Genomic DNA, 57,671 nt, shown 5'->3' with positions numbered 1-57,671 from the left:
TAACTTCGAAGATGATTTGGATATCTTGGCTGGTTTGGAAAATGATTTGTCTGATATCAACGAATATGAAGGTTGGACAAAATCTGAACTTGAAACTGAGATGGAAAAAGCTGTGAAGAATGAAGATTATGAATTGGCAGCTCGCCTTCGTGATCAAATCGATAACATGGGAAACTAATAACTATTTCAAATAATTATGTCTGTAAAGCTTAGACTTACAATCATGAGTTTCCTTGAGTTTGCGGTATGGGGAGCATACCTAACCTCTATGGGAAATTACTTAGGATCAGTTGGCTTAGGTCCAAAAATTGGTCTTTTTTACGCGATGCAAGGTATTGTGTCGATTTTTATGCCCGCAATAATGGGTATTGTAGCGGATAGATGGATTCCTGTACAACGTTTGTTGGGATTGAATCATTTATTAGCTGCGATTTTTATGTTTGCAGCAGGTTATTACGGAATGACAGCTGGAAACGATGTAGATTTTACAACAATCTTCGCACTTTATTCGGTTAGTGTGGCGTTCTTTATGCCAACAATCGCCCTTTCTAACTCAACAGCCTACACAATTTTAAAACAAAATAATTTAGACACAATCAAATCCTTTCCTCCAATCAGAACGTTTGGAACAGTTGGTTTTATTGTAGCGATGTTATTTGTTAATTTCTCTGGATTTAAAGATGGTGTTTTTGGATTTAACTTTTCAAGTGATCCAACATTCGTAAGTTTTCAATCCAATTATTATCAGTTCTTTGTATCTGGATTTTTAGGAGTTATATTGTTTTTATACAGTTTCTTATTACCTAATTGCCCAGTTAACAAAAGTTCTGAAAAACAATCTATTTCTGATGCATTTGGTTTAAAAGCTTTTGCATTATTTAAAGATAGAAAAATGGCAATTTTCTTTATCTTTTCAATGCTTTTAGGCGTTTCTTTGCAAATTACAAATGGATATGCAAATCCATTTATCACAACGTTTAAGGATATTCCAGATTATGCCAATACGTGGGGAGCAAGTAATGCAAATGCTTTAATTTCGTTGTCTCAAGTTTCTGAAACATTGTGTATTTTATTAATTCCTTTCGTGCTAAAACGATTCGGAATCAAAATCGTGATGTTGATGGCAATGGTAGGTTGGGTCTTACGTTTCGGATTATTTGGATTAGGAGATCCAGGATCTGGCGTTTGGATGTTTATCTTATCAATGATTGTTTACGGAATCGCTTTCGATTTTTTCAATGTATCAGGTTCGTTGTATGTAGACAAAGAAACAAACGAAGAAATTCGTTCTTCTGCACAAGGAGTTTTTATGATGATGACCAATGGTTTTGGAGCAACAATCGGAATGTTAATTGCACAATACATCGTGAATCATTTAGTGTATAGTCAAACTGATTTGACATTGCAGCTAGAAGGATGGAGACATTCTTGGTTTATTTTCGCAGGCTACGCATTAGTTGTTACGGTATTGTTCGCAATTGTGTTCAAATACAAACACAATCCAGACGAAGTACAAGATGTAAAACATTAAGGTGTAAAAAATATAAAAGCAAGAATCAAAATTCTTGCTTTTTTTATGCACGAAAGTTTCTAATCTATTCTTTTATACGTCACAAACGAGTAAGCATATGGATGTTTTTCATCTTTTTTGAAATCTTCTCGTTCTACTTCTTCCCATTCGTCCAAGTCTATTTCTGGGAAATAAGTGTCTCCATCAAATTCGTGATGAACTTCTGTGATGTACAAAATATCAGTAAATTCCATCGCTTGTTTGTAAATATTTCCACCACCGATAATGTAAATATCATCGTCAATTTTTTTCGCAACTTCTATTGCTTTTGGTAAAGAAGACGCAATTTCGATACCTTCTGTATTCCAATTCTGATCTCTTGTCACAACAATATTGGTACGATTTGGTAAAGGTCTACCCAATGATTCGAACGTTTTTCGTCCCATAATAATAGGATGCCCAGAAGTTATACTTTTGAAATGTTTCAGATCATTTGGTAAATGCCAAATCAAATCATTTTTTGCACCAATTACGTTGTTGCTTGCTTTTGCTACTACAATGTTTATCATAAGTTATAAGGTAAAAAAAGCTATCCTCTTGCAAGGATAGCTTAACAAATATAATAATTTTAGTGAATTATTTCATTTTATTTATAGCATCTTGTAATTGCTCCACTTGTTTTGCAATAGTTGCTGATTTAATTGTTTTTGCAGCATTCGTTTTTACTTGCAATGCTTTTTCAGCCATCATTTTCACAGCTTGTCCTGCTTGTGGATTTTGTTCTTTCAAATATGGATAATAACGCGAATATGTTTTAGCAATTTCAGCCGTTGCATCTGGTGTGTCATTGTTCATAATCCAATTGAAAGCTTGTTCAGCAATTTTTCCTTTTTCTGGATCTTGGAATTTTACGAATTCATACATCGCAGCAGATTCCGAAATTAAAGCAGCTTTATCCAATTGATTATTTTTGATCCAAGTCGGAACTAATGCCATTGCTAAATCTGGTGAACCTTTAATCACTTCATTATCAAGATTAGTTGTTAAATCATTAATTTTTGAAGGATTATTTTTTAAGATTCCAGTTAACGAGGCTCCTTGAACACTAAATGAAGGGCTTTTTGAAGCTTTCTCGAAAATTGCTACATCATAAATATTGGCATCATTCAAAGCACTTAAAGCAGCCGCTTGAACCAATGTTTTAGGATCATTAGAAGCCAATTGTTTTAATTTTGATGAAGCTTTATCAACAATCGTTTTTGATTTTGTGTCCAATTTATGAATCGCATAAATTCTTAATCCATCAAATGAATCATCTAAAGCATTAACCAAGGCATCAGCCGCTTTTGGATTAGTTGCTTGCGCATTTGCCATTGCTTCAATCGCTAATAAACGTGTCGTGTAATTTCCTTTTCCAGCTTTGTATTGCGCAATAAAATCTTCAACAGGTTTTTTATCGTCGATATCTGCTAATAAAACTTGATCCGCATTTGGAATAACGACATCAGGTTTTTGGTTTGCTGCAAATTCGAAAACAGTTTCGGCTTGTTTTGGAACCCAAACTTGTTGACGCGTTGTTTTTCCATTTTCGACAATATCAATCGCAAAAGGAAATTCAAATAATTTTGAAGCATCTTGACGAACAACAACTTTTATTTTTTTATTTGCTGAAGAATAATCTGAAACAACTGTTAATTTTGGATGACCATTTTCGTAATACCATTGATTGAAAAACCAATTTAAGTCACGACCAGAAACTTCTTCCAAAGCCAATCGTAATTGAGTAGATTCAGCTTTTCCGTATTCATTATCTTTCAAATATTTGTTCAAACCTTTGAAGAAAGCATCATCTCCTAAGAAGTTTCTCAACATATGTAAGATAATTCCACCTTTGTTGTACGAAACACCATCAAACATGTCTTCGCGAGAATTGTAATGAACTCGAACCAAATTTTTCGTTGGTCCATCGCCTTGTTTATAACCAAACATTTCGTTGTAACGATGCTCATCCGCTTTCTCTTTTCCGTATTTATATTCAAACCATAAATATTCAGAATAATTAGCAAACGATTCATTCACTGTTAAATTTCCCCAACTTTCAGCCGTAACTAAATCTCCAAACCAATGGTGAAATAATTCGTGCGCAATAACATATTCAGCAGTGTTTTCATCGACTAATTGACCAGCTTTTTGCTGAACACCATCATGAAATAAAGAAGCTGTTGTATTTTCCATAGCTCCAGAAACATATTCGCGAGCCGTCATTTGTGCATATTTATCCCAAGGATAAGGATAGTTTAATCTATCAGAAAAGAACTGAATCATTTCTGGTGTATTACCAAAAATTTGCTTTGCAACATCTTTATATTCTGGTTCTACGTAATAATCAACATTGATATTTTTCCATTTATCATTGATGACTGCGTAATCTCCAATCCCGAAAAAGAATAAATATGGCGCATGTTTTTTATCAAATTTCCAATAATCAGTTTTTGTTCCGTCCGAATTTTTCTTCGAAGATTTCATTGTTCCATTTGATAATGAAACATATTTATCAGGATATGTTAACGTGATTTCTTGTGAAGTTTTTTGATTCGTTTTATCAATTGTCGGGAACCAACAAGAAGAAGATTCAGTTTCGCCTTGTGTCCAAATTTGAGTTGGATAATTTGGTCGTTCACCTTTTGCATTGATAAAATAAACACCTTTTGCATCGTTTATGGCCGCACTTCCTTCTTGTTTTACTTCGTTTGGACGCGCTGTATACTTGATGTAAAGTGTATATTCTTGATCTTTTTTGTATTCTTTATTCAAATCGATGACTAATTGTAAATCATCGTATTTATAATTTAATTTTTTTTTTGTAGCACCATTTACCAAAGCGACTTCGCTAATCAACATTGCTTTTGCGTCTAATGTAACTTTGTTTGTAGCATAGAAATGTGGTTTCAATGTTACCCAAGCTTCACCTAAAACGTGCTCTTTTGCATAATCAAATTTAAGATCCAATTTGGTATGAACAAGATTATTAATTCGTTCTGCTTCTGCACGATAAATATCTAATTTGTTCGTTTGGTTTTCGTTATAACTCGGCGGTGGCGTCATTACTTGCGCATAAGTAAGACTTGATATAATAAAGGCTGATGAAAGCCAAAGGATTCGTTTTTTCATCGTAAAAATTTATTTCTATTGGTTGATAATTTTCTCGAAAAGTTACAAAAAAAGCCTCCAATTTGGAGACTTTAAGTGTTTTTTTATGATTAAACTGCTACAATTCCTTTGATGTGAGGATGAGCTTGATAATTTTCTAATTCGAAATCTTCGTATGTAAAATCAAAAATATCCTTTACATTCGGATTGATTTTCATTGTTGGAAGAGGAAAAGCTTCGCGTGTTAATTGTAGTTCAACTTGTTCAAAATGATTTTTGTAAATATGTGCATCTCCAAAAGTATGCACAAAATCGCCGACTTCTAAATCACAAACTTGTGCAACCATCATTTGTAATAACGCATATGACGCAATATTGAATGGAACACCTAAGAAAATATCTGCACTACGTTGATACAATTGCAACGATAATTTTCCATCATTCACATAAAACTGAAAAAATGCATGACATGGAGCTAAAGCCATTTGATCTAATTCTCCAACATTCCAAGCAGAAACTATAATTCTACGTGAATCAGGATTATTTTTTATTTGATCAATCGCAACTTTAATTTGGTCAACAACTTCTCCATTTGGTTTCCCCCATGAACGCCATTGATGACCATAAATAGGACCTAAATCACCATTTTCGTCAGCCCATTCGTTCCATATTCTTACACCATTATCTGTTAAATATTTGATATTCGTATCACCTTTCAAAAACCACAACAATTCGTAGATAATCGATTTTAAATGTAATTTTTTAGTCGTCACCAAAGGGAAACCTTTCGACAAATCGAAACGCATTTGGTAACCAAAAATACTTTTAGTTCCTGTTCCCGTTCTGTCTTCTTTAAAAGCGCCTTCTGCTAAAACCTTTTTACATAAATCGTGATATTGTTGCATTTTGAGTATATTTAACCTTTCAAATTTAGTGATTTTTTTTAGAATGAAAATTAGTTTAATTTTTACAATTTTAGTGCTTTTTATGTTTTTTGCTTCGTATAGCAAATCAGATTTTGGACGAAAAATTGCGCAACATTTTTATTTCCAAACTTTATTTAATGTTGTTTTGGTGGTTGTTTTTGTGTCAAAAATTGTTCATATCAAACTAAATTTAATCTCAATGATTTCGCTAATTGTTATTGGTTGCATGTTGTATATGAGCTTTCCAAATTATTTACAACAATTGAAGAGAAGGATAGGTAAATAGTTACGTATAATTTTTTATCTTTGCACTTATGAAAAACGAAGCGGGAATTTTTGGTTTAAGACCAGTAATAGAAGCGATTGAAGCAGGGAAAACAATCGACAAAATTTTTATTCAAAAAGGTTTACAAGGTGAAATTTTTTCTGAATTGAGAAAATTAATCACTGAATATGAAATTCCTGTAAGTTATGTACCTGTAGAAAAACTAAATCGTTTTACAGGAAAAAATCACCAAGGAGTCTATGCATTTATTTCGCCAATCGAATTTGATTCAATCGAAAATGTATTACCTCAAATTTGGGAACAAGGAAAAACACCTTTTATCTTGATTTTAGATCGTGTTTCTGATGTTCGTAATTTTGGTGCAATCGCTCGTACAGCAGAATGTGTTGGTGTTGATGCAATTATTATTCCAGCAAAAGGTTCGGCTTCTGTAAATGCAGATGCGATCAAAACTTCGACAGGAGCGTTGTACAATATTCCGGTTTGTAAAGAAGGAAATTTAGTGAATGTTATTAAATATTTACAATCGGCTGGAATCTCAATTTTTAGTGCTTCTGAAAAATCAGCAGAATTTATTTATGATGCAGATTTCTCTGTTCCTGCAGCTATTGTGATGGGAAGTGAGGAAGATGGAGTTTCGGATTCTATTATTAAAATTTCGGATAAAATTATTAAATTGCCTATGGCTGGACAAACTGCTTCACTGAATGTTTCGGTTGCGGCTGGAGCGATTTTGTACGAAGCTGTTCGCCAAAGAATGTTACAAGATTTATTTTAAAAACATATAACGATGACCTATTCTACTTTTATTGGATTTTTGTTGATTGCGATTAGCGTTGCAATGTACTATTTTACAAATTTAGATATCTCAAGATTATTTGCGGACAAAGAATTTTTAGTCGGAATAACAGGAGGTGCTGGAGTTGGATTTATACTTGGTGGATTCTTAGGTTGGTTGTACAAATACAAAGCAGTGAACAAAGCGAATGCAGAAATTGCAAACGAAGAAAAACGTAAAGTTGCAGAACAAAAAGCACAAGAAGCAGCTGCAAAAGAGCAAGCAAAGTTAGATGCGCAACAAGAAAAAGAAGAATCGGGATTGTAATTATGAAAGCAAATAGTTTTTTAAAAATTACATTTCTTTTTGTAATATTATTTTTTTCAAATTTTGTTAATGCTCAAAAAGTTTCTCATTATATCATTAATGAAGAATATTTTGAATTCCCTGGAAAATGGGAACATAAAGGACAACTTAAAAGTTCAAGTCAATATCATTTTGTTAATAAGAAAACCGATGTTAGCTTAATGATTGTCGTAGCGAAACCAGAAAAATATGAATTTTATGAAACAGGTTTGTCTGAAAGTGAACTTTTAGAGAAATATTATAAATGGGAGACTGATTATTGGAAAACCGGAGAAAAAGTATTAGTATCAGAATTAAAGAGAAACTCTAATTATATAATTTGGAGAATATTTAAGGAGAAAGTAAAAGGAAATATAGATTTAAATTCATATTTATTATTTTCGGTTCGTAATAATAAATTAACAGGGATTACTTTAAATGATAATGGAGAAAAACCGATGTCTGAAGAAGAAAAAATAAAATTTTTGGAAGATATTTTTCAAAGTCAAAATAAAAAATAAAAAACGGTCGAAAATTAATTTTCGACCGTTTTTTTATGTTGTATTTCTTGGTAATAAAAACAAGGAACTAAAATTAATAAAAACATGGGCTGAATGAGAAATCTTCTCACATAAAAGAAAACCATTTCGCCTGATGAAAAATGTGTTGAAATCAAATAATTATAGATTGGTAAAAGAACGATTAATCCAATAATCATAATAATGATAGAGAATTTAACGTAACTTTTTTTCCAGAAAATAAACCAAACAATTAATACCGTTAATAATGTATTGATTAGATAGCGAACCATCAGACTTGCGTTCAATTTTGGTAAATCAATTTCAGGGAATTTTGAATGACCAACAAAATGAAAGTATTTTAGGAAAGGATCATAAAATAAAACATCTTCAAATTTTCGGACTAATATTAATCCAAAAACAAGTAAAACTGCAATTGCGTAACGTAAATATTTATTTAGCATTTTGCTTATTGTATTTTGTTACAAAAAATTTGATCCAAACAATCCAAAGAATCACGATTGAACCATAAATAATTGCAGGAAACAGATAATCGTGTGCCATTTTACCATATTCTGCGTGGTATCTAAAAATATAATTTAACAACATAATTCTCGAAATATTCATCACAAAAAGAATTGCTAAACCAGATAAAATAAACAAAAAAGTTTGTTTGAAATTCGTGTAAAAAGCAACGATAAACGCTACGAAAATTATCAGAATAGAAATCGCATTACAACCTTCATTTACAATAGACGCCACTTGTCCGTCCATTACCAAACGCATCCAAGGCTGATTTTCTGCAATATTAGAAAAAGTAAAAAAACCACATTTGTTCAAACCAAAAGCTGTTACATCAGATGTTAATTTTGTAAATGGATCAGGGGTATTGTGCGGTAAATATTGATCCAAATACAATTTATAAGCTAAACTTAAAATAATGTAAGTTCCTAAAAAACGTGCAAGGAATAACAATAAAGGTTTAAATTCTTTCATTTGGTTAAAAAATCTTGAACAAATATAAATGAAAAACGTCAACTTTTGATTAAGTTATGATTAATCAATAAATTTGCTTTTTTAGAAGTAACAAAATGCAAGATTTACATAAACGCGTGGATGTCATAATTGATAGCGCAATTTCTACGGAAGATAGATTACAAAAGATTTGTCAATTGTTGAGTGACGAAGTTGAATACTATAATTGGGTGGGATTTTATTTCAAGAATGGAGATAAAAATGAACTAAAACTTGGACCTTATGTTGGTGCAGCTACCGATCATACAATAATTCCTTATGGTAAAGGAATTTGTGGGCAAGTGGCAGAATCTAACGAAACTTTTGTTGTGCCAGACGTTTATGCACAAGATAATTATTTGGCTTGTTCAATTGAAACGAAAGCTGAAATTGTTGTTCCAATTTTCAAAAATGGAGAAAATATTGGTCAAATTGATATCGATTCGCATAAAATTAATCCGTTTACAGAAGACGATACAAAGTTGTTAGATTACGTTTGTCAGCGAGTTTCAGAAATTATTTAAGCAATGATTGATTTAATTTTAAAATATTTTCCTGATTTAACGGAAAAACAAATCGAACAATTTTCGAAAGTTGGTGATTTGTACAAAGAATGGAACGATCAAATCAATGTTGTTTCTCGAAAAGATATTGATGAAATTTATACGAACCATATTTTACATTCTTTAGCGATTGCAAAAGTGATGGAATTTGCAGATGGTTCTTCTGTTCTGGATGTAGGAACTGGAGGTGGTTTACCAGGAATTCCGTTGGCAATTTTGTTTCCGAATGTTCAGTTTCATTTGGTAGATTCTATCGGAAAAAAAATCAAGGTTGTAAAAGGTGTGGCTGACGGTTTAGGTTTGACGAACGTAAAAGCAGAACAAAAACGTGCCGAAGAATTAACAGATAAATACGATTTTGTGGTTTCTCGTGCGGTGACAGCAATGCCAAGATTCGCAGAATGGATTCGAGGAAAATTTAAAAAAGAAGCGATTAATCCTTTTCCTAATGGCTTATTATATCTAAAAGGAGGTGATTTGACAGAAGAATTAGCAGGTTTTCCAAATGCTGTTTTGTTTGATATTCAAAACTTTTTTGACGAAGATTTCTTCGAAACGAAGAAAGTCGTTTATTTAGAAAAGAAAGATATTTAATTTATAGAAATTATATACTTGAAAACCGAAATCAATTTGATTTCGGTTTTTTATTTTAACAATAATCTTGTTTAAACTTTCAAATAGTGATTTTTAATTATTCAGCTATTTTTCTTTTTTTTAAGGTTTAAAAATAATGGTATTTAAAGCTTTGACGTTAATAAAATTGAATAAGCGTAGGTTATAAATGATTTAATGAACGTATGTGAATTTTTAAATCATTATCGAAGTGTTGATAATTTTTAGTCAAAGATTTATAACCTTGATTTTTTTGTTTCGTTTTTTTATCAAGAAAAAAATGAAAATAAAAAGAGATTAAAGAGTTATATCACGTTTTGCTTAGTAAAAAAGTTTAAACACAATAATTATTGAATTAATCCAAAAATTAAATTTTAAAACGTTATTTTATCCAATACTTTAAGTTCTTTTTAAGAGGTTTTCTCGTCAAAATTCACTATATTTGTTTGTTTTAAAAAGTTAGAGACATATTATGAGTAATAACACATATACGGCGGATAATATCCAAGCGTTAGAAGGAATGGAGCACGTACGTCTTCGTCCATCGATGTACATTGGAGACGTCGGAGTTAGAGGATTACACCACTTAGTTTACGAGGTTGTTGATAACTCTATTGATGAAGCTTTAGCAGGATACTGTGATACAATCAAGGTAACAATTTTAGAAGGAAACTCGATTCGTGTCGAAGATAACGGACGTGGTATTCCTGTCGACTTACATAAAAAAGAAGGAAAATCTGCATTAGAAGTTGTAATGACGAAAATTGGTGCAGGTGGTAAGTTTGATAAAGATACGTACAAAGTTTCTGGAGGTTTGCACGGTGTTGGAGTTTCGTGTGTTAATGCACTTTCTAACCATTTATCGGCAGAAGTTTTCAAGAACGGAAAACAATATATTCAGGAATATTCGAAAGGGAAACCTTTGTACGATGTAAAAGAAGTTGGAACGACTGATAAAAGTGGTACAACAGTAACTTTTACGCCAGATGATACAATTTTCCAAGAAGTACAAACATATAACTATTCTACTTTAGCAAATCGTTTGCGTGAGTTAGCTTTCTTGAACAAAGGAATCAATATTGTATTGGTTGATGAACGCGAAAAAGATGCTGATGGAAATCCTGTAACAGAAACTTTTCATTCTGAAGAAGGATTAAAAGAATTTGTTGAGTTTATCGACGGTAGCCGCGAATCTATTATGGACAAAGTAATCTTCATGGAAGGTGAACGCGATGGAATTCCAGTTGAGGTTGCAATGCGATACAATACATCGTATAACGAAAATGTACATTCGTATGTAAATAACATCAATACACACGAAGGTGGAACACATTTATCTGGTTTCCGTCGTGCATTGACACGTACATTGAAAAAATATGCTGAAGAAAACTTTAATCTTGCAAAAGAAAAAGTTGAAATCGTTGGAGATGACTTCCGTGAAGGATTAACAGCAGTGATTTCGGTAAAAGTAATGGAGCCTCAATTCGAAGGTCAAACGAAAACGAAATTAGGAAACTCTGAGGTTTCTCCTGCGGTTGATAAAATCGTGGCAGAAATGTTAACGAATTTCTTAGAAGAGAATCCAACAGAAGCAAAACAAATTGTTGATAAAGTAATTTTAGCAGCAAAAGCTCGTCAGGCAGCGAAGAAAGCTCGTGAAATGGTACAACGCAAAAATCCTATGGGAGGAAGCGGATTGCCAGGGAAATTAGCGGATTGTTCTTCTCGTAAGCCAGAAGAATCTGAGTTATTCTTAGTCGAGGGAGATTCTGCCGGAGGAACGGCAAAACAAGGTCGTGATCGTCATTTTCAAGCAATTTTACCATTGCGTGGTAAGATTTTGAATGTAGAGAAAGCGATGGCGCACAAAGTTTTGGATAACGAAGAGATTAAAAATATTTATACAGCTTTAGGTGTAACAATCGGAACTGAAGAAGATTCGAAAGCACTTAATATTTCAAAATTACGTTACCACAAGGTTGTAATTATGACCGATGCCGATGTCGACGGTTCTCACATCGCGACATTAATTTTGACATTCTTCTTCCGTTACATGAAAGAATTGATTGAGCAAGGACATATTTACATTGCAACGCCACCTTTATATTTAATCAAAAAAGGAGCGAAAGCAGAATATGCTTGGGATGAAAAAGATCGTGAACGTTTAACTGCAGAATTTTCTACAGATGGTTCTGGTAAAGGAGTTACAATTCAACGATACAAAGGTCTTGGGGAAATGAACGCAGAGCAATTATGGGATACAACTCTTAATCCAGAGCACAGAACGTTGCGTAAAGTAACGATTGACAATGCAACAGAAGCAGATCGCGTGTTCTCTATGTTGATGGGTGATGATGTACCGCCTCGTCGTGAGTTTATCGAGAAAAATGCACACTATGCAAAAATTGATGTTTAATCGATTTGAATAATATAAAGTAATAAATCCAGCTTTTAAGCTGGATTTATTTTTTGTAATTGAATATATAAATCTTGAATGAAGAAGATTTACTCCGAAATAATCAATGTTGTTGGTACATTGGAAATCCAAATACTTTTTGTTTCGATTAAGTTTTTCCAACTTTTCATACTAATCATCATCAAATCCATTTCATCTAAAAACTCTTTATCCAGTTGTTGTTTGTACGAAAGACTAATATGATTTGGAGCAATATTTTCGATACTACGAATAATTTCTTTTACTTCTGAATGACGTTTTGTGTAACCGCTCACGTCTACAATAATAATTTGAGATTCGCTATTCGAGATTAAACGTTGTGCATATTTCAGTAAATCGGCATCTTTATTTCCGAAAAGAGGAAGAAAAACTTTTTCAGCTTTTGTGAAATTTTTATCCAAAACAACACCAACAGGAACTGTTGATTTGTTCAATAATTGTTTCGTTCTTTCGTTGAAAATTGAATGATCAAACATGTTTTCTTTTCCAGTAACTTGACCAATCAAAATATCTGGATCGATAATTTTTGTCGTAAATCCTAAAATATTTCCTAATAACGAACCTGAATAAATAGAATTTCTAACACCCATCAACATCAAATCGTAATCACCTTTTTGTGCAATATCAATTGTCTCAAAAACCATATCTGTAGAAACTTTGAACATGGTTGTTACATCTTGATGTAATTCTTCGGAAACCTCAATAATCGGTTCAAAAATTTCTGCTTCTCTATCTTCAAGATTGAAATGTTGCACTTCGCTACTTTTCATCACATGAATTGCGGAAACAAGTGAGTTTTCGTCTTGTTTTTTGATAAAGCTATTAGCTATTCGTAACAATTCAGCACCTTTTTCAGGTGTTTGAAAATCAATTAATATTTTATATTTCTGACTTTGACTAATTTCAGAAAGTTCATTTTCTGTCTTTTGTTTTCGAAAAATCCAATTGATTAAATCTAAAGCTGGACCTGTCATAAAAGTTGTGACCAAAGCCATTATCACCATCATAGCGAAAACTTCTGGTGTTAAGACACCTAAATCATATCCAATGTTTAACACGACTAATTCCATCAAACCTCGTGTATTCATTAAGGCACCAATGGTCAAACTGTCTCTCCAGTTTTGCCCAACAAATTTAGCGGCTACTGCACTTCCAACAAATTTTCCTGTTACAGCTACCAAAATAATCATTCCCGCAGTTTGCCATAAATGTGGACTATCTAATAATCCAATTTGTGTTCTTAAACCTGTAAAAACAAAGAACAGCGGAAGTAATAAAACCAATGAAACATCTTCTATTTTTTCGATGAATAAATTTCTAAATTTCACATTTTCAGGCATAATTGTTCCAGCTAAAAAAGCTCCAAATAATGCATGAATTCCTATGATTTCACTTAAGTATGAAGAAATAATTAAGACCAAGAAAAAGATTCCAATGATAGGTTTTGTAAGCGTTGTTTTGCTCGAATGTACGTCTGCAATTCTCTTTAGGAAAGGACGAACGAAACGAACCATCGCGATAACGTAAACAATTGCTAGTAAAATAACATACAATGAACTGATGAATGAGCCAGCTTTTACAATTGCGATAACCGCGGCTAATAAACACCAAGCCGTGATATCGTCGGCAGCAGCGCAAGTAATTACAATAGAACCTAAACGAGTTTTGCTAATCCCGCGTTCTTGTACAATACGAGCCAGAACGGGAAAGGCTGTAATACTCATCGAAATTCCGATAAAAAGGGCAAATGATAGAAAGTTAATTCCTTCTGGAGCAAATTCCATATAAATTAATCCAGCTAGAGCTAAACCAAGTGTAAATGGAATAATGATACTCGCGTGACTAATAACTATGGCGTCTTGTGCATTTTTCTTTAGCACTTTAAGGTCTAATTCCATTCCGATGACATACATGAATAGAATCAAACCGATTTGACTGATAAATTCTAAGTTTCCTAATGATTCTTTTGGGAAAAGATCTCCGAAAAATTCTGGGAAATGCATTCCAATGAAAGAAGGACCAAGGAAAATACCTGCAATAATTTCTCCAATTACAGTTGGTTGTCCAATTTTATTAAATATCCATCCAAAAACTCTTGCGGTAAATATAATGGTCACAATTTGTGCTAATAAAATAGCAAGAGGGTGTCCAATATTATGTGTAATACTGTTGATGAAATCATTGAAGTAATTGCTTCCATTTGCAGCATGAACAACATGTTTCCCAGCTTCCATTTCTTCTGCTTTAATCACAATAAAATACATCATGATTGAACAAAGTAGAATGGTTATTATATAAAAAATAGAATTTCTTGTCGATTTTTTCATGGCGTTAATTTTTAACAAAAGTCAGAAATTAATTTACAGAAAAATATCAATATTTTTTAAACTTGAGTAAAATGTAATGAAATGGATTTTTTTTGTAATCAAATTGAAATTTGAGCAATAAAATTAGCTTTGTAAACTTCACTTAACACCAAATTAATTTCTTTATTTTCTTTTGATAAAACATCTAAAGTAACATTGTCTGAGTGAAAATATTTAATATGATGCAAGCTAATTATTTCTCGTTTATTGATGCGGACAAAATCTTTTTCGGGTAACATTTCTGATAATGCATCGAGTGTGATATTTTTCAAAATTAAGAACGATAAATCTTGATAATAAACCACTTTATCACGGCTGTCAACACTAGAAGTTGTAATGTACAAAATTTGATTAAACTGCAACAAAATTTTTCCTTTGTCTGAATTTAATTGTACAAAATTATTTGGTGTCGAAAAATTATTTTGTAAACGTTTTTTTACTTTGTCAACAGCTTGTTGTAAACGTTCTTTTTTAATTGGTTTTTGAATATAATCTGTCGCGTCTAAATCAAAAGCATCAACAGCATATTCCTTATAAGCAGTGGAAAAAATAAACGGTTTTTCTTTTAATAAATTAGCGATCTGTAAACCATTAATTTTAGGCATTTCAATATCTAAAATACAAAAGTCAAAATCGATATTTTCGATTTCGTTAATGAATAATTCAGAATCAACATAAGCTTTCACAACTTCTATGTCTTCCATTTGTTCACACAACATTTTCAGGTACTTTAATCCAAGAATTTCGTCGTCAATTAGTATGCATTTTAGTGTAAAACTCATGTAGATTTATTTTTAAGTTGGCTACAAAAATATCCTGTTCAATAGTTTTAGAAAGTGAAAAATCGTCGTCGTAAACCATTTTCAAGCGGTGTTCTAATGATTGACTTCCATGTCCGCCAGTTTCTTTTTTCAAACTATTTTTTGGAGAAATTTTATTCATTACTTGAATTTGAAATGATTTATTATTCAGTTCAAGCATAATTTTTATAAATGAATTGGCTTGTTGAAAATCGGTATGTTTGAAAGCATTTTCAATAAAATCAATACTTAATAAAGGTAAAATAATTTTTTCTTGATAGTAAGGTGAAGTTTCATCAATTTTCGTTTTAACTTGAAAATCAAACAAAGGCGAAACTTTTACTTTATTAATTTCAATAAAGTTTTTAGTGAAATCTATTTCATCTTTTATCGTCACAAAATTGTCTTTGCTTTCGTACAAAATATAATCCAATACATTAGCTAATTTATCAATCGTATAATAGGTTTGGTACGCATTGGATTGAATCGAATTGAGAATATTTTGAACAAATGTGGATTCAATTTTGCTTCGTATGACTCCAATTTTAACTCATCAACTTTTGTAGATAAATTGTCTAAACGTTGCGTTTGCTCATGACTTATTTTTTTCTCAGATTTTAATGAATGGATTAAATATGTAATCATAATGATTAGAAAAATAATCAATGCAATAACGAGATAAAGTAATATGGTAGGAAGTTGAATCATGCGAAAAATTCTAACTCAAAGATAGAATAATTTATGAATAAAAAAATCCAGAAAGTAGAACCTTCTGGATTTTTAGAAATATGGTGAAAGAAATTATTAAGCGTAATATTTTGCTTTTAATTCTTTTACTTTTGGATCATCTAAGAATTCATCATACGTCATATAACGATCGATGATTCCGTTTGGAGTTAACTCGATAATACGGTTACAAGTTGTTTGAATCAATTCGTGGTCATGAGAACCCATTAAAATTGTTCCTTTGAAATTAACCAAAGAATTATTCAATGCTGTAATCGATTCTAAGTCTAAGTGACCTGTTGGCTCGTCTAACAATAATACGTTTGCACGTAATAACATCATGCGAGAGAACATACAACGCATTTTTTCACCTCCTGATAAAACAGAAGATTTTTTAAGAGCTTCGTCTCCAGAGAATAACATTTTCCCTAAGAAACCACGCATAAATTCTTCGTGACGTTCATCGTCTGATTCTGTATATTGACGTAACCAATCAACCAAGTTGATATCTTCTTTGAAGAAATCTGTATTATCTAAAGGTAAATACGCTTGTGTTGTTGTAATTCCCCAAGTAAAATCTCCAGAATCTGGCTGAGCTTTTCCTGAAAGAATTTCGAAAAATTGAGAAACTGCTTTCGAGTTACGAGAGAAAATACCAATTTTATCACCTTTTTTCAAGTTGATGTTCGCATCTTTAAATAAAACTTCTCCATCTACAGAAGCAGATAAATTGTTTACTTCTAAGATTTGATCACCAGCCTCACGCGATTGTTCCCAGATAAGTGCTGGATATCGACGAGAAGAAGGTTTGATATCTTCGATATTTAATTTCTCGATCATTTTTTTACGAGAAGTCGTTTGTTTTGCTTTAGCAACGTTAGAAGAGAAACGAGCAATGAAATCTTGTAATTCCTTTTTCTTTTCTTCTGCTTTTTTGTTTTGTTGCGCACGTTGTTTTGCAGCTAACTGAGAAGACTCGTACCAGAATGTATAGTTACCAGAATATAGGTTTAATTTAGAGAAATCTAAATCACAAATATGCGTACAAACTGCGTCTAAGAAGTGACGGTCGTGCGATACAACGATTACAGTATTCTCGAAATTACCTAAGAAATCCTCTAACCATTGAATTGTATTAACGTCCAATTCGTTGGTAGGCTCATCTAAGATTAACACGTCAGGATTTCCAAATAAAGCTTGAGCAATCAAAATACGAACTTTCGCTTTATTATCTAAATCTCCCATTAATGTATAATGCATATCCGAATCAATTCCTACATTCGATAATAATGTAGCAGCATCAGATTCTGCATTCCATCCGTTCATTTCTTCATAAACGACACCTAATTCTCCTGCTTTGATACCATCTTCTTCAGAAAAATCTGGTTTAGCATATAAAGCATCCATACGTTCTTTAATATCGTATAATACTTTATTTCCACGTAAAACAGTATCCAATACTGTATATTCGTCATATTTGAAGTGATTCTGTTCTAAAACAGACATACGTTTTCCTTTTTCAAGACTAACTTGTCCTGAAGTTGGATCGATTTCACCTGATAATATTTTTAAGAAAGTAGATTTTCCTGCTCCATTGGCACCAATTATCCCGTAACAGTTGCCATTTGTAAATTTTATATTAACTTCGTCGAAAAGTACACGCTTGCCGAATTGAAGCGATAAATTAGAAACATTTAACATAATTTTTGGTATGATGTTTGTTTGACCTTCCGGCAAAGTTACAAATTTTAATTGGAATAAAATAAAGTGCAGAAAGAAGTTACGATTAAGAATAAACGTGCAAGGTTTGAGTATGAATTATTAGATTCTTACGAAGCCGGCATCCAATTATTTGGGACTGAAATAAAATCTATCCGAATGGGAAAAGCTTCGATTACCGAAAGTTTTTGTCAAATGAAGGATGGAGAACTCTATATTGTCAATATGTTTATTGACGAATATGATTGGGGAACATACTTTAATCATAAAACTAGACGAGACAGAAAACTTTTATTACAAAAATCTGAGTTGAGAAAATTAGAACGCAAAACGAAAGAGACTGGATTAACGATTGTAGCAACCACGCTATTTATAAACAATAAAGGGTTGGCAAAATTGAAGATATATTTGGCAAAAGGGAAGAAACTTTTTGACAAAAGAAACACAATAAAAGGAAAAGATTTGAAAAGAGATTTGGATAGAATGATAAAGAATTCTTAAATTTGTCTTATAATTGTATAAAATTAAGTAAAATTTAATATATTTAAAACGCTAAATATTTGATAATGAAAAAGTTTAATCTATTATTATCTGCAGTAGTATTATTCCTAGCGGGTAATTCTTTTGTAGATGCTCAGAATTCTAAGAATCCTTGGGCAATTACAGTTGGTGCTCACGCAGTTGATCACAACTCAGTGACTGGACCATTCAACCAGTATTTCAAAACAGATAATTGGGATATCGTTCCTCCTTTATCTAAATTATCTATTATTCGTAACTTAAACAGATCTTTTGATGTTGATTTAACTGCTTCTGTAGGTGAAGTTGATAACAACAGATTAGCTATTAAAGATGAGTTATTCATTAACGCTGGTTTAGGTTTACGTTATAAGTTAGCTAATGGTTATATCTTAAAAGAAGATTCTTGGTTTGATCCATATATCCGTGTAGGTGCTGGTTACCACAGATACGATTACACAGGATTACAATTTCCATTGACAGCTTACTACGGTAACGAAAATGGAGGTACATACCAAATTACTGAAGCAGAAGATTTAGAGAAAAATCACTTTGTAGCTTCTTTAGGAGGTGGTATTAACTTTTGGTTTACTAAGAACTTCGGTTTAAATGTTGCTTCTGATTACAACTGGTTACCAGCTTACGGAGGAAACAATTATTTCGATTTCTTCCAACACACAGTAGGTGTTACTTTTCGTTTCGGAAAACAAGATAGAGATAATGATGGTATTCCTGATGACGAAGATGCATGTCCAGATACTCCAGGTATCGCTACAGGAGATCCTGCTACAAACGGATGTCCAGATACAGATGGAGACGGAATCTTTGATAAAGATGATGCTTGTCCAAACGAACCAGGTTTAGCTGAATTCCAAGGTTGTCCAGATACAGATGGTGACGGAGTTCCAGATAAAGATGATGCTTGTCCAGAAGTTGCTGGTCCAGTAGAAAATAACGGATGTCCTTGGCCAGATACAGATGGTGATGGAATCTTAGATAAAGATGATGCTTGTCCAAACGAACCAGGTTTAGCTGAATTCCAAGGTTGTCCTGATACAGACGGAGATGGTATTCCTGATAAAGATGATGCTTGTCCAACAGAAAAAGGACCAAAAGAAAATAACGGATGTCCATGGACAGAAGTTCACGTAGCAAAACGTTTATCTAACATCTTATTCGAGTACAACTCTGATAAAATTGTTCCTTCTTCTTACGAAGACGTACGTGTAGCAGCTCAAATTTTAAATTCTGATGATTTAAAAGCGAAAAACTTCTACATTGACGGACATGCTGATCAAAGAGGTAAAGATGCTTACAACAAAACATTATCTTTAAAACGTGCTCAAGCGTTAGTTAATATTTTAGCTGAAAGAGGTGGAGTTGATAAAGCTCGTTTAACTCCTCGTGGATTAGGAAAATCTCAATTATTATGTACTGAAAACACTGAAGAGTGTTACCAAAAAAACAGACGTGTTGAGGTATTACCAAAAACAGCGGTAGTTACAGAAACTAAAGTTGTAAAACCAGCTACAAAAAAGAAAAAATAATTCTTGAATAGCTTACAATAGAAATAGCCACCTCATTGAGGTGGCTATTTTATTTTTATGAAATTAGGATTAAAATTATTTCTTTCTAAAAACCAATATAATGATGCAACCAGCTGTAAAAATAGATAACAAATAGCCAATCCAAGAAAGTAACGGCATATCCAAAACTATGGGACGAACAGTCGTATTCGCAAGCATACTTGCTCCAATTCCAAAAGCTAAAGTAAGAATAGCTAAAACAAGTTTATTGATACTATCTTTTATTAATTTCTGAATATTATCTATTTGGTCAATCTTGAAGTTTAAAGCCAATTTATCATTGTTTACTTTTTCAATTAATTTTAAGGTGTCTTCTGGTAAATCGTTGATTAAATCTTGAATATCTTTGAAATTATCAATTGCTTTTTTACTCAAATATTTTGGATGAAATTTTTGTCGAGCCAATTTTACCGCATACGGACGCATTGAACGTTGTACATTAAGATCAGCATGTAATTGTTGTCCAATTCCTTCTATAAGTGCAATTCCGCGTAGTAAAATGTAAACATATTCGGGTAATAAAACATGATTTCGTTGCAGAATATGATTGAATTTTTTGATGATGATTTGAACTTCTATCGTATCAACAGTATTGTATTCTAAATAATCGAAAATATCTGCAATATCACGTTCTAATTGTTTTTCGTTTTCGATATAATGTTTAATTGCCATTTTTTTGAGTGAACGAACAATTCGTTTCGGATTTTTTAATCCAAAATCAATCACTACATTTTCTAAAGCTTCTTTTTCGTTGATGGCTAAAATTCCCATCGAACCAAAATCTATAAAAGCTAAACGTCCATCTTTTAAAATAAAAATATTTCCGGGATGTGGATCAGCATGAAAAAATCCATCATCAAGTAATTGTTTCAAATAAATATCAAAACCTTTCTGTACGATTTTTTTCGGGTCAACTCCTAAAGCTTCTAACTGTTCAACATCATTTACCTTGAAACCTTCTATGAATTCCATGCAAAGAAAATTGTTGTTCGAATAATCTTCGTACGTTTTTGGCACATAAACATCTTTACTATTCTCGAAGTTTTTCCTGAATCGTTCAATATTTTGAAATTCATTAGTTAATGAAAGTTCTTTCAGAATTGAATTTTCAAATGATTTTTCGATTTCAGAAATGAATAATTTTTGAAGTTTCTCATATTTTTTTTCCAAAAAATGAACAATATCTCGAATCAGGGCTAAATCAGATTCAATTATTTTCTGAATATTAGATCGTTTTACTTTGAAAACAACTTTTTCACCATTTAATAAAGTTGCGCGATAAACTTGCGAAATACTTGCTGCAGCAAAAGGTTGTTCTTCTATAAAAAGAAAATGTTCGTCAGGTTCTATTCCAAATTCGTCTCTAATTTTTTGTTTGATGTCAATTTCTTCTGGCGGAACATTATCTTGTAATTTTTTTAGTTCTTCAACCAAAGATTCGGGAACCAAATCTTTTCGATTACTCAATAATTGTCCAAATTTTATATAGGTCGGACCAAGTTCTTCCAAAGCCATTCGGAAACGTTGATTGAATGATTGGTTGAAAAATTCGTTGTTTTGGTCAGAATGAAATAAATCGTTTCCGCGAGAAAGAATTTCTTCAAAACCATATTTAGAAACGACTTTTACGATTTTAGAAAATCGTTTTATTTTCTTTAGACTATCCATAAAGTTGAGATTCGATTACAAGTTACGAATAAACAAGTGTGTAATTTCTTTATAAAATCTTAAATTTCTTTGAGTTGAATCTAAAATTATTCCAAATATTAAAATATAATTGTTTATCTTTGCACTCGCTAAAATGGTTTAGGAATCAAGCGATTAATTATTAAGTTAAACATCTCTCGGTCATTTATTTGCATTTGAAGATTCCGAAATAAAATAGATTGAGATACAAATTTTTAGAATTATGTCTAAAGAAACAAAACAAGAGGAGGTACAAGAAGTTGTATTAAACACTCCAGTATTAGATGCGTCTGCTAATGCAAACGTAGCGCCAGAATCATTTGATTGGGAATCTTTCGAATCAGGATTAAACGAAGAAGATCGTAAAGAAAAAGCTGAATTAGAGCAAATGTACGATACAACTTTAGAAGACTTACATGAGAATGAAGTATTCAAAGGACAAGTTGTACGTATTACAGATAAAGAAGCTATCGTAGATATCAACTTCAAATCAGAAGGTGTTATTTCATTAAACGAATTCCGTTACAACTCAGACTTGAAAGTTGGGGATATTGTTGAAGTAATGGTTGATCAACGTGAAGATAAAAATGGTCAATTAATTTTATCTCACAAAAAAGCTCGTACATTAAATGCATGGGATGCTGTTAATAAAGCACACGATTCTCAAGAAATCGTTAACGGTTACATCAAAGCTCGTACTAAAGGTGGTATGATCGTTGACGTATTCGGAATTGAAGCTTTCTTACCAGGTTCTCAAATCGATGTTAAACCAATCCGTGATTACGAACAATTCGTAGGAAAAACTATGGAGTTCAAAGTTGTTAAAATCAACCCAGAATTCAAAAACGTAGTAGTTTCTCACAAAGCGTTAATCGAGGCTGATATCGAAGTTCAGAAAAAAGAAATCGTTGCTCAATTAGAGAAAGGACAAGTATTAGAAGGTGAAGTTAAAAACATCACATCTTACGGTGTATTCGTAGACTTAGGAGGTGTTGACGGTTTAATCCACATTACTGACTTATCTTGGTCTCGTATCAATCACCCATCTGAAATCTTAGAAGATGGACAAAAAATCAACGTTGTAATCTTAGATTTCGACGAAGATAAATCTCGTATCCAATTAGGTATTAAGCAATTAGAAGCTCATCCATGGGATGCTTTAGATGCTGATATCAAAGTTGGTGATAAAGTTAAAGGAAAAGTAGTTGTTTTAGCTGACTACGGTGCATTCGTTGAGGTTGCTCCAGGTGTAGAAGGTTTAATCCACGTTTCTGAAATGTCATGGTCTACTCACTTACGTTCTGCTCAAGATTTCGTAAAAGTAGGTGATGAGGTTGAAGCAGTAGTTTTAACTTTAGATAGAGAAGAAAGAAAAATGTCTTTAGGTATCAAACAATTAACTCCAGATCCTTGGACAGATATTACAACTAAATACCCAGTAGGTTCTACTCACAAAGGTAAAGTTCGTAACTTCACTAACTTCGGTGTATTCGTAGAATTAGAAGAAGGTGTTGACGGATTAATCTACATCTCTGACTTATCTTGGACTAAGAAAATCAAACACCCATCAGAATTCTGTGCAGTTGATGATATCTTAGACGTAGTAGTTTTAGAATTAGACGTAGAAGCTCGTCGTTTATCTTTAGGTCACAAACAATTAACTGAAAATCCATGGGATCAGTACGAAGCTAAATATGCAGTAGGTACAGTTCACACAGGAGTTGCAGTTGATGTATTTGACAAAGGTGCTACAGTTCAATTTGAAGATGCTGACGTTGAAGCTTTCGCTCCAGCTCGTACATTAGAGAAAGAAGACGGATCTCGTATCAAAAAAGGTGAAGAAACATCTTTCAAAGTTATCGAGTTTAACAAAGAATTCCGTCGTGTAGTAGTTTCTCACACAGCAACTTTCCGTGAGGAAGAAGTTAAAGCTGAGAGATCATCTAACAACAATAACAACAACAACAATTCATCTAACACGATCGAAACTTCTACATTAGGAGATATTGATTCATTAGCTGCATTGAAAAAGAAAATGGAAGAAGGAGGAAACTAATTCTCTAACCGAAATTTTTAAATAACATAAGCTGTCCAGTAATGGGCAGCTTTTTTTATGAATAATGATTAAATATATTTAGTATAAAAATGAATTTAATTTATGGTTTAAAATCATATCAAGAATAACGTACAATTTTTGATGTATTTTTTGAATATTATTCAAAATAGTCTTAATTTTGCAGTCGAAATGGAAAAGATAGAATTTAATTTAGATGCTACTGATTTGAAAATCATGCGATTAATGCAAGATAATGCACGTATTAACAATGCAGATATCGCAAGAGAATTGAGAATGGCACCTTCTGGAATATTAGAACGTGTGAAAAAGCTTGAAAATAAACAAGTTATTTTGGCTTATCACGCAAAAATAAATCCAGTGGCAGTTGGACAAAAATTACTTTCGTATATGTTTATCAAAACCGTAGATATTATCGGTGATGAAACAGTAGGAAGACAACTTGCCGAAATTCCAGAAGTTTTAGAGGTTCATGATATTGCTGGAGAAGATGGTTATCTAATCAAAGTGAGAACTTCTGATAACGAAGGTTTGGTGGAATTGATGCGCAAACATTTGAGTAAAATTGGCGGAATCACTTCTACGCGTACAACTATAGTTTTACAAACAATAAAAGAAGAACAAAATATCGTTATACCAACGATTTAAAAAATAGAGATTGAATGAAAGGGAATCAACCAAGTAAGTGGCTGATTATTGCAGCATATTTCGTGGTTTATGTAGTTTGGGGATCAACTTATTTTTTTATAGATAAGGCTTTGCATGGTTTTAGTCCGTTTATTTTGGGTTCGTTTCGCTTTATTGCGGCGAGCACAATGTTGATGGGATATTGTAAGTTGAAAGGTTACAAGCTGTGGGATAAACAAATTGTGAAACAATGTATGTTTACAGGTTTTATGTTGTTGTTTATTGATATGGCTGGGATTATTTGGTCCGAACAATTTTTACCAAGTGGAATTGTTGCAATTATGGCAGCATCGGCAGCAATTTGGTTTATTGTCTTAGATAAACCGAAATGGAAACAAAATTTTTCAAGTATTCCTACGATTTTAGGTGTTTTGTTAGGTTTTGTTGGAGTTCTGATGTTATTCTATGAACAAACAACCACTGTGCACGCAGATGCAGATCAGCAGTTCTTAAATATGATTGGGTTGATTGTTCTGATCTTTTGTTCGATTGCTTGGACGTTAGGTTCTTTGTATTCAAAATATGTAACAGAAAAGCAGAAAAAAGAAGTTACAAAGCCAAAAGAAGATTTGAACATCATGGTCAAAACGGCTTGGCAAATGATTACTGCTGGTGTTTTGTTTAATACAGTTGCAATCTTCAATGGAGAATATGCTAATTTCAATTTTGCGAATGTTGCGATAGAAGATTGGTTGGCAATGGCTTATTTAACAACTTTTGGCTCTATTCTTGCTTTTGGTTCTTACGTTTGGTTGTTGCAATATCGACCAGCTGTGGAAGTTTCTACTTATGCGTATGTAAACCCTATTGTAGCCGTTGCATTGAGTTATTTTTTTACAGATGATGTCGTAACTCATTTGCAAATTTACGGTTTGGCAGTAATTTTGTTCAGTGTTTTATTAATGAACTGGAATCTTTATAAAAACACGAAATTAGTTCAAAAAATTCTGCATTTTGTTTCTCGTAAACATTATGCGCATTAAATATTATGATGATTATTAATAAGAAAGCTTCTCGATTTCGAGAAGCTTTTTTTGTATTATTGAGTTTTAAAATTAATAATTAATTCATTGTTGTCTAATTTTAATGGGTAGCCATCTTCTGATTTGAAACCATTTGAAATTACAAATTCATATTCTTTAGTTGGAGTTAATTCCATAGTTATTACGAATGTAGTGTTATCATTAGAGAAATTGATTTTTGTAAACTTAGGACTATACTCTTTTCCTTTTTTTGAGAATCTTATTGAATATTCTTTTGGATTCATTGGTTTAGAAAATATAATTTTAAATTCTTTGATAGATGAATCTATATTTGTTGAACCATTTTCGAAAGGCTCAATTTTTATGATATAAGGTTGTTTTTTTTCGTATTCTTTTATTAATTGATCTTTATCAAAACCTTCTTCGTAAAAACCAGATTTTCTTAGAAAATTTTCAACTTCTTTTTCATCTTGATAATTCAGTTCAATAATATCTTTTATCGCTTGTTTTTTATTTTTAGCTTGATTGTAATATGATTTACATATTTCATATCCAATAAAATATCCCAGATCAGCAGCTTCACCCTTTTGTCCTCCATTGTATAACCAATTTGAAAAATCATCTATAAACATCTCTTCTTTAAATTGTTTTTTCAAATCATCGAAGTGCTGTTTTCCATAAAAAATATATTGTTTTTCAATTGGTTCTCCTAAAACAAGCTCTGTAATAAAATCGCACGAACCTTCTTTTAGGGTATGGTGTAATAATGAGTTGTTTTCATTTGGTTTTTGTTGTGTGTGTACATATTCATGAATATTTAGTGAAATAATATTATCAAGTGATTGCTTCGCAAAAACATTTTTTAGCCAATCATTTTCAAATTCTGAAACATCTGTTTTTGGAATTCCTGTAGCGATTTCAGAACCAACTAAAACCATATTTTCATATAAAGTTCCACCTGAACGCAAGCCACCAATTGTAAAATACATTTCTCCTTCTTTTAGCTCAGGATATAGTTTTTTTAGTTTTTTTACAGCTTTAGTTAATTCTTTTGTTTTATTTTTTATGGTAAGTGTATTAGGTCTAATAGAATTCCAAAACTTAGGATAATTATCAATAAGTTTAATATAAAGAGTATCATTATAATCTCTTACTTTCATAAAGGATTTTAAACCTTTTGTCCCTTTATCAATGTATAAAGTATTAATGAATTTTATTTTTTGTGAATAATTATTTGTAGTTTGAATACTATCAAAAGCTATCCAGAAATTATCTATATCAGAAGTGTAAATTTTATTAGCTATTGAATTTTGTCCAAATGAAATACTCGTAAGAATAAAAAATATTAAAGCTAAAGTTTTATTTTGCATATTGTGTTTTTATATGAGATGTCAATTTAATCAAAAAGTTACAAAATGATTCAAAAAAAAAAGCAGCTCTTCTCAGAACTGCTTTTGTATATTGTGATGAATTATTTCTTACAATTTAGTACATTTTACAATTTCCAAACCGTATTGCGTCGTATGTGGTTCTTCTAAAGTGCGTGTAATCAAATTCATTTTTTGGATGCCTAAATCTTTGATGATTTGAGAGCCAATTCCGTGATCTTTTTCATCGGCTGGTAAAACACCTGATTTAGATTTTCCTTCAGAAAAACTTTTGAAAATCTCTAATTTTTGTTCAATCAACTCAGAACTTTGAATGTTATTAATAAAAATTACAACACCTTTTTCTTCTTCATTGATGATGTTCATTGTTTTTTCTAACAATGGTGTTTCGCCGTTTTGTAAAGCGCTAAACAAATCATAGTAGCTATTTGTCGATTTTACACGAACTGGAACTACATCATCTTTTGTCCATTTTCCTTTTTTCAAAGCGAAGTGAACTTGATTATTTGTTGTTTGTTGATAAGCGATTAATTCATATTCTCCGAATCTTGTTTTTGCAGGAAATTGCTCGATACGTTTTACCAAGGATTCATTTTCTAATCGGTAAGCAATCAAATCTTCAATCGAAACAATTTTAAGATCAAATTTCTTTGCAATCTCTAACAATTCTGGCAAGCGAGCCATTTCTCCATCTTCTTTCAAGATTTCGACAATACATCCAGCAGGATAATATCCTGCCATGCGTGCCAAATCAACAGCAGCTTCTGTATGTCCCATTCGAACCAAAACTCCACCATCTTTTGCAATTAATGGGAAAATATGTCCTGGTTTTCCTAAATCATCTGGATTTGTATTTTCGTCAATTAAAGCTTGAATAGTTTTAGAACGATCAGAAGCCGAAATTCCTGTCGTACATCCTTGACCTTGTAGATCCACAGAAACCGTAAAATTAGTTTCGTAAATTGCAGTATTGTGCCCAACCATAAGGTCCAAACCTAATGCTTTACATCTTTGTTGTGTAAGTGGTGTACAAACTAATCCGCGTCCGTGCGTAACCATAAAGTTAATAACTTCTGGCGTTGCAAATTCGGCGATACATAGGAAATCTCCTTCATTTTCACGATCTTCATCGTCAACTACAATGATAACTTTTCCTTGTTTTAAATCTTCTAAAGCTTCTTCAATTGTGTTTAATTGAGATGATCTATTTTCCATTGTTTTATGTTATTGATAACGAGAATGCTCCTCGTTTTTGTTTGTTTTCTTAAACTTATTAAAGTATTTTACAATTGGATCAACGTAAATACTGATATCAAATAATCCAGAATCTTGATTGGCTTTGTAACTAAACAAAATAGAGAACGGAAGCGCAATAATATTAGCTGCCCAAGCGGCAAAAGTTGGATCTAATTTTCCGTTTTTCGCCATATTTTCTGCCGAGAAATTAAGAATGAAATAAATAACGAAAATGATAATTGAGATGACAACTGGCATTCCAATTCCTCCTTTTTTTACGATTGCACCTAATGATGATCCAATCAAAAAGAAAATAATACATGTTACTGCATACGAGAAATTTCGTTGGTAATGAATATTTACTTTTGAATATAACTTTTCTCTGTTTACAATTTCTTGTTCAGAAAACGTCATATTTTCTTGATCACGATTTACCATTTGTATAGCTTGATTAAGCACTTGATCTTGTTCTTGACGATTTCGCTCTTTCAAGTCAAAAATCATATTTGTTTTTACCGTATCAATATCTTTTATTTTGATTGAATAGAAATAGTTTTGATTAAACATATTCGTTTTCAAATCTTTGTAATACTTCTTATAATCTGTGTTTAATGAATCGATAAGATGTCTTAAACCTTTTCCGTCCAAATATTTATAAGAGTTTCCTGGGTCTTCGTCTTTACCAGAATTTAAAATATCCGAAATGTCAATATAATAGTTTAATGTATCAAATTTAGTATATTGATTTTCTTGACGTTTGCGTTGATCAAAGTTTTTATTTTTGATATTATCGGTATAAGCAATTCCATCAAAAAGTTCCATTTTTAGATAATGATTATCGTTTTTGTCTGGCGCAAGATTTCCTCTTTTAGAAATAATTGTCATCGTATTTTCACCAAACGGTGCATTTTGATGAACAAAAACATCTTCTAATTTTTCTGAATTTTCACCCGAAACTTTATTTATTTTCATTTGAAATCCTGGAACGGTTTCGATAAAAACGCCTTCTTTCATACTTACCGTTGGTTTGGTTTGTAAGATATTGAAGTACATTGTTCGCGCTTTTTGTTGGGAATAAGGCATTACTTTGTCCCCGAAAAAATACAATCCGACAGACATTAAAGCAACTAACGTAAACAATGGTGCAAGGATTCTGGTAAGTGAAATTCCAGACGCTTTCATTGCAGCTAATTCGTATCGTTCTCCAAAACCTCCCATGGTCATGATAGACCCCAAAAGGATTGTAAGCGGTAATACAAGCTGAATAACGTTAATTCCTAACCAAAAAAGTAATTCGGTAATAGTGTACCATTCTAAACCTTTTCCAACAAATTTTTCCATTTGTTGCCATGCAAATTGCACGATAAAGATGAAAAATAGAACACTAAATATGAAAAAAAATGGACCTAAAAAGGTCTTGATTATATACCAGTCAAGTTTTTTTAACATTGATTATAATTGAGTAATCATATAGCCTTGCGACTTATATTTCTTTTGGTCAAAGTTAAAGTAACTTTTGTGAATAAGTAAATTTTGAACGTAATCTTTTACAATGATTGATGTTGTATCACCATTTTTACCATATTCCTTGTAATCGTAGATTTCATTATTCGCTGTATTGACTCCTAAAACCGAATATTTGATTGTTGAAGTTTTAGTTGGAGTTAATTTTATATACTGAATTGTTTTTCCTCCAACCGTTTTTTTATCTGTTAAAGCGTAGGTGAAATTAGTACGATACGTGTTCAAAACTTTAGTTGGTGTTAAGAAATCATCTGTGTTAGATGCATCAGAAATAGTTACTTCTTTGTCATCTTTTGCAATTGTATATAATTTTGTTCCTGTAAAAATTTGGTTGATATCGCCTACATTCAAGTTAAATTTTTGCTTCATTGCAAAAACTTCTCCCGAACGACTTGTTGATTTTCCATTTGCATTATGGCTAAAATCAAATTTGATGTAATACGAGTTTGCGTTGGTATATTTAGCGTAAACTTTGTCTAAGATTTGTTTTGCTGATTGAGCGTTTAATGTTCCAACCCCTACTAATAAGAGTATGAAAGAATAGATTATCTTTTTCATACAATTTAATTTTCTATCTGTTTTTAATAAATTTTAGTTCAAATTATTCAACAACTGTTCCAAACTCATGTCATCTTGTATCAATACCTGTCTTGCTTTACTTCCTTCGAAAGGACCAACAATTCCAGCAGCTTCCAATTGATCAATTAATCGTCCGGCGCGATTATATCCTAATTTTAATTTTCGTTGTAATAAAGACGCGGAACCTTGTTGATTCATTACAATTAATCGTGCAGCATCTTCAAAAAGTACATCACGATCAGATAAATCAATATCTAAATTAGATCCACCTTCTTCACCAACATATTCTGGTAAATGCATTGCATCTGGATAACCACGTTGTTCACCAATAAATTCGGTGATTTTATCGACTTCTGGTGTATCAACAAACGCACATTGTAAGCGAATTAATTCGTTTCCAGTGGTGTACAACATATCACCTTTACCAATTAATTGATCGGCTCCTTGCGAATCTAAAATCGTTCTCGAATCGATTTTTGACGTTACACGGAAAGCGACACGTCCTGGGAAATTGGCTTTAATTGTTCCTGTAATCACATTTACAGACGGACGTTGAGTTGCAACAATCAAGTGAATACCAACAGCACGAGCCAACTGAGCTAAACGAGCAATCGGTAATTCAACTTCTTTACCAGCTGTCATAATCAAATCTGCAAACTCATCCACGATTAATACAATATATGGTAAGAATCTGTGACCAGCTTCTGGATTTAATTTACGTTGTTTGAACTTCGCGTTATATTCTTTGATATTTCGAACGAAAGCATTTTTCAATAATTCGTAACGATCATCCATTTCAATACAAAGTGAATTTAACGTGTTAATTACTTTTGTATTATCTGTGATAATTGCTTCTTCCGAATCTGGTAATTTTGCTAAATAATGACGCTCGATTTTAGAATATAAAGTAAGCTCAACTTTCTTTGGATCGACCATCACAAATTTTAATTCAGATGGATGTTTTTTATAGATTAACGAAGCGATAATTGCATTCAAACCAACCGATTTACCTTGTCCCGTTGCACCAGCCATCAACAAATGAGGCATTTTTGCTAAATCGGCAACAAAGGTTTCGTTCGTAATTGTTTTCCCGAAAGCAATTGGCAATTCCATATCAGCATTTTGGAACTTTTGCGAAGCAATTACCGAATGCATGGAAACCATCGAAGGATTAGAATTTGGAACCTCAATACCAATTGTTCCTTTTCCAGGAATCGGCGCAATAATACGAATACCAAGCGCAGCCAAACTTAAGGCAATATCGTCCTCAAGATTTTTGATTTTAGAAATACGAACACCAGCTTTTGGTACAATTTCGTACAATGTAACTGTAGGACCGATTGTTGCAGAAATTTCATCGATTCCGATTCCATAGTTTCCTAAGGTTTCGACAATTCTATTTTTGTTCGTTTCTAATTCTTTTTGATCAATTAAGGTATTTCCGTTGTCATATTTTTTTAACAATGAAATAGGAGGAAATTGATAATTTGGTAAATCTAAACGTTGATTGTATTCACCTTGCTCTTGTACCAATCGAGCAGAAGTCGCTTCAAATTCTTCTTCTTCATCAACGTGTTGAACTTTTAATTCTAATCCATTTTCAGAAGAGTTTTGAGTTGGTTGAATTTCTGTTTCTAAATTTTCTTCATCATTAATTGATAAAAAATCTACTTGATTATTTTCTTCCTCATCATCTGCCAAATCTTCAACCACTAATTCTGTAATATTAAGTGGAGTTTCTTCGATTGTTTCTTCCTCTTTTGGTTGATTAATTTTAAATTCTTGATGAAATGCTTCGTTTGGATTTACTTTATGAGATTGAATTGCTTCTTTCTCTTGTTGTTCTATCAATTCTAATTCTTGCGATAAACTATCTTCTTGTTGCTTTTCAGCATCTTGATTGAATTTATTTATCTTTTCTTGTTCTTCTTTTTCCTTACGTTTTCTTAATTCAAGCTGTTCTCTCTTGATTTTTTCTTGCTCTTTTTCTATGCGCTCAATTTCTTTTTGTTTCGCACGTTCTTCCATTTTTTCTTGGATAGATTGATACGTCATTCGGAAATGAATGACACAATAAATCAATAAACTAACGAAAAGCAATAAAATTACACCCCATTTACCAATAAAGCTATTTAGGAAATCATTAATTTCAAATCCCATTACGCCAGAAAACATGTGTTGAGTTGGTAAAATACAACCAAAAAATATTGGCAACCAAATCATGAAGAAAATGCTTTGATAAAGCGTTGTGAAAGGCTTAATTTTTTTCCAATTTGTAGCAACTTTAACTCCTAAGAGAATAAAGAAGACTGGGACAAAAAATGAAACAATTCCGATTCCTTGCAAAATGAATGTTTCACCTAATAATGCGCCAAACTTCCCGAAAATATTTTCGGCGGTTTGACTTTTATCTAATAAATCAGAGATTTGGCTCTGATCCATAAAACCATTAAAAAAATAAGAAATAAACGAAGCTAATAGTAATAAACCGATTACTAAAAACAGTATACCTATAATTGTTTTGACGATTTGTTTTTTAGGAGTTTTTGGTGTTTCCTGTGTGTTTTTTATAGCCATTTTAAGGTTGAGTATAATTGAAGCAAAAATAATAAATCTAAAAGTACGAATCTAACGAAAAGTATTTAATTTTATATAAAATGATAAAGACTAAGATGATTTAATTTTTTTTTATGATGAATACAGAAAGCCCTTTTTTTATTTTATCCTTATTATTTGGTCTAATATTTATAATTATGGGAATTGTACAATTAATTTTTCCTGCAAAAAATATTAATCCATTATATGGTTATAGGTCAAACTTATCAATGAAAAATATTGAGAATTGGAATTTTGCACAAAAATATTCCAGAAAAATTATGTTTTATTTTGGAGTAATTTTTTTATTAATTGCCTTATCAGGACTTTTATTTGAAATAAATTACATCTTTGCTTCAATTATTTCACTAGGTTGTATGACTACCTTTTGTTTTTTAACATTCGTTTTGACAGAAAAAAAATTAAAAAAAATGAATAGATTTAATTCTTAAAATTATAACCATTATATTTGCCAATAGTATGGAAAATTTTGTTGTTTCAGCCAGAAAATATCGCCCGTTAAATTTTGAAGATGTAGTTGGACAAGCGTCTATTACAAATACTTTGGAGCAAGCGATAAAGTCAAATCAATTGCCACAAGCTCTTTTATTTTGTGGACCAAGAGGTGTTGGAAAAACAACATGTGCTCGAATTTTAGCACGTAAAATCAACGAAGAAAATGGAGTAGAAGGCGATCAAGATTTTGCTTTCAATATTTTTGAGTTGGATGCGGCATCTAATAATTCGGTTGATGATATCAGAAATTTAATCGATCAAGTACGTATTGTTCCTCAAATTGGGAAATATCGTGTCTACATTATTGATGAGGTTCATATGTTGTCAACAGCTGCTTTCAATGCGTTTCTGAAAACCTTAGAAGAGCCACCAGCGCACGCTATTTTCATTTTGGCAACTACAGAAAAACATAAAATTATTCCTACTATTCTTTCTCGTTGTCAGATTTATGATTTCAAACGAATTGGAGTTGAAGACATCAAAGGGCATTTGAAAAATGTTGCTGAAAAAGAACAAGTAACTTTTGAAGATGATGCATTGCATTTGATTGCTCAAAAAGCAGATGGTGCGTTACGCGATTCTTTATCAATCTTTGATAGAATGTCAACTTTTACCAATAAAAATTTGACCTATTCTTCAGTAGCAGAAAACTTGAATGTATTAGATTACGATTATTACTTCAAGATGACAGACGCGTGTTTGGAAAATGATATTCCGCAAGCGATGTTGCAATTGAATGATATTTTGAACAAAGGTTTTGATGCACATTTATTTATTTGCGGTTTGGGCGCTCATTTCCGAGATTTATTGATGGCGAAAACAGCTAATACAGTAAGTTTGTTGGAAGTTGGTGAGCGTATAAAAGCAAAATATTTGGAGCATGCACAAAAATGTTCAGCAACGTTTTTATTTGGAGCAATTGAAATTTGTAATGAGGCCGATTTAAACTACAAATCGAGTAAGAATCCTCGTTTAACAGTTGAAATTGCATTGATGCAATTGGCTTCGTTAACGGCAGAAGAAAACGGGCTTAAAAAAAAAAGTATAGGATAGTTCCGCCAACGTTTTATTTTTCTGAACAACAAACTTCTAAAATTGAAGTTCTTCAAATTCAGCAAAATAATTCTATTCCTCAAAATGGACAAACTTCACAACAGGTAAATACGCAACACGTTAAAACTTCGATTTCAGAAGAAGTCAAAGAATATACGCGTGCTTCAAAACCGATTAGAACAAATGGTAATTCGTCGTTTAGTCTTAAGATGGCTTTGCCTGGAGCAAAAGTAGAAGAACATCAAGAGGAGATTTTACGAAATGATTTGCCTCGAGAAAAGTTTACATTGGATCAAGTAAAAGAAGGCTGGAAAAGATTTTTGGATCGATTAAAAATCGAACATAATATTCCGTCCTATAATGCTTTGATGACAACTGAACTTGGCTTGGAAGGTGATGAAATTATTTTCGAATTTACTTCTCATTCATCGGAACAAGAATTTGAGGAATACCGTGATCGAATCAGAAATAGTTTGAGAGCATTCCTTAAGAATCACTATTTTAGTATTCAAATTAAGTTTTCTGAGAAGGAAGCAACGAATCATATCTTATCAAACAAAGAAAAATTTGAGAAATTATCAGATAAAAACCCGATTTTGTTAAAATTAAAAGAAGAATTTGGTTTAGATTTGTATGATTAATGAAAGTTTCTTATTAAACTTGCAATAAATTTTTATAAATAATGAAAAAAGTTCTTTTAGGGATTTTTGTTGTTGCGTCGTTAGTGTCTTGTAACAAAGGAAAATCTGTAGACAAATTAGAAAGCGAAGATCAAAAAGCTTCTTATGCTTTCGGAACTGGTCTTGGTGAGCAAATCAAAGGTCTTGGAGGACGTTTAGTTGAAACTGATAGTATCAACTACGATCAATTAGAAAAAGGGATCCGCGATTACTTAAAAGCAGGTAAAGAAGGTAGAGAATCTTACGCGATTGGTCAACAAGTTGGTCAGCAAATTGAGACGGTTATTAACCAACAACAATTAGATCAAATGGACAAGGATATTATTGTTCAAGGGATTATGGATGTTGTACGTCACAAAAAATTGTTGATTACACAAGAAGCGGGAATGGGAATTTTAGATACGTATGCAAAAAATCACCAACAAAACTTGGTTAAGAAAAATGCAGACGAGTCTAAAAAATTAGTAGACGAGAAGAAAAAAACTTCTGGTGCTAAAACAACTGCTTCTGGATTAGTTTATGTTGTAGAAAAAGAAGGAACAGGTGCTAAACCAAACATTAATAGTATTGTTAAAGTAAAATATACTGGTAAAATTTTAGCTACTGGTAAAACTTTTGACAGTACAGATAAAAACCCTGAAGCTAAAGGAGGTGTAGAATTTCCTTTGAACCAAGTTATTCCAGGATGGTCAGAAGGTTTACAATTAATGTCTAAAGGATCTAAATACAAATTCTATATTCCAGCTAACTTAGGTTACGGTGAAATGGGAGCTCCTGGAGGACAAATTGGACCAAACCAAGCATTAGAGTTCGAAGTAGAATTAGTAGACTTTAAAGAAGGTCAACCAGCGCCACAAGGTCAACCAGGTGCGCAAGGAGGACAAGGTTTATCTGAAGAGCAAATTAAAGAATTACAAAAACAATTCGAAGCTCAAGCACAACAAGGTAAATAATCATCGATTAGATATAACAAAAAAATCCACTCAATTGAGTGGATTTTTTTTATGGATTAATTTTTAAATTATTTCAAATATTTAAAAATTTGATTTGCTTCTACAGAACCTTTTTTGATTGTAACAAGATTTTTATCCTTGTCGAATAAATAAAATGTAGGAATAGAAGTTGGTTGAAAAATTGGACCAAATTCGTAATTAGAATCATATAATAATTCTACATTTTTATTGTTTACAAAATTAGATGCGTGCTCTTTTAGGAAAGGGATAGCGTCTTTTGCTTCGTATTCAGAAACCAAAATAATCTGAGTGTTTTTTAAATGTTCTTCGTAATTATTGCTAAAATGATTCAAGGCTAATTGGCAGTGAATACATGTTGGCGAATATAAAACGATTAACGTTTGTTTTCCTTTTTTGATATCTTTTGAACTGAAAATTCCTTCGGATTGCATTTTTACAAAAGAAAATTCTGGAATAGATTTTAGCGTATTTTCTGTTTGTGCAAATGTAAAAATCGAACAAAAGAATATCAATAAAGCAGTAATTTTTGTTTTCATGTTTTAAGAAAAATTTTGACGAAAGTTAGTCAATTCTATCCAAAATAAAAACGACAGTTTATAAAACTGTCGTTTTCCTATTAAATAAATGCTAAAAATATGTTTAACTCTGAGAAAATTAGAATTTGAAATTTACTTGTGCAGCCATATTAAATGGATCGATTTGGTTGATGTAACCTCCACGGAAGTAAGAATTGTATCCTAACTGATCTGTAATGTTATTAAAGAATAAACGGAAGTCAAATCTTTTCATAGAATATCCAACTTGCGCATTTAATGTATAATAATCTGGCAATAAGAAAGGTTTGCTTCCTCCGTAGAAATTACCATGAGCATCACGATCTAAACTTTGTTCGTTAGATGGTCTTGAACCTACGTAGTAAACACCAGCAGAAACAGTGAAACCATTCAAGAAATTATTTTCAATAAATTTATATTGAACCCAAGCATTTGCTGTATTGTAAGGCGCATTAGATGGTCTTGAATCTTCTACATATTGAGGAGAATCGTGGTAACCAGCATCTAAGTATGCATATCCTAACATAACTTGTAAGTTTGGTAATGGACGACCAGCAACTTCAAACTCGATACCTTTACGTCTCAAATTACCAGCTTTTTCGTATAAACCAGTTGCTGTTTGATTTTCGTATGTTTCGAATGTTAAGTTATCGTTGTTCATGTTGAAGTAAACTACGTTTGCACGTAAACGGTCGTTGAACCATTGTGTTTTAACACCAACTTCTACTTGATCTGTAACAGAAGGTCCAGCTTTGCTTCCATCAGTCATAATGTTTAAAGCAGAGCGTAAACTTGTGTTTGTTGCATAAGTAATGTAAGCATTTACATTTCTCCAAGGAGAAACAACTAAACCAACAACAGGATCTACAACACCATCGTGGTTATCGATTAAATAGCTATAACGTAAACCTCCAACAAATGTGATTAAATCTTTATAAGAGAAATGATGTTGTGTCATAAATCCGTAAGAATAACCTCTTGATAGATTTGTTTTGTCTTTGTTCCAAGCTAATTTAGCTTCTTGCTCAGGAGTTAAGTTGATCGAATGGTTAATATCTTTGAAAACATCAATTTGATCAATAGTTCCGATACCATCTGCAGTTCTTGTTTCTAAACGGTTGATTGTATAATCATATCCAGCTTGCCAATTCCATTTGAAATCACCAAATCTCATATCTTTACCAATCAAGTCAATTTGTAAAGTCGAGTTTCTATCATCTCTAAAAGAACGACCTAATCCACGATTACGAATGTTATATTCTGTACTTCCTTTTGGTGAAGCTAACGTTGCTCCTAATTGGTCACTGTTGTAGAAGTTACTAAAGTAAGCAACTCTAGCACTAATATTATTTGTTAACTGTCTTGTAATACGAGCAGCGTAAGAATAGTTTTTGATTTCGGTATTATCGATATCATATCCCATAAATTTATCACCGATATCGTATAAAGCTTCAGTAAAATTATCTCCTAAATTGATAGTTCCACGATCTGGCGTTTTATCTCCTTTGTAATAATCAAACTCAGCAACAAATTCAGTTTTATCATCAATTTTCCAAGCCATAGATGGATTTACATAGAAAGAATTACTGTTAATAACATCTCTATAACTATCTCCATTGTTATATGAACCTGTTAAACGGAAAGCTAAATTTTTATCTTCTGTAACTGTTCGTTGAATATCATATGTAGAACGGAAAGTATTCCAGCTTCCATATTGAGCAGAAATATGTCCTTGGTTGATGTAACGTGGCGTTTTTGTTGTAACGTTAATTACACCTCCAGCAGAACCTAATCCATTTCCAATTCCTTGTGTAACCGCAGCAGAACCACGAATAACTTGAATAGATTCTACACCAGCCATATCAATAACAGCAGATCCTGTACGGAAATCAGAGTCCATACGAACACCATTTTTTAAGACAGGAACTCCTCTATATCCACGAATAGACATCGACTCGCGAATACCTCCATAACTTCCAAATAACGTAACACCTGGTACATTACGAGTAGCATCTGTAATTGTTTGTGCACCTTGTTCTTCAATTAACTTTTCAGAAATAATTGAAATAGATTGAACTTGATTTTGAGGATTTGCAGGAAAACGTGTAATTGTTTCTAAACCTCTTTGATTCTTGTTACGATCTCCAAAAATTTCAACTTCTTGTAGATTGCTAATTGAATCTTTTTTCTCTTTCGTTGTTTCTTGAGCAAATGCCGTAGAAAAACTAAGCAGAGTAATTGACGCAAGTAGAAGATTATTTCGTTTCATATGTTATATATATTTATTCTAAATAAAATTAATAGTGCAAATTTAATTAGACTTAGTATAAATAAAAAAAAGAAATCGACTGATAGATATCATCTATCAGTCGATTTTGTTAAATATTTTAAGAAAATGGATGTTTACTCGAAAAAAGAGAAGTGTACGTTTCCGTATTTTTTGTGTTGTACAAAGTTTGGATGCTCTTCAAAAGAAATGCTTGATGGGTGTTCTAAAACAAAATTTCCACCTTCTTCTAACCATTGATTATCGATAACCAAATTTGGGATTTTTTTGTAAGTTTCTACATCCAAATCGTAAGGAGGATCAGCAAAAATAATATCAAACTTTTTGATTGGTTGCTTGTCCAAATATTTAATGACATCACTTTTTACAGTAGAAATAATATCATCTAATTTTAATTGTTTCGCTGTTTCGTCCAAAAATTTTACACAACCGTAGAAATTATCAACCGAAGTTACTTTTTTTGCTCCACGTGAAGCAAATTCTAATGAAATACTTCCAATTCCAGAGAATAAATCTAAAACGGTAATTTCGTCGAAATACCATTCGTTGTTTAAGATATTAAATAAAGCTTCTTTCGCGAAGTCTGTTGTTGGGCGCACCGGCAAGTTGGTTGGTGCTGTGATTCTTTTTCCTTTTAATGTTCCTGAAATGATTCGCATTCGAATAATTTATATAATGTAAAATATTGCCCAAGTTGTTTGTCTGCTTCGTTAAACGAAATATGACGCACATATTTTTGTAAAGTTTCGTAAAAATCTGGCGAATTTAAGATATCGCCAAAAGCATACAATGAAACGGTATTTGGACTAATATTTAATTGATTTAATGTATACAAAATGTAAAACAAAAAGTCTTCTTTCGTTTTTGTTTCAAATAGATTATAAAAAATAAATTCTCCATTGCTCAACACGCAAACTTCTAATTTTTGATGCATTAAATTGATATAAATTTCATCGTTTTTAGAATTAATCATTCCATAATCTACCAAGAATTTGCCCGAATGATACAAACGCGCATTTTGCAAATTCGGTAATGAAAGCAAAATATCTTTTAGTGGATAATGAATATTGTAGATAATTGATGCATCTACATTTTCCAAAGGACAATCGATCGCTAATTTTACAGGACTATAGTTAGAAAGTGATAACAATTCCTCAAAAGGTTTGTGCGCAAAGTGATTTGGAACAACATTTACAGTTGTCGACAAAAAACAAATATGCACATAATCATATTCTTGTAGCAAAGTCAAATTAGAACGCAATTCATGTTCAATCTCAATTTCCGTTTTGTTAAGATTTGTAAAATCTACCGAATAGTCATACACATCCGAGTACGAAGTCGTTTCTCCGTCGGTTGTTTTGGTAATATAACTAAGCATATCGTGAGATAGTAAAATCGCTAACGAATGTTGAGTTGTTTTTGACATAAATTTTTCTTTATCCTTGAATTTTTAACTCGTTGATTAAGATATATATTAATCCTAATGAAATCAAAAATAACAAAATTTTGAAAGCAATCTTCATACAGAAAATTTATTTTAGCAAAGATACTATAATTATTTTGTTGATTAAAGAAGCATTTCAGCCGAATCTATTTTAAATTTACAGAAATTTGAAATTAAAAATTGTGAAAAAAATAGCCGTAATTCCAGCTCGTTATGCAGCAACACGTTTTCCAGGTAAATTGATGCAACAATTGGGCGATAAAACTGTGATAAGAATGACGTACGAAAATGTTGTCGCTACTAATTTGTTTGACGATGTTTTTGTGGTGACAGATTCTGATTTAATTTTTGATGAAATTGTTTCGCACAACGGAAAAGCAATCATGAGTATCAAAGATCACGAAACAGGAAGTGATAGAATTGCTGAAGCTATACAAGATATAGAATGTGATATTATCTTGAATGTGCAAGGCGATGAACCATTTGTGAACGAAAAAGCTTTGGCAGATATTTTATCCTCTTTTGATGGAGAATTGGGAAAAACTGTAGATGTGGTGACTTTAAAAGAATCCATTACAAAGGAAGAAGATATTAACAATCCTAATTTTGTAAAAGTGGTCACTGATATTAACGATTTTGCATTTTATTTTTCGCGTTCAGCAATTCCATTTGCACGTGAAACTAATTTTACACCAAATTATTTTCGTCATTTAGGGATTTATGCGTTTAGAAAAGAAGCTTTGTTGAAGTTTTCAACACTTGAAATGCGTCAAAATGAGCGTGCAGAAAAATTAGAACAATTACGTTATTTGGAATATGGAATGAAGATTAAAGTGATTGAAACCGAATCGATAGGAGTAGGAATTGATACACCAGAAGATTTAGAGCGTGCAAAAAAGTACTTATCCACTATTGTTAAAAAATAATCTTTAAACTTTTTATGATTTATATTTGCCCTAAAATCAGCTATACTTGACGTGGAAATGAAATAATTAAGTTAATTAATACTTAAAATAATATTTCGGTATGAATGTTGTTGTAAAATGGAGTAAATAAGTAAAATAGTGATTATGAGTGATTCATGGAAAGAATACGAAGCAGAAGGATTAATTGAAAAAAGATCCTTTTTAGTTTCAAAAGATGGTCTTGTAAAAAAATTATACACAGGACAAGATAAATACAAAATCTTAGAAGGAGCGATTAACAATGGTTATCGTGCGATTTGGGTAACAAAAGCAGACGGAAAACGTACAGCTAAATATGTACATAAAATGGTTGCCGAAACTTTTTTACCAAATAAAGACAATAAAGAATATGTAGTGCATTTGGATCATAACAAATTAAACAACGCAATGGATAATTTGAAATGGGCAACATTGGACGAATGGAAAGAGCACAACAAGGATTTATTTAGAATGATGAAAGGACGTTCTCGTTTAGACAGTATTCCAAATAGTAAGTTGACAGAAGCACAAGTTATTCGTCTGAAAAAGAAATTAATTGATCCAAATAGAAAAACAAAAATTTCTACACTAGCAAAACAATTTAATATTTCTCAAGGTCAGGTTTACCGTATTTTAAGAGGTGAAAATTGGGCTCATATAGAAGTTAAAAAAGACTAAAAGACAATATTTCTTTACAGAACTTTAAATTAGTTTTTATATCTTGTTCGACAGATTGTTAAAAATTAAAAAAGTTCTTATGTCGAAATTGACGTTTAGCGCGCTTATGATTTCATTATTTTCTGTGACTACATTTGCACAAAATGCAGAGAAAATAATCGAAACTCATATTCAAAAAACAGGAGGTGAAGCAGCTTGGAATAATTTGAACAGTATTATCCTAAAAGGAGAAGCCATTATAAATGTTGGAGATTCTTATCCAATGATTGTTTATCATCAACGCCCTTACAACAAAAAAGTAGTGTTTGTGATGAATGGAAAAGAAATCTTGAACGAAGGATATGATGGTAGAATGGGATGGACATACAGTGAAGTTGCTAAGAAAAATGTAGCTGTAAAAGATTATAAACCAGACTCTTTTGATTCGGATATTTTGAAATATAAACAAAAAGGATTTAAAGTAAAATACTTAGGTGTAGATAAATACGATCAAAATAATAGCTGTTACAAAATAGAATTAACAAAAAATACAAATTCTACAATATATTGTTTTGATAAAAATTCGTACGAAATTGTAATGGAAAAAAATAAAGACGAAACACTTTATTACTCTAATTTCAAGACGTATAACGGATTATCTTTTGCCACAAAAGTGGTAGGAAAACCAGTTGATGGAGGAGAATATGTGATTAAATTTAATGACATAAAAATCAACCCAGCAATAGATAAGAAAAATTTTAAATTCTAAATATATAAAAAGTGGTTCATCAAGAATCACTTTTTTATTTCTGTTGATTTATACTGCTTAGGTAGTATAAGTTTTTTACTTTTGTACTCTGAATGAAGAAATTAAAATATGGCTTTAGACTCTATATTTGATCAAAATAAAAAATACGAGAAGAGCTTTTTTCTAAGATTATTAGAGAAAGCAAGAAAAGATTATCCAGATTCAATTTCTTTTATAGATGATCTAATTTCTAAACTTCAAAATAACCCTACATATCGATTAATTTTTCGCGAAGAACTTCAAAATACATTCGGGAAAATCAATTTTGTTAGCTATTTAGTAGATAGTGGAATTCATCTGGAAGATAATTTATTATCCATTTTTCGAAAGAAAATAATGGATTCTCTTTTACCAGATATCGAAGATAATAATGAATTAACTTCTGTGGTAAATGAGATTTTTTATAATTCGAAAAACTTATCAGCAATCCGAATTATTCCAAGAGATCGTTGGCGAAAATTTTTCGAAGTATTGTATCAAGATATCGAACCAGATAATTTTAAAGGAAACGTTAACAATATTCAGAATCAGCTTTTACAAGCAATTTCTATTTTGACGGTTCGTATTACTGGTGGGTTTTCGGACAAAGAAATGATGCGTTACAGTAACGAGGTTAATTATCTTGATAATCCATTCTCTAAACTTTCGATGCAGATTAGTAACATTATCGAAAATCCGCAAGCTGGATTTGATATGTTAGAGATTAAAGAAAGTATTTCTAAGTGTAAACATTTGTTAAATGATATTTTAACGCAAAAAGATTACAAAGGAATTTCATTGAAAGTTGCATCAAAAATCAATCGTTTGCAACAACAATTGGTTCGTTTACAAACAATTTTAAATAGTTATAATGAACTAAGATTACATGGAATAATTTCTTTCTATAGTCTTGCAACAAAGAAATGGGTTGAATTTTATGCACCAAAGAATTTTATGAGTAATCAGTTAGGTTCTACGGTTTATTTAATCACTTTCTTAGTTACTTATCATAATGGTAAAACGGGGGAAAAATATATTACGCAGACAGCCAAAGAGTATAATAAGATGTTTTGGACAGCTTGTGGAGGTGGTTTTATTGTTTCTTTTTTGTGTTTTATCAAAACCGGAATTGGAAATATACATGATACATCGCCACTGTTTAAAGCGTTTTTCTTTAGTATTAATTACGCTGTTGGTTTCTGTACGATTTATTTGACACATATGACACTTGCTACAAAACAGCCTTCTATGACTGCGGCTCGTTTAGCTCGTTCGCTTGTGCCGACTTCAGGTTCTGAACTGAATGTGAAAGATTTTACAACTTTATTTGCGCAATTAGTAAGAAGCCAAATGATTGCTTTTTTAGGAAATGTTGTTGCAGGTTTTGTGGTTTCATTAGGAATATTTTATTTACTCAACGAAATCTTAGGATTAGAAGTTTTAAAATATTCTAAAGCGTATCATTATTGGGAAGAAGTAGTGATAATGGATTGGCATATTTTTTACTTCGGAGCAATTGCTGGAGTCTTCTTATTCCTTTCAGGATTAATTTCTGGAATTACAATTAATAATCAACGTTTTCATAATATTCCAGAACGTATTTATAATCATCCAATTCTGAAGAAATCATTTTCAGAACGTAGAAGAAGAAGAATTTCGAATTGGTTTGAGAAAAATATGGGAGGAGTTGTCGGTAATGTTGCATTCGGTTTTATGATGGGATGTGCCTTTTTGATTGGCGATTTTACAGGTCAACCTTTCGATATTCGACACATTACTTTCGTTTCAGGAAACTTCGCGATTGGTATTGGAGGAATGGGCTATCATTTTGATATTGGACCAATGATTATAGGTTTTATTGCAATTTTCATGGTTGGTTGGAGCAACTTCTTAGTTAGTTTTATCTTATCATTATTAATGGCAATGCGATCTAATAATATTCCTTTTTATAAGATTTTTACGATGATTTCACATACATTAAAAGCATTTTTCCGAAACCCATTACCATTTTTTATTCCGCCTTTATGGACAAAAAACAAAGAAGAAGCTTAGTTAGAAATGGAAACAAACTTTGAAAAACAATTACGTTACGATAAAGCTTATCTTAAAATGGCTTTTGAATGGGCGAATCTATCCTATTGTGAACGCAAAAAAGTTGGTGCAATTATTGTTAAAAATCGAATGATTATTTCTGATGGTTACAATGGTACGCCAAGTGGTTTTGAGAACAAATGCGAGGACGAAGCAGGGAATACAAAATGGCATGTTTTGCACGCCGAAGCAAATGCAATTCTAAAATGTGCAACGTCTACACAATCTGCAGAAGGAGCGACATTGTATATTACACTTTCGCCTTGTACAGATTGTAGCAAACTTATTTTGCAAGCAGGTATAAAGCGCATCGTTTACATTCAACAATACAAAGATCTTTCTGGGTTAGAGTTTTTAGAAAAATCAGGAATTACAATTCGACAAATTACGGAAGAAGAATTATACAGTTAACATTTCAATGAGAAGTTTTTTCAAGGTTATTAATATCGTATTAGTTGTGATGATTATTTTCTTAATCGGTTTTATGGTTGGGAAAAAATACGACTTTGCGTTCGATGAAAACAAGGATATTGTAGGTTTGCAATATTCGGATAACGAACAAAAAATTCGTCGATTAGTTTCTTTGATTGACAATGAATATGTGAACGATGTTAATTCGGATAGTTTGGTTGATGATGCGATTCATTATATGGTTGCCAAGCTAGATCCACATAGTACATATATCGACAAAGCTTCTGTACAAAAGGCAGAAGAACAATTGAAAGGTGAATTTGTTGGAATTGGTATTCAATTTCGTACAATGAATGACACCATTGTTGTTGAACGTACATTACCTGGAACGAAAAATTATGGTAAACTAGAGTTTGGAGATCAATTAGTTGATGTAGATAATCAATCTTTGGTTGCAAAAGATAATAAAACAATAGAAGGTTTATTGAAAGGTAAGAAAGGATCGGAAGTTAAACTATCTGTTATTCGCGATCGAAAACCAGTTTCTGTTACGCTAAATCGAACTATTGTTCCAATTCCTACGGTTACTGGAAAACATATGTTAACGAAAGATATTGGTTATCTTAAATTGACTCGTTTTTCTGAAAATTCTGCAAATGAAGTTCACGAAGGTTTACAAAATTTATTGGATCAAGGCATGAAAACTTTGGTGTTCGATTTACGCGGAAATCCTGGAGGAATCATGCATATTGCAGAAGAAATTGCAGATGAATTTTTGACGAAAAACGAATTGATAGTTTACACACAAGACAAACAAAAACGTAAAAAATATATTTACGCTACAAATAAAGGTCTTTTCGAACAAGGAAAAATTTATGTCTTAATGGACGAAAATTCTGCTTCTTCGAGTGAGATTGTTGCGGGAGCGTTACAAGATTATGGACGCGGAATTATCGTTGGTCGTCGTTCGTTTGGTAAAGGTTTGGTACAACGCGAAATTAATTTAGGCGATGATACCAAAGTTCGTTTGACTGTTGCGAATTATTACACGCCTTCTGGTCGATCTATTCAAAAACCATTTGATAAAAAAACAGCAAAATACAGTGACGATTTATATAAACGATTAAAATCAGGTGAATTATATAGTAAAGATTCAATTAAAATTAATAAAGATTTAGAGTTTACGGCGCCTTCAGGTAAAAAAGTCTACGGCGGTGGTGGAATTATTCCTGATGAGTTTGTTGCATTAGATACAAATTCGGTTTCGAACTGGTTGTATTATAATCAAGATGCAAATTATTTTAATGATTTTTTATTCAAGAAAATTTATTCAATTCACGATTTTTTCATGTTTCATAACGAAGCAATTTATCTGAAATATTTCAGTGCTGGAATGTATAGAAATGAGTTTTTAGGTGTTTTAGGAATTCCTTCAAATGAGTTTAACCCTGTCTTTTCAACAACTGTTGATAACTACATGAAAGCCACAATTGCTGGAACTTTATATGGTTCGCGTGCATTTTATCAAGTTTGGATGCCCGAAGATGAAATGATAAAGCGTATTTTTGAACTTGAAAAAATAACGAAGTAAATGCTGTGGAAAGATGCTTTGTATGACTATCAAATGTATCTGAAATTAGAAAAAAGAGTTTCTGCTAATACAATTGAAGGTTATCTACGCGATATTCAAAAATTAATTAATTATTCTGATAAACAACCTTTAGATTATTCGCAAGATGATTTGAGGGATTTTGTACACGATTTTGCATCGAGCGAATATAGCGTGCGTTCGCAAGCGCGTGTTATTTCTGGCTTGAAAAGCTTTTTTGGATACTTACAACTCGAAGATTTTAGAGAAGATAATCCGACTTCTTTACTTGAAACTCCAAAAATTGGGATGAAACTTCCTGATGTACTTTCTGAAAAAGAAATTGATAAAATGATTGAAGTAATTGATTTATCAAAACCAGAAGAACAGCGAAATCGTGCGATTATAGAAGTGCTTTATGGTTGTGGTTTGCGTGTTTCGGAATTGATAAATCTCAAAATTTCTGATCTTTTTTTTGATGATGGTTTTATTCGTGTCATTGGGAAAGGAAACAAACAAAGACTTGTTCCGATTAGCGATTATACGATAAAATATATTAACTTGTACAAAGAAAGTATTCGTATTCATTTTCCTATACAAGCTGGTTTCGAAGATTTTTTGTTCTTAAATAGACGAGGTAAAAACCTTACACGTGTGATGATTTTTACAATCGTTAAAGAATTATCGATAATTGCTGGAGTTAAAAAAACAATAAGTCCGCATACGTTTCGCCATTCTTTTGCGACTCATTTATTGAAAAATGGAGCAGATCTTCGTGCAATTCAGTTAATGTTGGGACACGAAAGTATTACGACGACTGAAATTTATACGCATGTTGATCAAGAATTTATTCGAGATGCGATTATCAAATTTCATCCAAGAAATAAATAATAATCATTAACCTAAAAAGATGATAAAATCGTTTAAATTTTGTCCAAATTGTGGACATTCTATCGATCATTTTGATTTTAGAAAAATGTCGTGCAACAATTGTGATTTGGTTTATTATCAAAATGTGGCAGCTGCTGTGGCGGTTATTCTAAAAAAAGAAGATAAAATTCTTTTTACAGTTCGAAATAGAGAACCAAAGAAAGGAATGTTAGATTTGGCTGGAGGTTTTACAGATCCAAATGAATCGGCAGAAAGGACCTGTCAACGAGAGATTGAGGAAGAATTAGGAATTAAAATTCCTTTAGAGAATTTCAAGTATTTTCTTTCTCAACCTAATACATACGAGTACAAAGAAGTTCCATATAAAACGTGTGATTTAGCGTTTATTGCTGATTTTCCAGACGAAGAAATTACGCTTGAAAAAGATGAAATAGCAGAAGTAAAATGGGTTTCTATCAACGAAATTAATTTAGATGAAATTGGTTTTGATTCGTTAAGAAAAGTGGTGGAAATTTATATTACTTCTTTGAAATAACTAATGTGATGCGATGTTGAAGCGAGTTCAATATGACCTGTATGCCAACCTGAACTTGTTTCAGGTACTCATCTTAAAAATTAAAACAATGAAAAAAATACTTTTACTAAGCGCGTTATTTTTAACAATTGTTTCATGTAGCACGCAAAATATAGCGGTAGATTATGACCGAGATTTTGATTTTGAAACAAATAGAACGTATTCTTTTACACAAACGGGAAATTTAGGTTTGAATGATTTAGATTCTGCCAGATTATATTCGTCGATTGAAAAAGGAATGTTGTACAGAGGTTTTCAGAAATCGAATGATGGAAGTTTAACATTAGACGTGAAGCCAGAAGAATATGTTTCAAAACAACAAAACTCTAATGTAGGAATTGGAATGGGAACGGGCGGTTATGGTTTTGGAGGTGGAGTTTCGGTTGGAATTCCGATTATGTCTCAAAAATTAAATCAAAATTATACGATTTCGATGAAGGATGAGGGAAGATTAGTTTGGGAAGGAACCTTGAAAATTCAAATGCCCTTGAAAGCTTCGCCAGAAGTTCGTGCAGCAAATATTCAGAAAGGTGTAACGAAATTGCTACAAAAATTTCCACCTAAAAAGAAATAATAAAAAAGCCTTGAGAAATAAATATCTCAAGGCTTTTTTGTTTTTTATAATTTAAAAATTAATTCGTTTTCTTCTGATTGTTGAAGTTTAGATTTTTGTAAAAGTTTCAACGTTTCGGGTTGATTTACATTTGCTTTTGCAGCAATTTTATCTAATTTCAATTCATTTTTTGCGTAATCAACAATTGCATTCAAAACTTCTGTTCCGTAACCTTTGTTCTGAAATTTGCGTTTCAGACGAATGTTGATAACTGCGCCGTATTTTGTTTGGCGCAAACCTCCCCAACCAACAAATCGTCCGCTTTTTTTCTCGTGAACACCCCAAAGACCAAAACCATATTCTTGGTAATGTTTCTCCATATTTTCGATAAAAAACTTCGCTTCGTCTTCAGATTTATACGGTTTTTCGTTGACGATTTTCATCAATTCTTTGTCAGAATTTAATTGAAATAATTCGAATGCATCAATCTCAAAAAACTCTCGTAAGACCAAACTTTTTGTTTCGCAAATAACTTTCATTAAAACTTTTTAGTTCTTGCAAAGTTACTTCGATTTAAAGAATAAAAAAAGTCTTACCAATTATGATAAGACTTTTATATTTACTTTTTTGTTGTTGTTTTTGGTTTTGCTGGAGTTGTTGTTTTAGGAGGCGTAGCTGTTGCTTCCGAAACCTTTTGGTTAATCTCTTGTGTTAAGATTTGTCTTTTTAGATTGAAGATTTCTGTATCTTTTTGATCAATCTTAGCATCTAAATCTTTTACTTTTTGAGTTAATTCTGCAACTTGCTTTTCTTTTTCGTTTAATTGAGTATAGAAAAGTTTTGATTTTTCTCCAGAACTATTCAATGCAGAATACAATTCTTGCAAATTAGTATCATGTTCTTTTTGAGCCATTCTAATCATAGCTTGCGCATTTGTCAAAGCTGTATCTTTGATGTATAATTCGCTTTTAGCTTTTGCTAAATCTTTTTCAAGAGTTTCGATTTTCAAATTAGCTAATGTCAAATCTTTAGATGTATTTGATTGATCGTCTAAAGCTCTGTAATAATTAGCTTCCAATTCTTGGTGTTGTTTCTGAGGAACGCAACTTGCAATTGCAAAAAGTGTTAAACAACAAAGTACAATTTTTTTCATTTATATAATCTTAAACGTCTAATTCTAATAAAACAGGACAATGATCTGAGTGCTTTGCATCTGGTAAAATCGTTGCACGCGTCATATTTTTTTCTAATGTATTACTCACCATATTGTAATCGATTCTCCAACCTTTGTTATTGTTGCGCGCATTTGCACGATAAGACCACCATGAGTAATGATGAGGTTCTTTTACAAAATAACGAAAAGAATCAATCATATTACATTCATCAAGAAAAGCAGTCATCCACTCTCTTTCGACAGGTAAAAAACCAGAAACTTTCGCATTACGAACAGGATCGTGAATATCGATTGCTTCGTGACAAATGTTATAATCGCCACAAATTACAATGTTTGGATGAGAGATTTTAAGTTCTTTGATGTAATCTTTAAAATCTTCACAAAATTGTAATTTAAAATCTAATCGATCAATATTTGTTCCACTTGGCAAATACAAACTAATTACCGAAACATTGTCAAAATCAAGTCTCAAAACGCGACCTTCTTTGTCAATATAATCTATTCCAGTTCCTATTTGTACATGATTAGGTTTTATTTTCGAGAAAATAGCAACTCCACTGTATCCTTTTTTCTCCGCTGCATGCCAATAAATGTGATAACCCAATTCCTCAAACGGTTTTGTGTCCACTTGTTCTTGCATTGCTTTTGTTTCTTGAATACAAAAAACATCTGGTTGTGCAGCTTCTAACCATTCAACCAAACCTTTAGTCATCGCAGCGCGAATTCCATTTACATTGTAACTGATGATTTTCATAGTTAGCGAAATTACTAAATATTTATGACGGATTGATTTAGAAATTTGAATAAAGTGAATATTTTTTGTAACTTTTTAGAAGTTAATACGTCTTAATAATAAAAGACATCAATATGAAATACATTTTTCTTCCAATTTTAATATTCAGTTCGTTAGGATTTGCGAGCTGTTCGGTAGATTTAAATTCTAAATCGCCAGTTTCTAATTATTTAGACCGAGTAGAGGCAAGTAGTAATACAATTACAGAAATGCGTAAGATATCTTCTTTTGAAGGAATTGATGTAAGCAGTGCAATAAGTGTTACTGTTTCTGATGGTAATTATAATGGTGAAATTTCTGTTGAAGCGCCAGATAATATTATGAATAGAATCACGACTGAAGTGAAAAATGGTGTTTTGGTTATGAAAATTAATGGAACCGTAAACTTGAAAAATTCTTCTATTAAAATTAAATTCCCTCATCAAAAATTACGTTCGTTTGATCTATCAGGTGCAACGAGTGTTACCGTTTTGCCAACGCAGAAAGTAGAAAAAATGGCTGTTGATTTATCAGGAGCTAGTAATTTAAAATTAGATGTGGTTTCGAATTCTATTTCGGTTGATAATTCTGGTGCATCAAGTATGAAAATTTCTGGAAATGTACAGGATTTAAACATTTCAGTTTCAGGAGCTTCTTCGTTTATTGGAAAAGAATTGAAAGCTGCGAATGTAGTTGTTGATTGTTCAGGAGCAAGTTCTACAACAGTTTGGGCTGTGAATAGTTTGACTGCTGATAGTTCTGGAGCGAGTTCTGTTCGTTATGTAGACGAAAATGGTTTGAAAACGAAAGTGAGCACTTCTGGAATGTCTTCTATCAAAAGAATAAACTAATAGTTTTTGTTTAAAACTATGATAAGTTAATATTTAGTACTACAAAAAAATCGGATGAATTTCATCCGATTTTTTTTATATCTATTTTTTTTATTAGAATTGCCAACCTAATGTCAATAAGAATAAATTGTTGTCTAATTTAACTTTTGGAGCATAAGTATTAGGTAAAGAAACAAATTCATTATTAATATTAATATAATCTGTTCCACCAATCAATTGTTGATATTTTTGCGTTTGATATTGATAAGCTGCATCTATATAGAATCCACCAAAATCATATCCTAAACCAAAACTTGCACGATTGATATCTCCTTGAAATGCTTTCGATAAAACAGCTGCATTTGTCACAACATTGTTTTCGTTCGCAATATCCATCGTAAAATCTTTGTAAGGAGAAGTTATATAATTATAACCCGCTCTTACTTTGAAACGATCTACACGGTATTCTGCACCAACTCTAACTTCACTTGAATTTTTTACAACATCATTGATGAAATTATTATCTCCATTAAAATATTGTGTAGGCTTTAGTTTCGTGTCATTGTTCATGTGGTACGTATAATCAGCACCCAGAGATAAATTTTTACCAACAACAAAACCTAAACTTCCTACAAGACGTCCACCACGAGTCATATCATAATCAGAAGAATACATATAATAAGAATCTACAGCAGTTTTATCACTGTTAAAATTAGCTGAGTAAAAATCTTTAGAAATATTGTACCAAACTGGAGAATGATAGGCTGCGCCTAAACGTACATTGTGATTCACTTTGTAAATAGCACCTAAAGAGAAAGAAAATCCTTGTCCAATTTCACTATATGGAGCTCCATCTGCATTGTATACGTAGGTTTTTCCATTGTCGTCATCACGCTCTGCATATTGTTCGTAACCAGAATAGTTAGTTTCGTGGAAGTTTAATCCAAATCCCAAATAAACTTTGTCGTCATAACTTGTTCCTAAATTAACAGAGAATTTAGATTTATATCCATCAATATCTTTAATGTAACCATTGAAAGTTCCATTTGGTTCAGAAAATTTAATTCCTTCATTTGTTCCAATTGATGAATAATTGTCTAAACGCTGATTAAGATAAGCTACGCCAACTGTGAAACGATTCCATTTTGAAGCTTCATTTGCAAAAACAAATGTTCCTCCAAATTGTTGGAAATCAAAATTACTTTCAGATTCTTTGATATTTGTTCCGAAATTAGTTTTGTTGCTAAAAGTAGAAACACCAGCTGTTACTTGGACATCAGAGTTAATTGCTACTCCTAATCCAGCAGGGTTTTGTTCGACTGAAGTAATGTCACTTCCTAATGCACCAACAGCTCCACCAACACCAATATATTTAGCATTTCCGCTGTTAATATCTTGCGAATATAAATTTATAGCATTTGTAGAATACTGAGTTTCGTATCCTTTGTTCTGTTGTGCAAAAGCCAATGTACCAACTAAGGTACAAAGGCTTAATAATATTTTTTTCATTTTTATATGATCTAAATCTAGTTATCTTCTTCCTCCACCACGAGAGCCTCCTCCTGTGCTACTTCCGCGAGAACCACCTCCCATGCTTCCGCTACTCATACTACTACCTCTACTTGGAGAAGGTGTAGAATATGATGGGCGAGAATTGTTCATGCTATTTGTTCTTTCATAGCTTCTCGTTGGTTGTTGGTATTGTTGAGCTTCGCGAGTCGGTCTTGTGTTGTAAGTAGGCTGTTGTGTTTGTGTCGGTCTTACTTCACGAGTTGGACGCGTGTTGTTCATTTGTCCTTGATTAATTGAAGGTCTAACTTCTCTTGTAGGACGAGTTCCGTTAATTTGACTTTGGTCTACACTTGGTCTTACTTCACGAGTTGGACGTGTATTATTCATCTGTCCTTGATTAACAGAAGGTCTAACCTCTCTTGTAGGACGAGTTCCGTTAATTTGACTTTGGTCTGCACCTGGTCTTACTTCGCGAGTTGGACGTGTTGTATTGTTAATTGTATTATCACGAGTTGGTCTTAAACCTGTAGAGATTTGGTTGTTTCTACCATTTAAACTTCCAACAGGACGAGTAGAATTAATCGTGTTATTTAAACGACCACCATTTCTGTAACCTGGTTGAGAATAAATTCCTCTTGGACGATTGTATCCATATCCATATCCATAATAACCAGGATATCCGTACCAATTGTTCCATCCGTAGTAACCTCCGTAATATCCACCGTAGTAAGGTCTATTCCAACCCCAACCATAATATCCATTATACCATGGATCGTTCCATCCCCATCCGAATGAAATACCAAATCCGTTTCCGTACCATCCACCATACCAAGGATTGTAATATCCCCAACGATATGGATTATAGAAACCTCCCCATCCGTAGCTGTACCAAGGATAGTTGTTCCAGATATTAATTTCTACACCATCATTACGTCCCCAGTTATAATTACTCGATCCGTTATAAGTTAATGTATAGTCGTTGTTTCCAAAATAATTGTAACCACCTAAACCATATCCGTTAATTTTAACTTTGGTTGCTGATTTAGATTGAGTATTATCATTTGTGCTATCAACATCATCTTGGTAATAAAATTGTTCAGCACCATTTCCTTCTGCATCGAAGTATGGACTACCAATTTTTATTTCCCCTTTATTTTCTTGTTCTCCTTGCTCGTTACCATGTTGTAGTTGAGCTTGTTGATAGGTTTTATCTGTTTTCGGATTATAGTAAACTCCGTCGCTTTCGTAACCACTTGGTTGATAAGTCGAACAAGATGAAATTCCTAATGCAGCCACAAGAATTAATGTAGTTGCAGAAATTTTATTAGAAATTTTATAAACTTTGTTCATAATTATAAATTTACATCGTTTGTAATAATTAAATTTGCATAAATTTATAGGCAATTTTAATGCCAAGTAAAGATACGAAACTTATCAACAAATATAAAAGATTATGGCAAAATTAACAACTCGTGCTGAGGATTATTCTAAGTGGTACAATGAGCTTGTTGTAAAAGCAAATTTAGCTGAGAATTCGAAGGTTAGAGGGTGTATGGTGATCAAACCATATGGCTATGCTATTTGGGAAAAACTACAAGCAGAATTAGACAAAAGATTTAAAGAAACAGGTCATCAAAATGCTTATTTCCCCTTATTTGTTCCTAAAAGTTTATTCGAAGCCGAAGAAAAAAATGCAGAAGGTTTTGCGAAAGAGTGTGCGGTTGTAACGCATTATCGATTGAAAAATGATCCTGATAACAAAGGAAAGTTGATTGTAGATCCAGAAGCAAAATTAGAAGAAGAATTAATTGTTCGTCCAACTTCAGAAGCAATTATTTGGAGTACATACAAAGGTTGGATTCAGTCGTACCGCGATTTACCAATTTTGATTAATCAATGGGCAAATGTTGTGCGTTGGGAAATGCGTACGCGTTTGTTTTTGAGAACTGCCGAGTTTTTATGGCAAGAAGGGCATACAGCTCACGAAACAAAAGAAGAAGCAATTGCGGAAGCGCAACAAATGCAAGAAGTATATGCGGATGTTGTAGAGAATTTTATGGCAATTCCAGTTGTAAAAGGAAGAAAGTCAGATTCTGAGCGTTTTGCGGGTGCTGATGATACCTATACAATCGAAGCGTTGATGCAAGATGGTAAAGCTTTACAAGCGGGAACTTCTCACTTTTTAGGGCAAAACTTTGCAAAAGCTTTTGATGTTAAATTCGCAAGCAAAGAAGGAAAACAAGAATATGTTTGGGCAACTTCTTGGGGAGTTTCTACTCGTTTGATGGGTGCATTAATTATGACGCATTCTGACGATTTAGGATTAGTTTTACCTCCAAAATTAGCGCCAATTCAGGTTGTTGTTGTTCCAATTTATAAAACAGAAGAACAATTAGAAGAAATTCGTCAAGTGGTGGATAAATTTTCGTCTGAATTGAAAGCGAAAGGAATTTCGATCAAATTTGATGATGATGATAAAACGAAACCAGGTTGGAAATTTGCTGAATACGAATTGAAAGGTGTTCCTGTACGTATCGCAATTGGTCCAAAAGATTTAGAAAAAGGTCATGTTGAGCTTGCTCGTCGTGATACTTTAGAAAAACAATTCATCGCTTTAGATAATGTATCAACTGAAGTAGAAAAATTATTAGAAGATATTCAAACTAATTTATTCCAAAAAGCGTCAGATTTTAGAGATACTCACACAACAGAAGCAACAACTTTTGAAGAATTCAAAGATATTATCGAAAATAAAGGTGGTTTTGTTTCAGCTTTATGGGACGGAACAGAAGAAACAGAAGAAGCTATAAAAAATGAGACGAAAGCAACAATTCGTTGTATTCCTCAAGCTTTTGAAACGCCTACTGAAGGAGTAGATGTTTTCTCTGGAAAACCAGCAAAATACAGAGTTTTATATGCAAAAGCGTATTAATTTGTTAAATAATAATTAGCAAAAAAAACTTTCCAAAATAAATGAGGAGCTATTAATTAGCTCCTTTTTTATTTTAATGTTTTTTGGCGTGCAATTCTTTTAAACGTAGTTACTATAGCAGAATATTATTTTTTGTTAAATATCAATCATTTACAAAAAAAGGAGTATATTCGATTACTAATTAACACTAACATATATGAGAAAAACTCTACTGTCGGTATTCTGTTTATTTTCTATGTATGGGCTATCAGCACAACAAGATGTGTTGTGGGAAAAATCTATAGGAGGAGAACAAGCAGAATATCTTTATAATGCTATTTCTACACCTGATTATGGATTCTTGATTTTAGGCAGTTCTGCTTCTGATGCAACAGGAGATATCCAAAAGAAAAATCAAGGAAGTTTAGATTATTTCATTTGGAAAATGGATGAAAATGGGAAGCAAGAATGGCAAAATTCATTTGGAGGAAACGGTTCAGATTTCTTATATACGGCTAAGCCTACTGCTGATGGAGGGTATATCTTAGCAGGAGCTTCTACATCATCAAAATCAGGAGATAAAACATCCAATAATCAAGGAGCTGAAGATATTTGGGTGATAAAAATTGATGCACAGGGAAAACTACAATGGCAAAATTCTTTTGGAGGAAATGGAAATGATATTCCTGTTGATGTGATTAGAACCAATGATGGAGGTTATTTAATTGCTTCAAATTCCAATTCTGCTTCTTCTGAACTAAAGAAAAGTAAACATTTTGGAGGAAATGATTACTACATTATCAAGTTAAATGAAAAAGGAGAACTTCTTTGGGAAAATACCTTTGGAGGATTGTTTGATGATAAATTAAAATCAGTTATTGAGACTAAAAAAGGATTTTTGTTGGTTGGAAATTCTAATTCTCCAGCAAGTGGCAATAAAACAATTGATCATGAATTCAATTCAACTTGGATTGTCGAAATTAATCAAAAAGGAGAAATTATTTCGGAGAATAATTTAGGTTTAAATGCTGAAAACTTTTTGATTTCTTTTCAAGAACAAGAGAATAATTATTTGTTTGCTATTAATGAAAAAAATGGGAGTAAAATTCAGACAAAAATTATTCAAACAGATTTGAATCTTCAACCTCACAAAACAACCAAAATAGAAGAACAAAAAGATTTATCCATCACAGAAATTCAATCCATTAATGATACGTTTATTTTAACAGCCAATCAAATCTCAACTTTACAACAAAAAACGACAACTTCTTCTATTGAAAGTTATTACATCACAAAGTCATTTGATGAAAATGGAACAGAAAAATGGTCTAAAACTTTTGGAGAAAAAGGATTTAATTACCTTGAAAAAGCAATCACTACTCGTGATGGGTCAATTATACTATTTGGAAACTCTACACAACAAGCCAAAGGAAATAAAGGTCAATCTGATTTTTATTTAGTGAAATTAGGAAAAGATACAGATGATATCAAACGTGTATTTATAGAAGCTTATCCCAACCCAACCCAAGATGTGGTGAATATTTTAATCAATAAAGACTTCAAAAAAGCATCTGTTGACGTTTATAATTTAATAGGGCAACATCTACAATCAAAAGACGTGAAATACCGTTCTACACCAATTTCTTTAGGAAACTATCCTAGTGGAGTTTATATCCTAAAAATCAACCACGATAACCAAACTGAATCTATTAAAATTATTAAAAAGTAATACATGAAGAAAAATATAGTGCTACTTGCTTTATTAGCTTTGTCTTATACTTATGCTCAGCAAAATAGTTATGTTCCTAGTACAGAAGTTACACTGGATATCCCCCTGAATTTT

General features: G+C 32.1%; 54 protein-coding genes (1 of these 54 running past the window's edge). 29 read left to right on the top strand and 25 right to left on the bottom strand.

Translation table 11 applies throughout. From position 1 onward, the window contains the following. Positions 1–178: the final stretch of a bifunctional nuclease family protein gene (locus B4L98_RS04945; RefSeq protein ID WP_038332620.1), read on the top strand. It extends 455 nt beyond the left edge of the window; the window shows 178 of its 633 coding nt (coding positions 456–633); its start codon lies off the left edge, out of view; the stop codon is at positions 176–178. 18 nt (positions 179–196) lie between these two features. Further along, a complete protein-coding gene (locus B4L98_RS04940) occupies positions 197–1,531 on the top strand; it encodes an MFS transporter (RefSeq protein WP_180905208.1) in 1,335 nt (444 codons plus the stop codon). Positions 1,532–1,590: 59 nt separating this feature from the next. On the opposite strand, the gene B4L98_RS04935 is transcribed toward B4L98_RS04940, so the two are convergent. The 3 genes from B4L98_RS04935 to B4L98_RS04925 form a co-directional block, all read right to left on the bottom strand. Continuing rightward, complete coding sequence (locus B4L98_RS04935; protein ID WP_115001867.1) at positions 1,591–2,079, bottom strand: dihydrofolate reductase; 489 nt, start codon at positions 2,077–2,079, stop codon at positions 1,591–1,593. Positions 2,080–2,146: 67 nt separating this feature from the next. Beyond that, on the bottom strand, positions 2,147–4,681 hold the full coding sequence (locus B4L98_RS04930; RefSeq protein ID WP_291077663.1) for a M1 family metallopeptidase: 2,535 nt from the start codon (positions 4,679–4,681) through the stop codon (positions 2,147–2,149). Between the two features lie 89 nt (positions 4,682–4,770). Next, positions 4,771–5,565 carry a thymidylate synthase gene (locus B4L98_RS04925; RefSeq protein WP_286495524.1) on the bottom strand — a complete coding sequence of 265 codons (795 nt, stop codon included), beginning with the start codon at positions 5,563–5,565 and terminating at the stop codon, positions 4,771–4,773. Positions 5,566–5,900: 335 nt separating this feature from the next. On the opposite strand from B4L98_RS04925, the gene rlmB reads away from it, so the two are divergent. The 3 genes from rlmB to B4L98_RS04910 are packed head-to-tail and all read left to right on the top strand — an operon-like array spanning position 5,901 to position 7,516. Further along, positions 5,901–6,650 (top strand): 23S rRNA (guanosine(2251)-2'-O)-methyltransferase RlmB, encoded by a 750-nt coding sequence (gene rlmB, locus B4L98_RS04920; protein ID WP_219034413.1) that lies wholly within the window; start codon positions 5,901–5,903, stop codon positions 6,648–6,650. Positions 6,651–6,662: 12 nt separating this feature from the next. Beyond that, positions 6,663–6,977 carry a hypothetical protein gene (locus tag B4L98_RS04915; RefSeq protein WP_219034412.1) on the top strand — a complete coding sequence of 105 codons (315 nt, stop codon included), beginning with the start codon at positions 6,663–6,665 and terminating at the stop codon, positions 6,975–6,977. Between the two features lie 2 nt (positions 6,978–6,979). After that, a complete protein-coding gene (locus tag B4L98_RS04910) occupies positions 6,980–7,516 on the top strand; it encodes a hypothetical protein (RefSeq protein WP_286495525.1) in 537 nt (178 codons plus the stop codon). A gap of 14 nt (positions 7,517–7,530) precedes the next feature. On the opposite strand, the gene B4L98_RS04905 is transcribed toward B4L98_RS04910, so the two are convergent. Next, entirely contained in the window at positions 7,531–7,977 is a 447-nt protein-coding gene (locus B4L98_RS04905) for an exosortase F system-associated membrane protein (protein WP_286495527.1), read from the bottom strand. Then, the gene (gene xrtF / locus B4L98_RS04900) at positions 7,967–8,509 is read right to left on the bottom strand and encodes an exosortase family protein XrtF (protein WP_286495528.1); all 543 of its coding nucleotides are present in this window, start codon (positions 8,507–8,509) and stop codon (positions 7,967–7,969) included. The genes B4L98_RS04905 and xrtF overlap by 11 nt, the downstream gene beginning before the upstream one ends. A gap of 95 nt (positions 8,510–8,604) precedes the next feature. On the opposite strand from xrtF, the gene B4L98_RS04895 reads away from it, so the two are divergent. From B4L98_RS04895 to gyrB, 3 genes are all read left to right on the top strand, one after another. Beyond that, positions 8,605–9,051, top strand: a complete 447-nt coding sequence (locus B4L98_RS04895; protein WP_038332644.1) for a GAF domain-containing protein — start codon at positions 8,605–8,607, stop codon at positions 9,049–9,051. 6 nt (positions 9,052–9,057) lie between these two features. Next, positions 9,058–9,684, top strand: a complete 627-nt coding sequence (rsmG, locus tag B4L98_RS04890) for a 16S rRNA (guanine(527)-N(7))-methyltransferase RsmG (protein ID WP_125349806.1) — start codon at positions 9,058–9,060, stop codon at positions 9,682–9,684. Between the two features lie 490 nt (positions 9,685–10,174). Next, positions 10,175–12,118 (top strand): DNA topoisomerase (ATP-hydrolyzing) subunit B, encoded by a 1,944-nt coding sequence (gyrB, locus tag B4L98_RS04885; protein ID WP_125349786.1) that lies wholly within the window; start codon positions 10,175–10,177, stop codon positions 12,116–12,118. An 89-nt stretch (positions 12,119–12,207) separates the two neighbouring features. Here gyrB and B4L98_RS04880 read toward each other — a convergent pair whose 3' ends face one another. The 5 genes from B4L98_RS04880 to B4L98_RS04860 all read right to left on the bottom strand — a co-directional run bounded on the left by B4L98_RS04880 (position 12,208) and on the right by B4L98_RS04860 (position 17,750). Continuing rightward, complete coding sequence (locus B4L98_RS04880; protein ID WP_291060247.1) at positions 12,208–14,484, bottom strand: cation:proton antiporter; 2,277 nt, start codon at positions 14,482–14,484, stop codon at positions 12,208–12,210. Between the two features lie 98 nt (positions 14,485–14,582). Beyond that, positions 14,583–15,227 carry a LytR/AlgR family response regulator transcription factor gene (locus B4L98_RS04875; protein WP_291077661.1) on the bottom strand — a complete coding sequence of 215 codons (645 nt, stop codon included), beginning with the start codon at positions 15,225–15,227 and terminating at the stop codon, positions 14,583–14,585. Positions 15,228–15,273: 46 nt separating this feature from the next. Beyond that, positions 15,274–15,810, bottom strand: a complete 537-nt coding sequence (locus B4L98_RS04870; RefSeq protein ID WP_291060268.1) for a histidine kinase — start codon at positions 15,808–15,810, stop codon at positions 15,274–15,276. Then, positions 15,765–16,031 carry a hypothetical protein gene (locus B4L98_RS04865; RefSeq protein WP_291047219.1) on the bottom strand — a complete coding sequence of 89 codons (267 nt, stop codon included), beginning with the start codon at positions 16,029–16,031 and terminating at the stop codon, positions 15,765–15,767. The genes B4L98_RS04870 and B4L98_RS04865 overlap by 46 nt, the downstream gene beginning before the upstream one ends. A 96-nt stretch (positions 16,032–16,127) precedes the next feature. Beyond that, the gene (locus B4L98_RS04860) at positions 16,128–17,750 is read right to left on the bottom strand and encodes an ABC-F family ATP-binding cassette domain-containing protein (RefSeq protein ID WP_038332655.1); all 1,623 of its coding nucleotides are present in this window, start codon (positions 17,748–17,750) and stop codon (positions 16,128–16,130) included. Between the two features lie 66 nt (positions 17,751–17,816). Here B4L98_RS04860 and smpB point away from each other — a divergent pair, with 66 nt between their 5' ends. Together smpB and B4L98_RS04850 are read left to right on the top strand one after the other, a co-directional pair. Further along, positions 17,817–18,269: an SsrA-binding protein SmpB gene (gene smpB, locus B4L98_RS04855; protein ID WP_038332657.1), complete on the top strand. Its 453-nt coding sequence runs from the start codon at positions 17,817–17,819 to the stop codon at positions 18,267–18,269. Between the two features lie 65 nt (positions 18,270–18,334). Further along, positions 18,335–19,834: an OmpA family protein gene (locus tag B4L98_RS04850; protein ID WP_286495536.1), complete on the top strand. Its 1,500-nt coding sequence runs from the start codon at positions 18,335–18,337 to the stop codon at positions 19,832–19,834. A 75-nt stretch (positions 19,835–19,909) separates the two neighbouring features. Here the strand turns inward: B4L98_RS04850 and B4L98_RS04845 are convergent, their stop codons facing one another. Further along, positions 19,910–21,541 (bottom strand): ABC1 kinase family protein, encoded by a 1,632-nt coding sequence (locus B4L98_RS04845; protein WP_221854521.1) that lies wholly within the window; start codon positions 21,539–21,541, stop codon positions 19,910–19,912. Positions 21,542–21,782: 241 nt separating this feature from the next. Here B4L98_RS04845 and rpsA point away from each other — a divergent pair, with 241 nt between their 5' ends. The 3 genes from rpsA to B4L98_RS04830 all read left to right on the top strand — a co-directional run bounded on the left by rpsA (position 21,783) and on the right by B4L98_RS04830 (position 25,303). Next, the gene (gene rpsA, locus B4L98_RS04840; RefSeq protein ID WP_291060254.1) at positions 21,783–23,615 is read left to right on the top strand and encodes a 30S ribosomal protein S1; all 1,833 of its coding nucleotides are present in this window, start codon (positions 21,783–21,785) and stop codon (positions 23,613–23,615) included. 189 nt (positions 23,616–23,804) lie between these two features. After that, positions 23,805–24,281, top strand: coding sequence for an Lrp/AsnC family transcriptional regulator (locus tag B4L98_RS04835; RefSeq protein WP_291060256.1), 477 nt, complete (start codon positions 23,805–23,807; stop codon positions 24,279–24,281). 14 nt (positions 24,282–24,295) lie between these two features. Further along, positions 24,296–25,303: an EamA family transporter gene (locus B4L98_RS04830; RefSeq protein WP_221854523.1), complete on the top strand. Its 1,008-nt coding sequence runs from the start codon at positions 24,296–24,298 to the stop codon at positions 25,301–25,303. A gap of 56 nt (positions 25,304–25,359) precedes the next feature. Here B4L98_RS04830 and B4L98_RS04825 read toward each other — a convergent pair whose 3' ends face one another. The 5 genes from B4L98_RS04825 to B4L98_RS04805 form a co-directional block, all read right to left on the bottom strand. After that, positions 25,360–26,673, bottom strand: a complete 1,314-nt coding sequence (locus B4L98_RS04825) for an Ig-like domain-containing protein (protein WP_219034404.1) — start codon at positions 26,671–26,673, stop codon at positions 25,360–25,362. A 108-nt stretch (positions 26,674–26,781) separates the two neighbouring features. Next, positions 26,782–27,906, bottom strand: coding sequence for a 3,4-dihydroxy-2-butanone-4-phosphate synthase (gene ribB, locus B4L98_RS04820; protein ID WP_291077658.1), 1,125 nt, complete (start codon positions 27,904–27,906; stop codon positions 26,782–26,784). Positions 27,907–27,915: 9 nt separating this feature from the next. Beyond that, a complete protein-coding gene (locus B4L98_RS04815; RefSeq protein WP_291047232.1) occupies positions 27,916–29,376 on the bottom strand; it encodes an LptF/LptG family permease in 1,461 nt (486 codons plus the stop codon). 3 nt (positions 29,377–29,379) lie between these two features. Beyond that, positions 29,380–30,009: a LolA family protein gene (locus B4L98_RS04810; protein ID WP_221854525.1), complete on the bottom strand. Its 630-nt coding sequence runs from the start codon at positions 30,007–30,009 to the stop codon at positions 29,380–29,382. Positions 30,010–30,042: 33 nt separating this feature from the next. Then, positions 30,043–32,607 carry an FtsK/SpoIIIE family DNA translocase gene (locus B4L98_RS04805; RefSeq protein ID WP_291047234.1) on the bottom strand — a complete coding sequence of 855 codons (2,565 nt, stop codon included), beginning with the start codon at positions 32,605–32,607 and terminating at the stop codon, positions 30,043–30,045. Positions 32,608–32,720: 113 nt separating this feature from the next. Between B4L98_RS04805 and B4L98_RS04800 the strand changes: the two genes are divergently transcribed. From B4L98_RS04800 to B4L98_RS04785, 4 genes are all read left to right on the top strand, one after another. Then, positions 32,721–33,077: an SdpI family protein gene (locus tag B4L98_RS04800; protein WP_286495544.1), complete on the top strand. Its 357-nt coding sequence runs from the start codon at positions 32,721–32,723 to the stop codon at positions 33,075–33,077. Between the two features lie 28 nt (positions 33,078–33,105). Next, positions 33,106–34,194 (top strand): DNA polymerase III subunit gamma/tau, encoded by a 1,089-nt coding sequence (gene dnaX, locus B4L98_RS04795; protein ID WP_115001827.1) that lies wholly within the window; start codon positions 33,106–33,108, stop codon positions 34,192–34,194. 209 nt (positions 34,195–34,403) lie between these two features. Next, positions 34,404–34,835: a hypothetical protein gene (locus B4L98_RS04790; RefSeq protein ID WP_115001825.1), complete on the top strand. Its 432-nt coding sequence runs from the start codon at positions 34,404–34,406 to the stop codon at positions 34,833–34,835. Between the two features lie 41 nt (positions 34,836–34,876). Further along, the gene (locus tag B4L98_RS04785) at positions 34,877–35,827 is read left to right on the top strand and encodes an FKBP-type peptidyl-prolyl cis-trans isomerase (RefSeq protein WP_125349774.1); all 951 of its coding nucleotides are present in this window, start codon (positions 34,877–34,879) and stop codon (positions 35,825–35,827) included. Positions 35,828–35,895: 68 nt separating this feature from the next. Here B4L98_RS04785 and B4L98_RS04780 read toward each other — a convergent pair whose 3' ends face one another. From B4L98_RS04780 to B4L98_RS04765, 4 genes are all read right to left on the bottom strand, one after another. Continuing rightward, entirely contained in the window at positions 35,896–36,384 is a 489-nt protein-coding gene (locus B4L98_RS04780; RefSeq protein ID WP_219034399.1) for a TlpA family protein disulfide reductase, read from the bottom strand. A gap of 118 nt (positions 36,385–36,502) precedes the next feature. Beyond that, entirely contained in the window at positions 36,503–38,671 is a 2,169-nt protein-coding gene (locus B4L98_RS04775; RefSeq protein WP_291047235.1) for a TonB-dependent siderophore receptor, read from the bottom strand. 134 nt (positions 38,672–38,805) lie between these two features. Continuing rightward, positions 38,806–39,348: an RsmD family RNA methyltransferase gene (locus B4L98_RS04770; protein ID WP_280049619.1), complete on the bottom strand. Its 543-nt coding sequence runs from the start codon at positions 39,346–39,348 to the stop codon at positions 38,806–38,808. Continuing rightward, positions 39,324–40,115 (bottom strand): DUF3822 family protein, encoded by a 792-nt coding sequence (locus B4L98_RS04765; RefSeq protein ID WP_180905191.1) that lies wholly within the window; start codon positions 40,113–40,115, stop codon positions 39,324–39,326. The genes B4L98_RS04770 and B4L98_RS04765 overlap by 25 nt, the downstream gene beginning before the upstream one ends. A 200-nt stretch (positions 40,116–40,315) precedes the next feature. Between B4L98_RS04765 and kdsB the strand changes: the two genes are divergently transcribed. The 9 genes from kdsB (at position 40,316) to B4L98_RS04720 (ending at position 48,650) form a co-directional block, all read left to right on the top strand. Next, positions 40,316–41,059: a 3-deoxy-manno-octulosonate cytidylyltransferase gene (gene kdsB / locus B4L98_RS04760; protein ID WP_221854531.1), complete on the top strand. Its 744-nt coding sequence runs from the start codon at positions 40,316–40,318 to the stop codon at positions 41,057–41,059. Positions 41,060–41,203: 144 nt separating this feature from the next. Beyond that, positions 41,204–41,755: an HNH endonuclease gene (locus B4L98_RS04755; protein WP_038332702.1), complete on the top strand. Its 552-nt coding sequence runs from the start codon at positions 41,204–41,206 to the stop codon at positions 41,753–41,755. A 79-nt stretch (positions 41,756–41,834) separates the two neighbouring features. Next, positions 41,835–42,503 (top strand): LolA family protein, encoded by a 669-nt coding sequence (locus tag B4L98_RS04750; RefSeq protein WP_221627915.1) that lies wholly within the window; start codon positions 41,835–41,837, stop codon positions 42,501–42,503. 108 nt (positions 42,504–42,611) lie between these two features. Next, the gene (locus B4L98_RS04745) at positions 42,612–44,573 is read left to right on the top strand and encodes a site-specific recombinase Gcr (RefSeq protein ID WP_280049617.1); all 1,962 of its coding nucleotides are present in this window, start codon (positions 42,612–42,614) and stop codon (positions 44,571–44,573) included. Positions 44,574–44,579: 6 nt separating this feature from the next. Continuing rightward, positions 44,580–45,023: a deoxycytidylate deaminase gene (locus B4L98_RS04740; protein ID WP_219034393.1), complete on the top strand. Its 444-nt coding sequence runs from the start codon at positions 44,580–44,582 to the stop codon at positions 45,021–45,023. A 7-nt stretch (positions 45,024–45,030) separates the two neighbouring features. After that, positions 45,031–46,614 carry a S41 family peptidase gene (locus tag B4L98_RS04735; protein WP_291077656.1) on the top strand — a complete coding sequence of 528 codons (1,584 nt, stop codon included), beginning with the start codon at positions 45,031–45,033 and terminating at the stop codon, positions 46,612–46,614. Beyond that, positions 46,615–47,502 (top strand): site-specific tyrosine recombinase XerD, encoded by an 888-nt coding sequence (gene xerD / locus B4L98_RS04730; protein ID WP_291077654.1) that lies wholly within the window; start codon positions 46,615–46,617, stop codon positions 47,500–47,502. 19 nt (positions 47,503–47,521) lie between these two features. Further along, positions 47,522–48,037, top strand: a complete 516-nt coding sequence (locus B4L98_RS04725) for an NUDIX hydrolase (protein ID WP_115001815.1) — start codon at positions 47,522–47,524, stop codon at positions 48,035–48,037. 88 nt (positions 48,038–48,125) lie between these two features. After that, a complete protein-coding gene (locus B4L98_RS04720; RefSeq protein WP_181816331.1) occupies positions 48,126–48,650 on the top strand; it encodes a DUF4136 domain-containing protein in 525 nt (174 codons plus the stop codon). A 44-nt stretch (positions 48,651–48,694) separates the two neighbouring features. Here B4L98_RS04720 and B4L98_RS04715 read toward each other — a convergent pair whose 3' ends face one another. The 3 genes from B4L98_RS04715 to B4L98_RS04705 form a co-directional block, all read right to left on the bottom strand. Next, positions 48,695–49,168, bottom strand: coding sequence for a GNAT family N-acetyltransferase (locus B4L98_RS04715; RefSeq protein ID WP_221854535.1), 474 nt, complete (start codon positions 49,166–49,168; stop codon positions 48,695–48,697). An 80-nt stretch (positions 49,169–49,248) separates the two neighbouring features. Continuing rightward, complete coding sequence (locus B4L98_RS04710; protein ID WP_038332722.1) at positions 49,249–49,782, bottom strand: hypothetical protein; 534 nt, start codon at positions 49,780–49,782, stop codon at positions 49,249–49,251. Between the two features lie 10 nt (positions 49,783–49,792). Beyond that, positions 49,793–50,557, bottom strand: a complete 765-nt coding sequence (locus B4L98_RS04705; protein ID WP_286495553.1) for an exodeoxyribonuclease III — start codon at positions 50,555–50,557, stop codon at positions 49,793–49,795. 113 nt (positions 50,558–50,670) lie between these two features. Here B4L98_RS04705 and B4L98_RS04700 point away from each other — a divergent pair, with 113 nt between their 5' ends. Next, positions 50,671–51,426 (top strand): head GIN domain-containing protein, encoded by a 756-nt coding sequence (locus tag B4L98_RS04700; RefSeq protein WP_286495554.1) that lies wholly within the window; start codon positions 50,671–50,673, stop codon positions 51,424–51,426. A 93-nt stretch (positions 51,427–51,519) separates the two neighbouring features. Here the strand turns inward: B4L98_RS04700 and B4L98_RS04695 are convergent, their stop codons facing one another. Both B4L98_RS04695 and B4L98_RS04690 read right to left on the bottom strand, forming a co-directional pair. Continuing rightward, positions 51,520–52,914, bottom strand: coding sequence for an OmpP1/FadL family transporter (locus tag B4L98_RS04695; RefSeq protein WP_286495555.1), 1,395 nt, complete (start codon positions 52,912–52,914; stop codon positions 51,520–51,522). A gap of 21 nt (positions 52,915–52,935) precedes the next feature. Then, the gene (locus B4L98_RS04690; protein ID WP_115001801.1) at positions 52,936–54,267 is read right to left on the bottom strand and encodes a hypothetical protein; all 1,332 of its coding nucleotides are present in this window, start codon (positions 54,265–54,267) and stop codon (positions 52,936–52,938) included. A gap of 103 nt (positions 54,268–54,370) precedes the next feature. On the opposite strand from B4L98_RS04690, the gene proS reads away from it, so the two are divergent. Together proS and B4L98_RS04680 are read left to right on the top strand one after the other, a co-directional pair. Beyond that, the gene (gene proS / locus B4L98_RS04685) at positions 54,371–55,849 is read left to right on the top strand and encodes a proline--tRNA ligase (protein ID WP_286495556.1); all 1,479 of its coding nucleotides are present in this window, start codon (positions 54,371–54,373) and stop codon (positions 55,847–55,849) included. 196 nt (positions 55,850–56,045) lie between these two features. Next, positions 56,046–57,557: a T9SS type A sorting domain-containing protein gene (locus B4L98_RS04680; protein ID WP_286495557.1), complete on the top strand. Its 1,512-nt coding sequence runs from the start codon at positions 56,046–56,048 to the stop codon at positions 57,555–57,557. Positions 57,558–57,671: the final 114 nt, after the last annotated feature.

This window comes from Empedobacter sp. UBA5528 (assembly GCF_002426075.1).
GTDB lineage: Bacteria > Bacteroidota > Bacteroidia > Flavobacteriales > Weeksellaceae > Empedobacter > Empedobacter falsenii_B.
The sequence above is the reverse complement of the archived record's forward strand: the minus strand, read 5'-3'. Positions and strand labels throughout refer to the sequence as shown.

What these genes read in the sequence shown, in the direction of transcription:
- B4L98_RS04845 (WP_221854521.1), bottom strand. Translation starts at nt 21,541, where the DNA reads ATGGATAGTCTAAAGAAAATAAAACGATTTTCTAAAATCGTAAAAGTC.
- B4L98_RS04725 (WP_115001815.1), top strand. Translation starts at nt 47,522, where the DNA reads ATGATAAAATCGTTTAAATTTTGTCCAAATTGTGGACATTCTATCGAT.
- B4L98_RS04765 (WP_180905191.1), bottom strand. Translation starts at nt 40,115, where the DNA reads ATGTCAAAAACAACTCAACATTCGTTAGCGATTTTACTATCTCACGAT.
- B4L98_RS04695 (WP_286495555.1), bottom strand. Translation starts at nt 52,914, where the DNA reads ATGAAAAAAATATTATTAAGCCTTTGTACCTTAGTTGGTACATTGGCT.
- B4L98_RS04750 (WP_221627915.1), top strand. Translation starts at nt 41,835, where the DNA reads ATGTCGAAATTGACGTTTAGCGCGCTTATGATTTCATTATTTTCTGTG.
- B4L98_RS04895 (WP_038332644.1), top strand. Translation starts at nt 8,605, where the DNA reads ATGCAAGATTTACATAAACGCGTGGATGTCATAATTGATAGCGCAATT.
- xerD (WP_291077654.1), top strand. Translation starts at nt 46,615, where the DNA reads ATGCTGTGGAAAGATGCTTTGTATGACTATCAAATGTATCTGAAATTA.
- B4L98_RS04700 (WP_286495554.1), top strand. Translation starts at nt 50,671, where the DNA reads ATGAAATACATTTTTCTTCCAATTTTAATATTCAGTTCGTTAGGATTT.
- B4L98_RS04865 (WP_291047219.1), bottom strand. Translation starts at nt 16,031, where the DNA reads ATGATTCAACTTCCTACCATATTACTTTATCTCGTTATTGCATTGATT.
- B4L98_RS04935 (WP_115001867.1), bottom strand. Translation starts at nt 2,079, where the DNA reads ATGATAAACATTGTAGTAGCAAAAGCAAGCAACAACGTAATTGGTGCA.
- B4L98_RS04770 (WP_280049619.1), bottom strand. Translation starts at nt 39,348, where the DNA reads ATGCGAATCATTTCAGGAACATTAAAAGGAAAAAGAATCACAGCACCA.
- B4L98_RS04735 (WP_291077656.1), top strand. Translation starts at nt 45,031, where the DNA reads ATGAGAAGTTTTTTCAAGGTTATTAATATCGTATTAGTTGTGATGATT.
- B4L98_RS04925 (WP_286495524.1), bottom strand. Translation starts at nt 5,565, where the DNA reads ATGCAACAATATCACGATTTATGTAAAAAGGTTTTAGCAGAAGGCGCT.
- B4L98_RS04775 (WP_291047235.1), bottom strand. Translation starts at nt 38,671, where the DNA reads ATGAAACGAAATAATCTTCTACTTGCGTCAATTACTCTGCTTAGTTTT.
- B4L98_RS04810 (WP_221854525.1), bottom strand. Translation starts at nt 30,009, where the DNA reads ATGAAAAAGATAATCTATTCTTTCATACTCTTATTAGTAGGGGTTGGA.
- B4L98_RS04875 (WP_291077661.1), bottom strand. Translation starts at nt 15,227, where the DNA reads ATGGAAGACATAGAAGTTGTGAAAGCTTATGTTGATTCTGAATTATTC.
- B4L98_RS04705 (WP_286495553.1), bottom strand. Translation starts at nt 50,557, where the DNA reads ATGAAAATCATCAGTTACAATGTAAATGGAATTCGCGCTGCGATGACT.
- B4L98_RS04850 (WP_286495536.1), top strand. Translation starts at nt 18,335, where the DNA reads ATGAAAAAGTTTAATCTATTATTATCTGCAGTAGTATTATTCCTAGCG.
- B4L98_RS04710 (WP_038332722.1), bottom strand. Translation starts at nt 49,782, where the DNA reads ATGAAAAAAATTGTACTTTGTTGTTTAACACTTTTTGCAATTGCAAGT.
- B4L98_RS04720 (WP_181816331.1), top strand. Translation starts at nt 48,126, where the DNA reads ATGAAAAAAATACTTTTACTAAGCGCGTTATTTTTAACAATTGTTTCA.
- B4L98_RS04915 (WP_219034412.1), top strand. Translation starts at nt 6,663, where the DNA reads ATGACCTATTCTACTTTTATTGGATTTTTGTTGATTGCGATTAGCGTT.
- B4L98_RS04690 (WP_115001801.1), bottom strand. Translation starts at nt 54,267, where the DNA reads ATGAACAAAGTTTATAAAATTTCTAATAAAATTTCTGCAACTACATTA.
- proS (WP_286495556.1), top strand. Translation starts at nt 54,371, where the DNA reads ATGGCAAAATTAACAACTCGTGCTGAGGATTATTCTAAGTGGTACAAT.
- B4L98_RS04745 (WP_280049617.1), top strand. Translation starts at nt 42,612, where the DNA reads ATGGCTTTAGACTCTATATTTGATCAAAATAAAAAATACGAGAAGAGC.
- rpsA (WP_291060254.1), top strand. Translation starts at nt 21,783, where the DNA reads ATGTCTAAAGAAACAAAACAAGAGGAGGTACAAGAAGTTGTATTAAAC.
- B4L98_RS04880 (WP_291060247.1), bottom strand. Translation starts at nt 14,484, where the DNA reads ATGAAAAAATCGACAAGAAATTCTATTTTTTATATAATAACCATTCTA.
- B4L98_RS04910 (WP_286495525.1), top strand. Translation starts at nt 6,980, where the DNA reads ATGAAAGCAAATAGTTTTTTAAAAATTACATTTCTTTTTGTAATATTA.
- B4L98_RS04790 (WP_115001825.1), top strand. Translation starts at nt 34,404, where the DNA reads ATGGCTTTGCCTGGAGCAAAAGTAGAAGAACATCAAGAGGAGATTTTA.
- B4L98_RS04805 (WP_291047234.1), bottom strand. Translation starts at nt 32,607, where the DNA reads ATGGCTATAAAAAACACACAGGAAACACCAAAAACTCCTAAAAAACAA.
- B4L98_RS04940 (WP_180905208.1), top strand. Translation starts at nt 197, where the DNA reads ATGTCTGTAAAGCTTAGACTTACAATCATGAGTTTCCTTGAGTTTGCG.
- B4L98_RS04780 (WP_219034399.1), bottom strand. Translation starts at nt 36,384, where the DNA reads ATGAAAACAAAAATTACTGCTTTATTGATATTCTTTTGTTCGATTTTT.
- xrtF (WP_286495528.1), bottom strand. Translation starts at nt 8,509, where the DNA reads ATGAAAGAATTTAAACCTTTATTGTTATTCCTTGCACGTTTTTTAGGA.
- B4L98_RS04830 (WP_221854523.1), top strand. Translation starts at nt 24,296, where the DNA reads ATGAAAGGGAATCAACCAAGTAAGTGGCTGATTATTGCAGCATATTTC.
- B4L98_RS04835 (WP_291060256.1), top strand. Translation starts at nt 23,805, where the DNA reads ATGGAAAAGATAGAATTTAATTTAGATGCTACTGATTTGAAAATCATG.
- B4L98_RS04680 (WP_286495557.1), top strand. Translation starts at nt 56,046, where the DNA reads ATGAGAAAAACTCTACTGTCGGTATTCTGTTTATTTTCTATGTATGGG.
- dnaX (WP_115001827.1), top strand. Translation starts at nt 33,106, where the DNA reads ATGGAAAATTTTGTTGTTTCAGCCAGAAAATATCGCCCGTTAAATTTT.
- B4L98_RS04815 (WP_291047232.1), bottom strand. Translation starts at nt 29,376, where the DNA reads ATGTTAAAAAAACTTGACTGGTATATAATCAAGACCTTTTTAGGTCCA.
- B4L98_RS04800 (WP_286495544.1), top strand. Translation starts at nt 32,721, where the DNA reads ATGATGAATACAGAAAGCCCTTTTTTTATTTTATCCTTATTATTTGGT.
- B4L98_RS04740 (WP_219034393.1), top strand. Translation starts at nt 44,580, where the DNA reads ATGGAAACAAACTTTGAAAAACAATTACGTTACGATAAAGCTTATCTT.
- rlmB (WP_219034413.1), top strand. Translation starts at nt 5,901, where the DNA reads ATGAAAAACGAAGCGGGAATTTTTGGTTTAAGACCAGTAATAGAAGCG.
- gyrB (WP_125349786.1), top strand. Translation starts at nt 10,175, where the DNA reads ATGAGTAATAACACATATACGGCGGATAATATCCAAGCGTTAGAAGGA.
- B4L98_RS04785 (WP_125349774.1), top strand. Translation starts at nt 34,877, where the DNA reads ATGAAAAAAGTTCTTTTAGGGATTTTTGTTGTTGCGTCGTTAGTGTCT.
- B4L98_RS04715 (WP_221854535.1), bottom strand. Translation starts at nt 49,168, where the DNA reads ATGAAAGTTATTTGCGAAACAAAAAGTTTGGTCTTACGAGAGTTTTTT.
- B4L98_RS04755 (WP_038332702.1), top strand. Translation starts at nt 41,204, where the DNA reads ATGAGTGATTCATGGAAAGAATACGAAGCAGAAGGATTAATTGAAAAA.
- B4L98_RS04825 (WP_219034404.1), bottom strand. Translation starts at nt 26,673, where the DNA reads ATGCAAAATAAAACTTTAGCTTTAATATTTTTTATTCTTACGAGTATT.
- B4L98_RS04930 (WP_291077663.1), bottom strand. Translation starts at nt 4,681, where the DNA reads ATGAAAAAACGAATCCTTTGGCTTTCATCAGCCTTTATTATATCAAGT.
- B4L98_RS04905 (WP_286495527.1), bottom strand. Translation starts at nt 7,977, where the DNA reads ATGCTAAATAAATATTTACGTTACGCAATTGCAGTTTTACTTGTTTTT.
- ribB (WP_291077658.1), bottom strand. Translation starts at nt 27,906, where the DNA reads ATGGAAAATAGATCATCTCAATTAAACACAATTGAAGAAGCTTTAGAA.
- B4L98_RS04860 (WP_038332655.1), bottom strand. Translation starts at nt 17,750, where the DNA reads ATGTTAAATGTTTCTAATTTATCGCTTCAATTCGGCAAGCGTGTACTT.